54 protein-coding genes and 1 pseudogene (1 of these 55 running past the window's edge) are annotated in these 57671 nt (G+C 70.3%); 16 read left to right on the top strand and 39 right to left on the bottom strand.

The features are described 5' to 3' along the window. The 3 genes in view from HC028_RS22645 to HC028_RS22635 are tightly spaced (at most 9 nt apart) and all read right to left on the bottom strand, a layout consistent with a single transcriptional unit that may run on beyond the window. Positions 1-422, bottom strand: partial view of an ABC transporter permease gene (locus HC028_RS22645; RefSeq protein WP_168079408.1) — the start only. It extends 535 nt beyond the left edge of the window; 422 of the gene's 957 nt are visible here — the first part of the coding sequence; it begins with the start codon at positions 420-422; the stop codon falls past the left edge of the window. Continuing rightward, a complete protein-coding gene (locus tag HC028_RS22640) occupies positions 410-1351 on the bottom strand; it encodes an ABC transporter permease (RefSeq protein WP_168079407.1) in 942 nt (313 codons plus the stop codon). Before HC028_RS22640 ends, HC028_RS22645 begins: the two co-directional genes overlap by 13 nt. Before the next feature lie 9 nt (positions 1352-1360). Continuing rightward, positions 1361-2491: an ABC transporter substrate-binding protein gene (locus HC028_RS22635; protein ID WP_239075602.1), complete on the bottom strand. Its 1131-nt coding sequence runs from the start codon at positions 2489-2491 to the stop codon at positions 1361-1363. Between the two features lie 294 nt (positions 2492-2785). On the opposite strand from HC028_RS22635, the gene HC028_RS22630 reads away from it, so the two are divergent. Beyond that, entirely contained in the window at positions 2786-3625 is an 840-nt protein-coding gene (locus HC028_RS22630) for an LLM class F420-dependent oxidoreductase (protein ID WP_168079406.1), read from the top strand. Between the two features lie 12 nt (positions 3626-3637). Then, a complete protein-coding gene (locus HC028_RS22625) occupies positions 3638-4063 on the top strand; it encodes a TIGR03668 family PPOX class F420-dependent oxidoreductase (RefSeq protein WP_168079405.1) in 426 nt (141 codons plus the stop codon). Between the two features lie 4 nt (positions 4064-4067). Here HC028_RS22625 and HC028_RS22620 read toward each other — a convergent pair whose 3' ends face one another. From HC028_RS22620 to gndA, 5 genes are all read right to left on the bottom strand, one after another. Then, complete coding sequence (locus HC028_RS22620; protein WP_239075601.1) at positions 4068-4955, bottom strand: alpha/beta fold hydrolase; 888 nt, start codon at positions 4953-4955, stop codon at positions 4068-4070. A 59-nt stretch (positions 4956-5014) separates the two neighbouring features. After that, positions 5015-5653, bottom strand: a complete 639-nt coding sequence (locus tag HC028_RS22615) for a GNAT family N-acetyltransferase (RefSeq protein WP_203981450.1) — start codon at positions 5651-5653, stop codon at positions 5015-5017. Further along, the gene (locus tag HC028_RS22610; protein WP_168079432.1) at positions 5650-6906 is read right to left on the bottom strand and encodes a D-alanyl-D-alanine carboxypeptidase family protein; all 1257 of its coding nucleotides are present in this window, start codon (positions 6904-6906) and stop codon (positions 5650-5652) included. The genes HC028_RS22615 and HC028_RS22610 overlap by 4 nt, the downstream gene beginning before the upstream one ends. A 326-nt stretch (positions 6907-7232) precedes the next feature. Continuing rightward, on the bottom strand, positions 7233-7910 hold the full coding sequence (locus HC028_RS22605) for a BON domain-containing protein (protein WP_168079404.1): 678 nt from the start codon (positions 7908-7910) through the stop codon (positions 7233-7235). Between the two features lie 217 nt (positions 7911-8127). Continuing rightward, a complete protein-coding gene (gene gndA, locus HC028_RS22600) occupies positions 8128-9558 on the bottom strand; it encodes an NADP-dependent phosphogluconate dehydrogenase (protein ID WP_168079403.1) in 1431 nt (476 codons plus the stop codon). 142 nt (positions 9559-9700) lie between these two features. Between gndA and HC028_RS22595 the strand changes: the two genes are divergently transcribed. Then, positions 9701-10264 (top strand): gluconokinase, encoded by a 564-nt coding sequence (locus HC028_RS22595; protein WP_168079402.1) that lies wholly within the window; start codon positions 9701-9703, stop codon positions 10262-10264. Between the two features lie 3 nt (positions 10265-10267). Here HC028_RS22595 and HC028_RS22590 read toward each other — a convergent pair whose 3' ends face one another. Then, complete coding sequence (locus HC028_RS22590) at positions 10268-12019, bottom strand: substrate-binding domain-containing protein (RefSeq protein ID WP_373313978.1); 1752 nt, start codon at positions 12017-12019, stop codon at positions 10268-10270. 178 nt (positions 12020-12197) lie between these two features. Between HC028_RS22590 and HC028_RS22585 the strand changes: the two genes are divergently transcribed. From HC028_RS22585 to HC028_RS22570, 4 genes and pseudogenes are all read left to right on the top strand, one after another. Continuing rightward, positions 12198-13232, top strand: a complete 1035-nt coding sequence (locus HC028_RS22585; RefSeq protein ID WP_168079400.1) for an ATP-binding cassette domain-containing protein — start codon at positions 12198-12200, stop codon at positions 13230-13232. After that, a complete protein-coding gene (locus HC028_RS22580) occupies positions 13229-14032 on the top strand; it encodes an ABC transporter permease (protein WP_168079399.1) in 804 nt (267 codons plus the stop codon). The genes HC028_RS22585 and HC028_RS22580 overlap by 4 nt, the downstream gene beginning before the upstream one ends. A 158-nt stretch (positions 14033-14190) precedes the next feature. Next, on the top strand, positions 14191-15213 hold the full coding sequence (locus HC028_RS22575) for an aspartate-semialdehyde dehydrogenase (protein ID WP_168079398.1): 1023 nt from the start codon (positions 14191-14193) through the stop codon (positions 15211-15213). Between the two features lie 179 nt (positions 15214-15392). Further along, positions 15393-16148: pseudogene (locus HC028_RS22570) on the top strand (GH12 family glycosyl hydrolase domain-containing protein); the annotation flags it as partial. A gap of 223 nt (positions 16149-16371) precedes the next feature. On the opposite strand, the gene HC028_RS22565 reads toward HC028_RS22570, so the two are convergent. The 3 genes from HC028_RS22565 to HC028_RS22555 are packed head-to-tail and all read right to left on the bottom strand — an operon-like array spanning position 16372 to position 17989. Continuing rightward, positions 16372-17340 carry an NAD(P)-dependent alcohol dehydrogenase gene (locus tag HC028_RS22565; protein ID WP_168079396.1) on the bottom strand — a complete coding sequence of 323 codons (969 nt, stop codon included), beginning with the start codon at positions 17338-17340 and terminating at the stop codon, positions 16372-16374. Next, positions 17337-17570 carry a helix-turn-helix transcriptional regulator gene (locus HC028_RS22560; protein ID WP_168079395.1) on the bottom strand — a complete coding sequence of 78 codons (234 nt, stop codon included), beginning with the start codon at positions 17568-17570 and terminating at the stop codon, positions 17337-17339. Before HC028_RS22560 ends, HC028_RS22565 begins: the two co-directional genes overlap by 4 nt. Beyond that, the gene (locus tag HC028_RS22555; RefSeq protein ID WP_168079394.1) at positions 17570-17989 is read right to left on the bottom strand and encodes a hypothetical protein; all 420 of its coding nucleotides are present in this window, start codon (positions 17987-17989) and stop codon (positions 17570-17572) included. Before HC028_RS22555 ends, HC028_RS22560 begins: the two co-directional genes overlap by 1 nt. A gap of 105 nt (positions 17990-18094) precedes the next feature. On the opposite strand from HC028_RS22555, the gene HC028_RS22550 reads away from it, so the two are divergent. Continuing rightward, on the top strand, positions 18095-18385 hold the full coding sequence (locus tag HC028_RS22550) for a VOC family protein (RefSeq protein ID WP_168079393.1): 291 nt from the start codon (positions 18095-18097) through the stop codon (positions 18383-18385). Between the two features lie 31 nt (positions 18386-18416). Here HC028_RS22550 and crcB read toward each other — a convergent pair whose 3' ends face one another. The 6 genes from crcB to HC028_RS22520 form a co-directional block, all read right to left on the bottom strand. Next, positions 18417-18785, bottom strand: coding sequence for a fluoride efflux transporter CrcB (crcB, locus tag HC028_RS22545; protein WP_168079392.1), 369 nt, complete (start codon positions 18783-18785; stop codon positions 18417-18419). Then, a complete protein-coding gene (locus HC028_RS22540) occupies positions 18782-19138 on the bottom strand; it encodes a DUF190 domain-containing protein (protein ID WP_203981449.1) in 357 nt (118 codons plus the stop codon). Before HC028_RS22540 ends, crcB begins: the two co-directional genes overlap by 4 nt. After that, positions 19138-19638, bottom strand: a complete 501-nt coding sequence (locus HC028_RS22535) for a fluoride efflux transporter FluC (protein ID WP_239075598.1) — start codon at positions 19636-19638, stop codon at positions 19138-19140. Before HC028_RS22535 ends, HC028_RS22540 begins: the two co-directional genes overlap by 1 nt. A gap of 106 nt (positions 19639-19744) precedes the next feature. Further along, entirely contained in the window at positions 19745-19921 is a 177-nt protein-coding gene (locus HC028_RS22530) for a DUF1059 domain-containing protein (RefSeq protein WP_168079390.1), read from the bottom strand. 56 nt (positions 19922-19977) lie between these two features. Next, entirely contained in the window at positions 19978-21120 is a 1143-nt protein-coding gene (locus HC028_RS22525) for an EAL domain-containing protein (protein WP_168079389.1), read from the bottom strand. A gap of 220 nt (positions 21121-21340) precedes the next feature. Continuing rightward, complete coding sequence (locus HC028_RS22520; protein WP_168079388.1) at positions 21341-22264, bottom strand: NADP-dependent oxidoreductase; 924 nt, start codon at positions 22262-22264, stop codon at positions 21341-21343. 203 nt (positions 22265-22467) lie between these two features. Between HC028_RS22520 and HC028_RS22515 the strand changes: the two genes are divergently transcribed. Next, entirely contained in the window at positions 22468-23925 is a 1458-nt protein-coding gene (locus HC028_RS22515; RefSeq protein WP_168079387.1) for a bifunctional DedA family/phosphatase PAP2 family protein, read from the top strand. Continuing rightward, positions 23922-24212: a metal-sensitive transcriptional regulator gene (locus tag HC028_RS22510; RefSeq protein WP_168079386.1), complete on the top strand. Its 291-nt coding sequence runs from the start codon at positions 23922-23924 to the stop codon at positions 24210-24212. The genes HC028_RS22515 and HC028_RS22510 overlap by 4 nt, the downstream gene beginning before the upstream one ends. A gap of 42 nt (positions 24213-24254) precedes the next feature. Here HC028_RS22510 and HC028_RS22505 read toward each other — a convergent pair whose 3' ends face one another. The 7 genes from HC028_RS22505 to trmB all read right to left on the bottom strand — a co-directional run bounded on the left by HC028_RS22505 (position 24255) and on the right by trmB (position 32303). Next, positions 24255-26501, bottom strand: coding sequence for a heavy metal translocating P-type ATPase (locus tag HC028_RS22505; RefSeq protein WP_168079385.1), 2247 nt, complete (start codon positions 26499-26501; stop codon positions 24255-24257). Further along, positions 26498-27379 (bottom strand): hypothetical protein, encoded by an 882-nt coding sequence (locus tag HC028_RS22500; RefSeq protein ID WP_168079384.1) that lies wholly within the window; start codon positions 27377-27379, stop codon positions 26498-26500. Before HC028_RS22500 ends, HC028_RS22505 begins: the two co-directional genes overlap by 4 nt. Before the next feature lie 2 nt (positions 27380-27381). Further along, positions 27382-27588: a heavy-metal-associated domain-containing protein gene (locus tag HC028_RS22495; RefSeq protein ID WP_168079383.1), complete on the bottom strand. Its 207-nt coding sequence runs from the start codon at positions 27586-27588 to the stop codon at positions 27382-27384. A 208-nt stretch (positions 27589-27796) separates the two neighbouring features. Continuing rightward, positions 27797-28042, bottom strand: a complete 246-nt coding sequence (locus HC028_RS22490) for a DUF5326 family protein (protein WP_168079382.1) — start codon at positions 28040-28042, stop codon at positions 27797-27799. Positions 28043-28166: 124 nt separating this feature from the next. Further along, positions 28167-28931 carry an SDR family NAD(P)-dependent oxidoreductase gene (locus tag HC028_RS22485; RefSeq protein ID WP_168079381.1) on the bottom strand — a complete coding sequence of 255 codons (765 nt, stop codon included), beginning with the start codon at positions 28929-28931 and terminating at the stop codon, positions 28167-28169. 86 nt (positions 28932-29017) lie between these two features. Beyond that, positions 29018-31513 carry a DEAD/DEAH box helicase gene (locus tag HC028_RS22480; protein WP_168079380.1) on the bottom strand — a complete coding sequence of 832 codons (2496 nt, stop codon included), beginning with the start codon at positions 31511-31513 and terminating at the stop codon, positions 29018-29020. Positions 31514-31679: 166 nt separating this feature from the next. Further along, positions 31680-32303, bottom strand: a complete 624-nt coding sequence (gene trmB, locus HC028_RS22475) for a tRNA (guanosine(46)-N7)-methyltransferase TrmB (RefSeq protein WP_239075606.1) — start codon at positions 32301-32303, stop codon at positions 31680-31682. Between the two features lie 325 nt (positions 32304-32628). Between trmB and HC028_RS22470 the strand changes: the two genes are divergently transcribed. Together HC028_RS22470 and HC028_RS22465 are read left to right on the top strand one after the other, a co-directional pair. Continuing rightward, positions 32629-35187, top strand: a complete 2559-nt coding sequence (locus HC028_RS22470; RefSeq protein WP_168079378.1) for a putative bifunctional diguanylate cyclase/phosphodiesterase — start codon at positions 32629-32631, stop codon at positions 35185-35187. A 121-nt stretch (positions 35188-35308) separates the two neighbouring features. Beyond that, entirely contained in the window at positions 35309-37783 is a 2475-nt protein-coding gene (locus HC028_RS22465; RefSeq protein WP_203981448.1) for a M14 family metallopeptidase, read from the top strand. A 63-nt stretch (positions 37784-37846) separates the two neighbouring features. Here HC028_RS22465 and lpdA read toward each other — a convergent pair whose 3' ends face one another. Both lpdA and HC028_RS22455 read right to left on the bottom strand, forming a co-directional pair. Further along, complete coding sequence (gene lpdA, locus HC028_RS22460; RefSeq protein ID WP_168079377.1) at positions 37847-39232, bottom strand: dihydrolipoyl dehydrogenase; 1386 nt, start codon at positions 39230-39232, stop codon at positions 37847-37849. An 84-nt stretch (positions 39233-39316) separates the two neighbouring features. Further along, a complete protein-coding gene (locus HC028_RS22455; RefSeq protein ID WP_168079376.1) occupies positions 39317-40450 on the bottom strand; it encodes a L,D-transpeptidase in 1134 nt (377 codons plus the stop codon). 427 nt (positions 40451-40877) lie between these two features. Here HC028_RS22455 and HC028_RS22450 point away from each other — a divergent pair, with 427 nt between their 5' ends. Continuing rightward, complete coding sequence (locus HC028_RS22450) at positions 40878-41036, top strand: hypothetical protein (RefSeq protein ID WP_168079375.1); 159 nt, start codon at positions 40878-40880, stop codon at positions 41034-41036. A gap of 35 nt (positions 41037-41071) precedes the next feature. Here the strand turns inward: HC028_RS22450 and HC028_RS28240 are convergent, their stop codons facing one another. The 7 genes from HC028_RS28240 to HC028_RS22415 form a co-directional block, all read right to left on the bottom strand. Then, positions 41072-41371 carry a VOC family protein gene (locus HC028_RS28240; RefSeq protein WP_205861634.1) on the bottom strand — a complete coding sequence of 100 codons (300 nt, stop codon included), beginning with the start codon at positions 41369-41371 and terminating at the stop codon, positions 41072-41074. A gap of 54 nt (positions 41372-41425) precedes the next feature. Further along, entirely contained in the window at positions 41426-42313 is an 888-nt protein-coding gene (locus tag HC028_RS22440) for an RNA polymerase sigma factor SigF (RefSeq protein WP_168079374.1), read from the bottom strand. A 384-nt stretch (positions 42314-42697) separates the two neighbouring features. Beyond that, positions 42698-45208 (bottom strand): ABC transporter permease, encoded by a 2511-nt coding sequence (locus HC028_RS22435; RefSeq protein ID WP_168079373.1) that lies wholly within the window; start codon positions 45206-45208, stop codon positions 42698-42700. Between the two features lie 5 nt (positions 45209-45213). Next, complete coding sequence (locus HC028_RS22430) at positions 45214-45984, bottom strand: ABC transporter ATP-binding protein (protein ID WP_239075596.1); 771 nt, start codon at positions 45982-45984, stop codon at positions 45214-45216. 149 nt (positions 45985-46133) lie between these two features. Further along, positions 46134-46799 (bottom strand): response regulator, encoded by a 666-nt coding sequence (locus HC028_RS22425; RefSeq protein ID WP_168079371.1) that lies wholly within the window; start codon positions 46797-46799, stop codon positions 46134-46136. Then, a complete protein-coding gene (locus tag HC028_RS22420; RefSeq protein WP_168079370.1) occupies positions 46799-48049 on the bottom strand; it encodes a sensor histidine kinase in 1251 nt (416 codons plus the stop codon). Before HC028_RS22420 ends, HC028_RS22425 begins: the two co-directional genes overlap by 1 nt. Positions 48050-48111: 62 nt before the next feature. After that, the gene (locus HC028_RS22415) at positions 48112-48879 is read right to left on the bottom strand and encodes a zf-HC2 domain-containing protein (protein WP_168079369.1); all 768 of its coding nucleotides are present in this window, start codon (positions 48877-48879) and stop codon (positions 48112-48114) included. Positions 48880-48962: 83 nt separating this feature from the next. On the opposite strand from HC028_RS22415, the gene HC028_RS22410 reads away from it, so the two are divergent. Then, positions 48963-49538 (top strand): sigma-70 family RNA polymerase sigma factor, encoded by a 576-nt coding sequence (locus tag HC028_RS22410; protein ID WP_373313977.1) that lies wholly within the window; start codon positions 48963-48965, stop codon positions 49536-49538. A 67-nt stretch (positions 49539-49605) separates the two neighbouring features. Here HC028_RS22410 and HC028_RS22405 read toward each other — a convergent pair whose 3' ends face one another. Next, entirely contained in the window at positions 49606-51210 is a 1605-nt protein-coding gene (locus HC028_RS22405; protein ID WP_168079368.1) for a glycoside hydrolase family 3 protein, read from the bottom strand. 123 nt (positions 51211-51333) lie between these two features. Next, the gene (locus HC028_RS22400) at positions 51334-52458 is read right to left on the bottom strand and encodes a glycosyltransferase family 9 protein (protein ID WP_338091294.1); all 1125 of its coding nucleotides are present in this window, start codon (positions 52456-52458) and stop codon (positions 51334-51336) included. A gap of 111 nt (positions 52459-52569) precedes the next feature. Between HC028_RS22400 and HC028_RS22395 the strand changes: the two genes are divergently transcribed. Next, positions 52570-52821: a hypothetical protein gene (locus HC028_RS22395; RefSeq protein ID WP_168079364.1), complete on the top strand. Its 252-nt coding sequence runs from the start codon at positions 52570-52572 to the stop codon at positions 52819-52821. 18 nt (positions 52822-52839) lie between these two features. On the opposite strand, the gene HC028_RS22390 is transcribed toward HC028_RS22395, so the two are convergent. The 3 genes from HC028_RS22390 to HC028_RS22380 are packed head-to-tail and all read right to left on the bottom strand — an operon-like array spanning position 52840 to position 56050. Further along, on the bottom strand, positions 52840-54012 hold the full coding sequence (locus tag HC028_RS22390; protein ID WP_168079428.1) for a zinc-dependent alcohol dehydrogenase: 1173 nt from the start codon (positions 54010-54012) through the stop codon (positions 52840-52842). A gap of 40 nt (positions 54013-54052) precedes the next feature. Beyond that, complete coding sequence (locus HC028_RS22385) at positions 54053-54760, bottom strand: SRPBCC family protein (RefSeq protein WP_168079366.1); 708 nt, start codon at positions 54758-54760, stop codon at positions 54053-54055. 51 nt (positions 54761-54811) lie between these two features. Beyond that, positions 54812-56050 carry an amidohydrolase gene (locus tag HC028_RS22380; protein WP_168079365.1) on the bottom strand — a complete coding sequence of 413 codons (1239 nt, stop codon included), beginning with the start codon at positions 56048-56050 and terminating at the stop codon, positions 54812-54814. Between the two features lie 67 nt (positions 56051-56117). Between HC028_RS22380 and HC028_RS22375 the strand changes: the two genes are divergently transcribed. Further along, positions 56118-57539 carry an aminotransferase class V-fold PLP-dependent enzyme gene (locus HC028_RS22375; protein WP_239075595.1) on the top strand — a complete coding sequence of 474 codons (1422 nt, stop codon included), beginning with the start codon at positions 56118-56120 and terminating at the stop codon, positions 57537-57539. The last annotated feature ends 132 nt before the right edge of the window (positions 57540-57671 follow it).

The following is a 57671-nucleotide window of genomic DNA, read 5'->3' as shown; positions in this document are numbered from 1 at the left end:
ACCACGAGCACGATCGCCGGGATGGTCAGCGGCAACAGGCAGACGAACTCGACCAGCCGGCGCAGCCGGGGCAGCCGGAGCCGTACCCAGATCACGGTCGGCACCAGCAGCACCAGCGTCAGCAGTACGGTGAGCACGACCTGCCCGGCCGAGTCGATGATCCCGGCGGACAGGGCGGGATACGTCTCGCTGAGCCGTCCCCAGTCGACCAGCAGCCGCCAGGTGTCGAACGAGCGCTTCCCGCCCGCGCCGCGGGTGGTGAACTCGAGCATCGCCAGCAGCGGCAGCAGGAAGAACACGGCGAGGACGGTGACGGCAGCCCAACGGAACGCCCGTTGCCGGCGGGCTCTCCGGGCGCTGAGCCGCTGGCGCCGGGGTCGCGAATTGCTCGGCGGCGTCTCCCCCAGGGTCAGCCCAGCCATCGCGCGGTCCTCCGCTGCAGCAGCGCGTACAGGCCCATGACGACGGCGACGACCACGACCATGCCGAGCGCCATCGCCTTCCCGAGGTTCTGCTGACCGAGTACGACATCGCTGGTCAGCGCGGTGCGGATCTGCAGCGGCACGATCAGGTTGCCCTGGCTGACCAGCGCCGCCGCGGTCGCGTACGCCGAGAATGCGTTCGCGAACAGCAGCAGCGTCGAACCCAGGAACGCCGGGGCCAGCAGCGGCCCGGCGACCCGCCGCCAGTACTGCCAGGTCGAGCCGCCGAGGCTCTCGGTGGCCTCCCGCCACTGTGGCCTGATCCCGTCCAGCGCGGGCAGGAACACGATGACCATGAGCGGCACCTGGAAGTACGTGTACACCAGCACCAGGCCGGGCATTTCGAACAGCCAGACTCCGCCCGAGTAGATATCGATTCCGAGGTTGTCTCGCAGGAAGACGGTGACGAAGCCGGACAGGCCGATCGTCGCCATGAACGCGAACGCGAGGGTGACCCCGCCGAACTGGGCGAGTACGCCGGAGGCCGCGGTCACGACGCGCCGCAGCAGGCCGCCCTCCTTCGCGGTGACCAGGGCGTACGCGAGCAGCGCGCCCAGCACCGCGCCGATCACCGCGGTGACCGCCGACAGCAGGATGCTACGCACGAACGCGTCGATGATGTACCCGTTCGCCAGCGCCGCGAGGTTGGCCAGCGTCGGGCGGCCGTCGTCACCGGCGAACGCGCCGATCGCCACCACCAGGGTGGGGATGGCCAGGAACACCGTGACGAAGGCGAAGAACGGAACGACGCCGAGCAGGCTGCTGCTACGGGCGATGCTTCGATTGACGGCGCCGCGGCTGAGCCGGCCCCGACCCGCGGGAGCGGGGTTCGAGGCCGGCTCAGCCGAGCGTTGAGCGACAGTAGGCATGCGCAACCGTCAGCCGATGGCCTTGGCCCAGTTGGCGGCCAGGTAGTCCTTGGCCTTCTTCGTCTGGTCCTCGGTCAGGAACACCGGCGTACCGGTGGCCTTGGGCAGCGTGTCGAAGGCGGCCTTGTCGATGGTGCCGGCCTTCTGCATGGCGTCCATCCGGACCGGTCGGGCGTAACCCTTGAGCCACAGGTTCTGGCCCTCGTCGGAGTACAGGAACTCCTGCCACAGCCGGGCCGCGGCGGGGTGCGGGGCATCCTTGCTGATCGCCTGCGCGTAGTAGGCGCCGAGGACCGCGTTGGCCGGAACGACCGTCTTCCACTCCAGCTTGCCCTTGAGCTTGGCGCCCTGGGCGACGTTCGTGTAGTCCCAGTCGATGACGACCGGGGTCTGGCCCGACTCGATCGTGGCCGGGGTCGGGTCGACCGGGAGGAAGTTGCCGGCCTTCTTCAGCTGCGAGAAGAAGTCGACGCCCTTGGAGATGTCATCGGCCGAGCCGCCGTTGCCCAGCGTCGCCATGACCACGCCGCTGAACGCCGCGCCGGCCTGGGTCGGGTCGCCGTTGAGCGCGACCTTGCCCTTGTACTCCGGCTTGAGCAGGTCCGCGAGGCTGGTCGGCGCCGGTACCTTCGACGAGTCGTACCCGATCGACATGTAGCCGCCGTAGTCGTTGACCCAGGCGCCGTTCGCGTCCTTCAGCTTGTCCGGGATCTCGCTGAACTTCTCCACCTTGTACGGAGCGAACTTCGCCACGTTGGCGGACGCGACGGCGCTACCCAGGTCGAAGACGTCGGGCGCGTTGGCCTGGCCCTTCAACTGGTTGGCGGCGTTGATCTCGTCCTGGCTCGACGCGTCGGGCTGGGCGGAATTGACCTTTATGCCGTATTTCTCGCTGAACTTCTTGATTATCTCGCCATAGTTGGCCCAGTCCGGAGGCAGCGCGATGACGTTGAGCTGCCCTTCCTTCTTCGCCGCCGCGACGAGCTTGTCGAGGCCGCCGAGATCGGCGGCGCTGGTGGCCTTGGCCGCGTCGCTCGACGATCCGGAGTCCTTCATCGGCGGGGGTGAGCACGCGGCGACGCCCAGTGCGAGTGTGGACGCTGCCAGTAAGACCGCCCCCCGGGCAACCAAGCTTTGCACGGTTCCTCCTTATAAACCGGTCCAGCGCTGGACCGGCACTGAGCATGATCCTTGTACACCTCGTGCAAACGGAATAGGAAAAGACCATGTCAGCTCGGCAACGATGCAGTGTCCAAGGCATGAGGCCTAGGCGACCGGGTGAGTACTCAAAGGAGGGACCCCGCTACGGCGGTGGGCGCGCAGCGGGGCCCCTCCCCCTACGGGGACGCGTCCAGCTTCGGCGCGACGTCCACGTCCCCAGAAGCATCCAGCGCTCGCCGAGCGCGTCGGCGGGATCACCCCTAAACTGGTGAAATGGATTTCGGCGTCGGATATTTTCCGACACATGACGGCATGAACCCGGGCGCCCTCGCCGGGATGCTCGAGGACCACGGTCAGGACGCCCTACTCTTCGCCGAGCACACCCACATCCCGGCCAGCCGGGAGAGCCCGTGGTCAGAGGATCCGGGTGCCGACCTGCCGCGAAAGTACTGGCACACCTACGACCTGTTCGTAGCACTGACGGCGGCCGCGATGGCGACGACCAAGCTGCGGGTGGGCAGCGGCATCTGCCTGGTGGTCGAGCGCGACCCGATCATCACCGCCAAGGAGGTGGCCAGCGTGGACCACCTGTCCGGCGGGCGCATGGAGTTCGGCGTCGGCGCGGGCTGGAACCGCGAGGAGATGCGCAACCACGGCACCGACCCTCGTACCCGGATGGCTCTCATGCGCGAACGGGTCGAGGCGATGAAGGCGATCTGGACCCAGGACGAGGCCAGCTACTCCGGCGAGTACGTCAACTTCGAGCGGATCTGGTCGTACCCCAAGCCGGCCCAGCGGCCGCACCCGCCCGTGCTCGTCGGCGGCGACGGCCCCACGGTCCTCGATCGGGTACTCGCGTTCGGCGACGCGTGGATGCCCAACTGGCGCGGTGACGACACCCTGTTCGACCGCATCAACGAGCTACGCGCGCGGGCGGACCGGCACATCGAGGTGCAGATCCTGTCCGCCCCGCCCGACCCCGCGGTGCTGGAGCGCTTCGAGCGGGCCGGGGTGCGCCGGGCCCTGCACTGGGTCCCGTCCGGCCCGGCCGGCCCGGTACAGCAGTCTTTGGAGGTGTGGGAGGACGCCATCCTCCAGTTCACCGGTGGATGACGGCCGCGCCCGATGAACGACGAGGAGGCGCAGCGGCGCTTCGCGGAGTCCCGGGTCGCCCGGCTGGCGACCGCGGACACTGACGGCCGCCCGCACGTCGTACCGATGGTGTTCGCGCTGGCAACCGAGCGCGACATCATTTACAGCGCCGTCGACGCCAAGCCCAAGCGCACCACCGCGCTGCGCCGGCTCGCCAACATCACGGCCAACCCGCGCGTCGCCGTCCTCGTCGACCACTACTCCGACGACTGGACCAAGCTGTGGTGGGTGCGCGCCGACGGTACGGGCCGAATCCTCGACGCCGACGAACCCGAAGGGCGGGACGCCATCGCCCGGCTCGCCGCCCGCTACCCGCAGTACCGGGAGAACCCGCCTCGCGGGCCGGTGGTGGCGATCGGCGTGGAGCGCTGGTCGAGTTGGTCGGCCGCCGGGAACTGACCGCTCAGGCCCGGTTTGCGACCAGGTCGTCGAGGATGTCGTCGAACGCGTCGCCGAGCAGGGACAGGTGTCCGTGGCCGGGCAGCAGGTGCGCGCGTACGCCGGGCACACGCGCGGCCAGCCACTGCCCGTGGGAGTACGGCACCATGCGGTCCTGGTCGCCCTGCCACACCGCCACCGGGCAGCCGGCTCGGGGCTCGAACCCCCAGTCCCCCACGAAGGCCAGGTCGTCGTCGTGCCATCCGGCGATCCCGGCGGTCACCGCCGTCCGGAACGACTCCGCCATGTACCGGGCGAAGCCACCGGTCAGCTGGCGACGGTCTACATCGGACACCAGGTCACCGAGCGCCGCGACGAGGTCCGAGGCCGTGACGGTGCGAAGCACGTCCGCCTGCGCCTGCAGGTACTTCGTCAGGGCCGGGTCGCCCCTCACGGCCGCGCCGAACTCCTCGATGTTGTCGGCGCCCATCCCGGCCGTCCAGTCCAGGCCGGAAGCGGTGAACGGCGCGACGCCACCGATCGTCGCCGCACCCAGGCACCGGCCTGGCAGCAGGGTCGCGCAGGCGAGCGCGTGCGGCCCGCCACCCGACCAGCCAACCGTCAGGAATTCGCCGAGCCCCAGCGCGTCGAGCACCGCCGCGGTGTCTGCCGCCGCGTCGGCGACCACCCGGCCGGGGCTGGCGGTGGAGTGGCCGTAGCCCGGGCGCGCGTAGATCACGGTACGCAGCCCGTGCCGCGCCGCGGCGGCCACCATCGGGTGGTAGAGCACCGCCGCACCGGGCGCGCCGTGGTGGTACACCAGCGGAAAACCGCCCGCCGGCCCGGCCACCTGGACATCGAGCCGCCGGCCGTCACTCAGGTCCACATGCATCGCGATCACCTCGGGCTCCATTCCACCACGCTCAGGAACCCGCACTGCGACCGGCAGTGACCAGGGTCGACGAGCCAGGGTCAGCGCACCAGCTGCCAGATGACGTCCTCGCCCGCTTCCCCGCTGGTGACCGGCTCCTGCGGCGGTCGACGCCGCGCGATCTCGACGAAGCCGAGGCGCCGGGGTACCGCCCCGCTGCGCTCGTTGGCCGCGTCGTGCACGATTTCGACCCGGTCCGCGCCGACCTGGAACGCCTCTTCGATCAGCGCCTTGACGGCACGGGTCACGATGCCCCGGCCGGTGTAGCACGGGTGCAGCCAGTACCCGATCTCGAGGCCACCGGCTCCGATCCGCGCCATCAACCCGCAGCTGCCGACGACGGTGTCGTCGGGGGCGGTGTCGTCGGGGGCGATGTCGTCGGGGGCGATGATGGCGTAGTTGTACGCGGTGCCGGCCCGCCAGTCGGCCTGGCTCCGCTCGACGAACGCGGCGGCATCGGCGCGACCGTACCCGTTGGCCGCCCACGGCATCCACGGTGCCAGATGGTCAAGGGACTCGCTGACCACGCGCAGCACGGCGTCGACGTCGTCGACGCGCCACCGGCGCAGCCGGACACCGTCGTGCTCCAGGAACTCCGCGGCGGCTCGCACGCCGCGATCCTGGAACAGGAGCAGCCGGTGCCGCCACCGGTTTCCGCTGGCGCGCCGGCGGTGCGTCACATGTTCTCCTGGCCGGGCGCACCGATGCGGCGGCGTCGCCGTGCCACCGCGAGCGCCAGCAGCGCGGACAGCGGCACGACGACGACTGCGGCCACGGCGGCCCCCACCACCGCCGACAACCAGTGCGTGGTCGCCTGCTGCCGCATGGCGGGCGGGACGGCCAACACGGGCGCGCCACTGGGTGTGAGCTTCGGGTCGGCCTCCCCCGGCGCCACCAGCCGGGCCACCGCCACATCCTTCGGCAGCGAGAAACCCCAGTCGAGGAGCGCCGCCCCCTGCTGCCAGCCGCGGACCGGCTCGTTCTCCGCGCCGAGCAGCGTCACCACCAGCCGCCGGCCGTTGCGCTCCGCGGCGCCGACGTACGTGTGTCGAGCCAGATCGGTGAATCCGGTCTTGCCGCCCAGCGCGCCCGGGTACGCGTACAGGATCTGGTTGTCGTTGCCGATCTGGAATCCGCGGGGATCCTGCGGCGGTTGGGCCGGGACCTGCGCCACCTGCGTCGCGTCGTACTTTCGAAAGTCCTCCCGAGCGAAGCAGGCCCGTGCGATGAGCGCCAGGTCATAGGCGCTCGTGAACTGGCCCGGGCCGTCCAACCCCGATGGTGTCACCGCGTGGGTGTCCAGTGCGCCGAGGTGGCGGGCGGTTTCGTTCATCAGCCGCACGCCTCCGGGCGCACCGGCATCACCGCCGCCGAGTCGGGCCAGCACGTTGGCGGCGTCGTTACCCGAGTTCAGCAGGAGCCCCAGCCAGATCGTCTCGACCGTGTAGTGGCCGCCGAGCAGCAGGCCAACGGCCGAGCTGCCCGGTTCGAAGTCCAGATCGGACCGGGTCACCTCGACGACCTGGGCGGGGTCCAGCTTCGGCAGCACGGCCGCCGCCAAGAGCAACTTCTGCACGCTGGCCGGCGGGCTCTTCTCGTGGGGTCCGCACGCGCCGAGCACGGCGCCGCTGTCCAGATCGGCCACCACCCAGGACGTGGCGCTCACCTTGGACGCGGGCGGGGGTGGCGCACCGGGCGGCAGCGTCAAGCCGGCAGTCCCCAGGCCGTCGCCGCCGACGGTCGGGCGGGTGGGATCGGTGGGTGGCGGCACGGGCCGGGGCGGGCGCGACCGCACCGCGGCGCTGGGGCACGCCACGAACGACGGTCGGCTCGCGGCGGCCGCCGGTCTGCTCGCTGCGCCCGCCCGTCTGCTCGCGGCGGCTGCCGGTCTGCTCACCGGTGACGGGGCGGCAGCGGCCGCGACCGGAGCCACCGGCGTGGGCGCCGCCAGCAGGGCGCTAGCCAGTGCTGTCGTCAGACGTCTACCGCTCACAGGTACGCACAGTAATGTGCGAGCAAGGCACTCGCATGCCTCCCCGAAGCCATCACGGGCGACCCAGGCCAAAAATTCAGCTACGAGAAAGGTAAATTTGCATATGTCCGACCGAGCCACCGCCGTAACTCTCCGTGCTGTCCACCGGCCGGGTGGCGGTGCCGGGTGGCGGTGCTGGGTGGCGGTGCCGGGTGGCGGTGCTGGGTGGCGGTGCCGGGTGGCGGTGCCGGGTGGCGGTGCCGGGGTGGCAGTGCGGGTAGGGCGCTTCAGGGTACGACGGTGATGTGGTTTTCCACGGTGCTGACCCCAGGTGCGGACCAGGCGACCCGCTCCGCCTCCTCCCGCTCGGCGAACGAGCGCACCGACCCGGTAAGGATGACCTTGTCGCCCGTCACCTCGACGTCGATCGAGTGAGCGTCCGTCGCGGCGCTGCGGACCAGGGCGTGTTCGATGCGCTGCTTGAGATCCTCGAGTGAGGACGTGACCCGCGGTCGCACGGTGATGAGGTTGGTGACGCCCCGGACACCGGACAGCCGGCGCACCGCCCGCTCGGCCGCTCGCCGCTCGTACTCCCACGCGACCTCGCCCCGGAGGATGACCCAGCCTTTGGAGACGGTCACCTCAAGGTTCTCGATCGGAACGAACGCGTCCCACTCCAGCGTGTGGGCCACCGCCGCGGCGATCTCGGCGTCGGTACGCTCGGCCGAGCTCGGCAGCCGCACCTCGATGTCGTTGGCGACCGCCTTCACCCCGCGTACGTGGTGGGCGATCCGCTCGGCGACCCATTTCTTGGCGTAGTTGTCGACCCAGCCGGTGAGCGTCACCACCCCGTCTCTGACGATCACGCCGATCTGGTGGGGCTGCACCCGGGCATCCCAGTTCAGCTCCTCGATCACGTCGAGCTGGATCTGCCCGTCCGCCCGCGCCTCTGCTGCGGCGGTCATCCGCCATTACCCGCCCGTGGGGGGTGACATCGAATCGCCCGGCCAGGGTGAAGGGCACGGTCTCGCTCACGGCCCCGCGGCCCCGGACCCCGGACCCCGGACCCCGCGCGTCAGGATCCGCGCAATGATGCACACATTGCTGCCTCCGCCACGCTGGAAGCAGCAATAAGTGCCACATTGCGCGGATCCTGGGTGCGGATCCAAGCTCCCCGCTCGCTCAGCCGGCGACCTCCCGGCGGTCACCCGCCCACAGCGTGTGGAACGAGCCGTCGCGGTCGACCCGCCGGTAGGTGTGCGCGCCGAAGAAGTCCCGCTGCCCCTGAACCAGGGCGGCCGGCAGCCGCTGCGCCCGCAGCCCGTCGTAGTACGCCAGCGCGGTCGAGAAGCCCGGCGCGGGGATACCCAACTGGGCGGCGGTGGTGACCACGCGGCGCCAGGAGTCCTGCGCTCCGGCCACGGCCTGCTGGAAGTAGTCGTCGACCAGCAGCGTGGGGAGGTTGGGGTCGGCGTCGTACGCGGCGCGGATGCGGTCGAGGAACTTCGCCCGGATGATGCAGCCGCCGCGCCAGATCGTCGCCATCGCGCCCGGGTTGATGTTCCACCCGTACTCGGCGCTGCCGGCCTGGATCTGGTTGAAGCCCTGCGCGTACGCGACGATCTTCGACGCGTACAGCGCCTGCTCGACGTCCGCGACGAGGGTGTCCACGTCACCGACCTTGCTCGCCCGCGGGCCCGGCAGGTTACGGGCGGCGGCGCGCAGGTCGGGGCTGCCGGACAGGGACCGGGCGAAGGTCGCCTCGGCGATGCCGGTCACCGGCACGCCCAGGTCGAGCGCGATCTGTACGGTCCAGCGCCCGGTGCCCTTCTGCTCGGCCTGGTCGACCACCATGTCGACGAACGGCTGGCCGGTCGCCGCGTCGGTGTGCGCGAGCACCTCGGACGTGATCTCGATGAGGTACGACTCCAGCCGGCCGGTGTTCCACCGCCGGAAGACCTCGGCGATCTGCGCCGGCTCCATCCCGCCGGCGTGCCGCAGCAGGTCGTACGCCTCCGCGATGAGCTGCATGTCGGAGTACTCGATGCCGTTGTGGACCATCTTGACGAAGTGGCCGGCGCCGTCCGGGCCGACGTAGGTGCAGCAGGGGGTGCCGTCGACCTTCGCCGAGATGTCCTCCAGCAGGGGGCCCAGCGCCTCGTACGACTCGGGCGATCCGCCCGGCATGATGCTCGGCCCGTTCAGCGCGCCCTCCTCACCGCCGGAGACGCCGGTGCCGACGAAGTGCAGGCCGCGCTCGCGCAGCGCCGCCTCGCGCCTGCGGGTGTCGGCGAAGTGGGCGTTGCCGGCGTCGATGATCATGTCACCCGGCTCGAGCAGCGGCGCGAACTCCTCGATCACCGCGTCGGTCGGCGCGCCGGCCTTGACCATGATGACCACGCGCCGAGGGCGCTCCAGCGACGCCACGAACTGCTCAGGGGTCTCGGCGGGTAGGAACGTGCCCTCGTGGCCGAACTCCTCGATCAGGGCTTTCGTCCGCTCGTAGGACCGGTTGTGAACGGCCACCGTGTGTCCGTGCCTGGCCAGGTTGCGCGCCAGGTTTCGACCCATCACCGCGAGGCCGGTCACGCCGATCTGTGCCCTGTCCGCCATGGTGCTCTTCCCTTCGTCAGCCACCGATCGTGCCGACGGTACCCCCGGCCAGGCGATACCCGGTCGCCCGAGCCCGCCGCATCTCAGATTTCGGAGTCTGTACTGGGTGCGCGCGGTCCGAACGCGAGCTACCTTCACGGATATGTCCGCGGGATCCGGCGAAGAGGAATCCAACGAACGGGGCAACCCGCCGATCATTCTGATCACCGGCGTCTCCGGCAGTGGCAAGACGACGGTGGGCTCGATGCTCGCCGGCCGCCTGGGCTGGCGGTACGCCGAAGCAGACGACTTCCACCCGCGCTGCAACGTGGAGAAGATGGCCGCGGGGCACCCGCTCACCGACTCCGACCGCAAGCCCTGGCTGGAAGCGATCGGCCGGTGGATCGACGAGCAGCGGGCCGCGCACCGGCCGGCCGTCGTCACCTCATCAGCACTTAAACGGGCCTATCGGGACATGCTCCGCCAGGGACGCCCGGAGGTGCGGCCGGTTTTCCTCGACGGCAGCCCCGAGCTGATCGCGAACCGCCTCGTCCGCCGGCACGGACACTTCTTCGCCCCCAGCATGCTCGACAGCCAGTTCGCCGACCTCGAACCGCCCACCCCCGGCGAGGGCGTCTTCACGGTGCCGGTACGGGGTACGCCCGCCGAGGTCGTCGACACGATTCTCGACGGGCTCCAACTACCGGCCGAGCCCCTGGAGTACTGACGCCTAGCGCTTCACGCTCGTACGCAGGGCGATCGCCTTCAGGAAGATGTCGCCGATCTTGCCGGGATCGGGCGCGATGAACGTGCCGCCACCGGTCGTGTCGGTGATCCGCCTCAGTTCGACCTCGCTGACGTCGTTGCCGATGCCGATCGCGATGATCTCGATCGGGCGCGCCGGGTCGACGGCCTTCTTCAGCTCTTCGAGCAACTGGTTGAGAGACAGCCCGACCTCGTCGTCGTTCTTGCCGTCCGTCATGATCACGACCGAGTTGACCCGGCTCGGATCCCAACCGGCCTTTACCGCCCGGTACGCCGCCAGTGTCGTGTCGTAAAGCCCGGTGCCGCCGTCCCGCTTCGGCGTGATGCCACCCAGAGCGTTGAGCAGTTGCCGGCGCTGATCGGCCAGTGGACCCACGGGTACCAACTGCTGGAAGTCAGCGTCCCCGGCGAGCTGGGTGGAGAAGATCCACAGACCGGCCGCCCAGTTGTCGTCGAACAGCGCGAGACCGCGCTGGGCGGCCTCCACCGTCACCTGCTCCCTCGTCGCACCACCGGCTGTGGGCACCGGCTGGAGCATCGAGCCGGAGACGTCGATGACCGCGAGCATCCGGCCCGGCGAGGTGACCGCCGACCAGGTGGCGAGGACGGTGTCGACCCGGCCCGGATCGGGGGCGACGGTGACCGGTGCGGTCAGGGTGGGCGCCCCCTTCGGAGCGGCGAAACCGGCGCCGATGCCGCCATCGTCGCCACGCAGGCCGACGGCGGCGAGCCGATTGCGGTACGCGTCGCCGGCGAGCAGTCCCAGCACGGCGCCGGCCGCGGTCGCCTTGTCCACCGAGGTACCCGGCATGACGGCGAACGGATAGTCCAGCGGCACCGGTGCGGGGTCCACGTACAGTGCGGCCAACGGAGCCACCGGCTGTCGGGCGTTGTACGTGATGACCGTTTGCTCCGTCAGCGGCGCGGCGCTGAGGCTCTTGGCGAGAGTGGTGACGTCGATCGATGGCGGGAAGCGGGAGACGAGCTCCTCCCGCAGGGTCGCCCGGCCGGTGGCGAGCGAGCGCAGCGCCCCGATCGTCGTCTGCCGGCCGGTCGATCCGGCGGCGACGTCGCCCGTGCCAGCCAGGGCCAGCAGCCCGGACAACCCCGCCGCGTCCCGGCTGGGCTCGACGATCCCGGTACGGAGTCTGGTGTCGGAGGTGAGCCGGGGGAACAGGTCGTTCCAGGTGAACCTCTTGTTGGGCCAGCCGAGCGTCTTCGCCACCGGCTCGGGTAGCGCCAACACGACAGGGCTGCTCGCCACCGAGGGAGCGTCGTCGGGCACCCAGCCCGGGCCCCCGGACCGCAGCCGCGAAAGCCACATCGACGAGTCGGGAATCCAGACGTCGGGAACCTTCGTCTTGCCGCTGGCCTTCCCCAGCCCGCCGAGCGACGACTGGTGGTGGCTGGCGACGGCCGCGGCGACGTCGGCCGAATCGGCGGCGACCACGTCCACGGACACGCATTTGTCGGCGAGGCGCAGTTCGGCGTCGGACGCCTCGGCTGTCGTCGCGCGGATGGCGGGCGCGATCTCCGAGGTGGCCGCGACCGACACCGTTATCCGTTGCCCGCACCGGGTTTGGGTCAGCGCGCGGTAGACACCCCAGCTTCCGGTGAGGACCACGAGCACGGCCACGCCGGCGGCTGCGATGCTCAGCCCACCGGCTGCGACTCGGCCGCCGCTGCCATGACGCAGGGGGCGATGACGACCGCCCACCACTACCCGTTACTCCGCAAACTCGCAGCGTCCACTATGAACCCCGTTCAAGGTTGTCGATGTAACGCGGCTGGCCAACACTCTAATATGTACGGCCGGAATTTGATCCACCGCGGTGCCAACTACCTCAAACGGAAACTCGGCTGCCACTGTCGGGCCCCGCCGGTACCTTGTCGGCATGGCAGACGCGATCGTGGCCGAAGGACTCGTCAAGACCTACGGATCGATACGGGCGCTCGACCACCTCGACCTCAAAGTTTCCGAAGGCACCGTGCTCGGGCTGCTCGGCCCCAACGGTGCGGGCAAAACGACCTGTGTGCGGATCCTGGCAACACTGCTGCGCCCCGACGCCGGTCGGGTCAGCGTTGCCGGCATCGACGTACTCGCCCATCCCCAACGCGTCCGGCAGGTCATCGGCCTGTCCGGGCAGTACGCGGCGGTCGACGACAACCTGACCGGCTACGAGAACCTCGAGATGATCGGCCGGCTGTACCAGCTCGGCAAGGCAACGGCCCGGCGGCGCGCGCACGAGCTGTTGGAGCGCTTCGAGCTCGCCGACGCGGCAAAACGCACGGTCAAGACCTATTCCGGCGGTATGCGACGGCGCCTGGACCTGGCCGCCGCACTGATCACCTCACCGCCGGTCATCTTTCTCGACGAACCGACCACCGGCCTCGATCCACGCAGCCGGCTGGGCATGTGGGACGTCATCAACGAACGGGTGCGCTCCGGCTCGACACTCCTGCTCACCACGCAGTACCTGGAGGAGGCCGACCAACTCGCCGACGAGATCGTCGTGATCGACCACGGGCGGGCCATCGCCCGGGGTACCGCGAACGAGCTCAAGCGCCAGGTGGCCGGCGAGCGGCTGGAGATCACGGTCGCGCTCGACTCGGAGTTCGAGGCGGTACGCGCGGCGGTGGAGAAAGTCTGCGGTGAGGTGCCCGACGCCGACCACCTGACCCGGCGGGTCGGCGCGCCGGCGGGCAGCGGCACCCGGACGCTGCTCGACGTGGCCCGACTGCTGGACGCCGCCGGCATCGAGCCGCTGGACATCGGCATCCGGCGGGCCACCCTCGACGACGTCTTCCTCACGCTCACCGGCCAGGCGGCCGAGGAGGACGAGACGAAGGCGAGCGGCTCGGCGACAGGCAGCCGACAGCGGACGGGGCGCGGCAAGACCGGCCGCGATGAGACTGAAGGAGTGCGATGAGCCAGGTGGCCGGGGCGCTTCACGACGGCTGGATCGTGACCAAGCGGAACCTGATCAAGATCAAACGAGTACCGGATCTGCTGATCTTCTCGACGATCCAACCGATCATGTTCGTGCTGCTGTTCGCGTACGTCTTCGGCGGCGCCATCAAGGTTCCGGGGGTGAATTACAAGGAGTACCTGATGGCTGGGATCTTCACCCAGACGGTCGCGTTCGGCTCGTCACTGACGGCCATCGGACTCGCCGACGACCTGACCAAGGGCATCGTCGACCGCTTCCGGTCGCTGCCGATGTCGCGGGCCGCGGTTCTGATCGGCCGCACGACGTCGGACCTGCTCAACAACCTGCTGGTCGTCGTCGTCATGGGGCTGTGCGGCCTGCTGGTGGGCTGGCGTATTCATACCGGCATACTGGGCGCGCTCGCCGGGTTCGGGGTGCTCTTCCTCTTCGGGTACGCGATGAGCTGGATCGCCGCGGTGATCGGGCTCGCCGCCCGCAGTGTCGAGGTCGCCCAGTCGGCCGGCTTCATCTGGCTGTTCCCGATGACGTTCCTGTCCAACGCCTTCATCCCCACCGACACGCTGCCGTCCTGGCTGCAGCCGGTGGCCGACTGGAATCCGATCAGCTCCATCGTGCTGGGATTGCGGGATCTGTGGGGTAACGCTCCAGAGGGGCTGGCCCGGGGCAGCGGCTTCCCGGCCCAGCATCCGGTCCTGCTGGCGGCACTGTGGTCGGTCGCGATCGTCGCCGTTTTCATGCCGCTGGCCATCGCCAAGTACCGGCGGGTATCCACCCGCTGACCGACAGTTCGGGGTGGCGGTGGTCGTCCCCAGGGATGGTCACCGCCACCCCAACCGTCGCCGACCGTGTCGACCGTCACACCAACGGTGGTGATCATCGCATCCGTATTGCGGGATACGAGGCTGCGGACCGCCCGTGACCTGGGTAACCTCGCTGCATGAGAATCGGCATCGTCGGAGCCACCGGCCAGGTCGGCGGCGTCATGCGCCAGATCCTGGCTGAGCGCAAGTTCCCGGTCACCCAGCTGCGGCTGTTCGCGTCGGCCCGCTCAGCCGGGCGGACCGTGCCCTGGCAGGACGGTGAGGTGACCGTCGAGGACGCGGCCACCGCCGACTACTCGGGCCTCGACATCGTGCTGTTCTCCGCGGGTGGGGCGACCTCCAAGGAGCTCGCGCCGCGCGTCGCGGCCACCGGCGCCGTGGTGATCGACAACTCCTCGGCCTGGCGGATGGACCCCGAGGTGCCGCTGGTCGTCTCCGAGGTCAACCCGCACGCGATCGCCGTCCGCCCCAAGGGCATCATCGCCAACCCCAACTGCACCACCATGGCCGCGATGCCGGTCCTGCGGCCGCTGCACACCGAGGCCGAGCTGGTGAGCCTCATCGTGTCCACCTACCAGGCGGTGTCCGGTGCCGGCCTGGCCGGCGTGAGCGAGCTCGCCGAGCAGACCCGCAAGGTCGCCGACCGGGCCACTGAGCTGACGTTCAGCGGCTCGGCCGTGGAGTTCCCGGCGCCGCAGAAGTTCGCCGCGCCGATCGCGTTCAACGTGCTGCCGTTGGCCGGCTCGATCGTGGACGACGGCGCCGAGGAGACCGACGAGGAGAAGAAGCTCCGCAACGAGAGCCGCAAGATCCTCGAAATCCCGAACCTGAAGGTCTCCGGCACCTGCGTGCGGGTGCCCGTCTTCACCGGCCACTCCCTGCAGATCAACGCGCGGTTCGCCCGGCCGATCACCCCGCAGCGGGCCCGCGAGCTGCTCAACGGCGCGCCCGGCGTCGTCCTCTCGGACATCCCCACGCCCCAGCAGGCCGCCGGACAGGACCCGACCTACGTCGGCCGGATCCGGGTCGACGAGACCGTCGAGCACGGCCTGGCCCTGTTCTGCTCCGGCGACAACCTGCGCAAGGGTGCGGCCCTCAACGCCGTACAGATCGCGGAGCTCGTCGCCGCTTCACTCTGACCCACACCCGTCCTCGCGATCTTGGGCATCTGCGCCGGCTGTAGCCGGCGCAGATGCCCAAGATCGCGGCGTTTGGGGCCACTGCCGCGTTAGCCAGCTAGTCATATATGTAAATACGTTGTAGCCTTTTGGTGGGAGCGCTCCCGACCCCTCTCTACGGAGATCCATTAAGGAGCGCGATGAAACGCCTACTTCATGCCGTCGGGGCCCTCGTCCTAGTCCTCGCCGGCACTACGGTCGCAACCATGGGCTCAGCGGTCGCTGCCGCCTACCCCGAGATCTGTGACAAGTTCGGCTCGTCGACCGTCCAGAACCGGTACGTCGTGATGAACAACGTCTGGGGCGCCGACACCCCGCAGTGCATCACCGCGACCTCCCGCGGCTTCACCATCACGACGGCCGACCACAGCAAGCCCACCAACGGTGCGCCGGCTTCGTACCCGGCCATCTACCTCGGCTGCCACTACACGAACTGCTCCCCCGGCACCAACCTGCCGATCCGGCTCCACCAGATCACCAGCGCGACGAGCAGTATCGACTTCTCGTACACCTACGGCGGCGTCTTCGACGCCGCATACGACATCTGGCTGGACCCGACACCGAGAACCGACGGGGTGAACCAGCAGGAAATCATGATCTGGTTCAACCGGCAGGGCTCCATCCAGCCGGTCGGTTCGATCGTGGGGACCACGAGCATCGGCGGCCGTACCTGGGAGGTCTGGACGGGTAGCAACGGCACCAACGGCGTCGTCTCGTACGTCGCGCCCTCCCCGATCACGAGTTGGCGCTTCAGCGTCCTGGAGTTCATCGACGACGTGCGTGCCCGCGGCCACCTCACCGACGCGTGGTACCTGACGAGCATCCAGGCCGGGTTCGAGCCGTGGGTCGGTGGTGCCGGGCTCGCGGTGACCTCGTTCTCCGCCAGGGTGAACGGATGATCCCTGAGTGGGGCGGCCGGTTCGCCGGCCGCCCCACTCAGGAAAGACGGGGCAGGAGTCGCATGGCAACGTCGAGAGCCCGACCATCCGGCACCCCGCCGTCCTCTGCGGTCCACACCTCCGACAGCGCCGGCAGGTCGGCCAGCGCTCACCCTGAGTACCCCTGGCCCCGAGGACGTTTCGGGTGAGCGCGGCCGGGATGACGATCATCGACGGGTCCTCAGACCGCGATGACGACCTTGCCGCGGGCGTGGCCGCTGCGCAGGTACCGGATCGCCTCGGGCACCTCGCTCAGCGCGTACACCCGGTCGACCACCGGCGTGATGGCGCCCGACTCGAGCAGGTCACGCACCAGCAGCAGGTCGTCGAGGCGCTGGCGAGACATCAGAGCGCGCAGGTTCTGGCGGACGAACGGCGAGAGCAGTTGGGCACGCAGTTGCCGGTCCACCCCGCCGAGCCACGGTCCGCCGCCTTCGCCGCCCGCGACGACGAGGGTGCCCTGCGGCGCGAGCGCGCGACGCAACTGCCGGAGCGGGCGGTTGCCGGCCACGTCCAGGATGACGTCGTACCGCCGACCGCCGTCGGTGATGTCCAGGCGGGTGTAGTCGATGACATCGTCCGCGCCGATCGAGCGCACCAGGTCCGCCTTGCCGCCGCTGCACACCGCGGTGACGTGGGCACCGAAGACCTTGGCAAGCTGCACGGCGAACGAGCCCACACCGCCACCCGCGCCGATCACCAGCACCGCCTGGCCCGGCTGGACCCGGCCGGCGCCGCGCAGGCCCTGCAGGGCCGTGACCGCCGAGATCGGCACGGCCGCCGCCTGCTCGAACGTCAGCCCGGCGGGCTTCGGCGCGAACCGCTCCTGCGGGCCGCACGCGTACTCCGCGTACGCGCCGGCGTAGCTGCCGAACACCTCGTCGCCGGGGCGGAAGCGGGTCACGCCCACACCCACCGCCTCGACCCGGCCGGCGAGATCCATCCCGAGGACCAGTCCCCTCGGCCGCCGTAGGCCGAAGGCGACCCGGCCGAGGTACGGCAGGCCGGTCATCAGGTGCCACACACCCTGGTCGACGCCTGCCGCGTGGATCCGGACCAGCACCTCCCCGTCCTTCGCGGTGGGCGCGGGGACGTCCTCGCAGCGCAGGACGTCCTCCGACCCGTACCGGTCCCGAATGACCGCCTTCATCGGGCTTCCCCTTCGTCCTCGGTGTACTGAAACACGTCGTTCAGCGGCACGCCGAAGACCCGCGCGATGCGGAACGCCATCTCCAGGGACGGCGAGTAGCGGCCCTGCTCGATGGCGATCACGGTCTGCCTGGTCACGCCGATCCGGTCGGCGAGTTCGGCCTGGGTCATCTCGCCGTGGGTGAAGCGCAGCGTCCGGATCTCGTTGGTGACCCGGGTCGCCTTCGCCATCACTGGAAGCCCCGGCGATACGCGACGATCTTCGCCACCGATCCGAGCACAGCGGACAGGACGAACGCGAGGTAGAGCGCGTTCGCGATCCAGAAGTACGGCAGTTCGGCCAAGCTCATGAGCAGCGCGCCGACCGCACCGACGACGACGAGCGACTGCCCGACGTGGTCACCGAACCGATTGATCTCCCGGTCGCGCTGGTCCTTGCCGGTGCCGCCCGGCAGCACCATGCCGGCCACGATGTGCAGGACGATCCCCGCCACGATCGCCGCACCGACCGTCCACAGCAGCGTGCTGACGTAGTGGACTTCAGCCAGCGGGGTCTGCCCCGCCCGCCCTAGGACAAGGGCCACATAGACGCCGTACGCGCAGATGGCGACCACCGCCTGGATCCACGCCCGCTTCTCGTCGAATGACATCACTGCCCCCATGTAAAACAAACTTGACATGTCGAAGGTAAAGCAGGTTCGACATGATGTCAATAAAGTTTTACACAGCCCTGCCCAGCACTGCCGACATAGCACATGTGTACGATGGACGGTGCGCGGCCGACTGGGGGGTTGCCGCGCCGGTCGTGGGGAAGCGACCGAAGTGGAGCCCGGTCGGCGTGGCCACCGCCGGCCGGGCTCCACTTTCCAAATGTTGTCGGTGGGTGCCCCTACCATCTGGACCTGTGGGTGGGCGCGGAGAACGTCGATGCCGAGCTGGAGCGGCTGACCTCGCGCGGCGCGAAGATCCTGCACCGCGGCCAGCAGGGTCCGCACAGCCGGGTCACGGTCGCCGACCCGGAGGGCAACGAATTCTGCATCTCCTAGGGGCTTCGGCGCTCAGCCCGCACCACGGCGCTCAGCCGGTCAGCAGCCGGACGAGAGCGACCCCGGCAGCGGCTGCCCCCAGCCCGGCCACGATGCTCGCGACGACGTTGAGCACCGCGAGCAACCGCGCCCGGCCCCGCAGCAGCCGGACCGTCTCGTACCCGAAGGTCGAATACGTCGTCAGCGCGCCGCACAGCCCCGTGCCCAGCAGCGCCATGATCGGCGCCGAGGTGTGCAGCGCCGCTGCGGCGAGCAGGCCGAGCAGGAACGAGCCCACGACGTTGACCGCGAACGTTCCCCAGGGAAACAGCGAATCGTGCCGGCCCTGAATCGCACGGTCGACCAGGTAGCGCAGCGGGGCCCCCACTGCGGCGCCGAGCGCCACGAGCAGCGGCGTCACGGCGCGTTCCGCCCAGCCGCGTCCCGGCCCCCGTAGCGGATCACCTCGACGGGGTCGATGATGACCAGGCCTTCGGACACCAGCTCATCAAGCTCGGGCAGGAACGCCCGGATCCGCTCCTCGGCGTCGACGATGATGATCGCCACCGGGAGTTCCTCCGACAGCGACAGCAGCCGGTTGGTGTGGATGCGCGAGGACGCCCCGTAGCCCTCGATGCCCCGGATGACGCTGGCGCCGGCAAGCCCGGCCCGGTGGGCACGGTGCACGATCTCGGTGTACACCGGCCTGTGGTGCCACCGGTCGTCCTCTCCGACGAAGATCGTCAGGCGGAGCGCGGAGCCTTCGAGTTTCATCAGGCCTCCTCCGATCGGCGGGTGCGGGCACGGTTGACGACAGCATGCGCCACGCCCATACCGGCATGGACCGCGGCGAGCGCGCTCAGCACCGTCGCGACCAGGTACGCCAGGGCCGTGCCGACAGCCCCCGCAAGCATCAGATGCTGGGCGTCGACGATGTACGTGGAGAAGGTGGTGTACCCGCCGAGCAGGCCGGTGCCCAGAAACGGGCGCAGCAGCCGGCGACCGGTCCAGACGTCGCTGACCAGCACCATCAGTACGCCCATGAGCAGGCAGCCGGACACGTTGACGAGCAGAGTGGTCCACGGGAACCCAGGCGCGCGGGTCGGCAGGGCGACGCCCAGTGCGTACCGGGCGAGCGCCCCGACCGCTCCGCCCGCGGCGACCGCGCCGAGCACCGCCCACGGCACTCCGGCGGGCGGCCGGCGGGCGGCGGCGAACGGCGAGCCGGCCCCGACCGGTCCGTCGGAACCGATATCGGCAGGAATGTCGGCCACGGCCACATCGTAGGTGCCGGGAGGTGACGCCCCGGTCGCGACCGCCGATCCGATCAAGCCGCGTGGGGTGGGTAGCCGCCGCAGGACGGCGCCCACCCGACGACGATTACTCCGCGACGTCAACCATCGCGGCGCGTACCTGGGCAACGAGCTCGGCCGGAACCTCGACCAGGCCGTGGTCGGCGCCGGCATGCGCGGCGACGGCGGCAAGGATGCTCGCCTCGTCTCCGTTGAACCTGGCCGTGCAGCCCGGGACGACGTCGCCACAACGGAACTTCTTCATAGTGATCCCTTCGTTACCGGTCCGGACCTTCCGGATGAGCGGTTGTGAAATGCCGATCAACGTTTCAGCACACCGATCGTGGCCTCCGTGAGCTCAGACATGTCGATGAGCCCGATCAGCTGGCCATTGATGTCCGTACAGACCACCGGTGTGCCCCGGTGCCAGACGGGTCGCGCCATGGCTCGTCGGATGACGTCGACGGGCGTCGACGACGGCGCGACGGCGAGCGCCGGTGCGAGACGGGCGACGCCGAGCGGATCGGCGACCACCACGCCCAGGGGACGGCCCAGGTCGTCGACGACCGCGGTACCCTGCGCCTCGTCGCAGTTCATTCCCGGCGTGACCGTGGTCAACTGAACCCTTGGGCAGTCGCGCACGAGATGGGCCACGTACTCGTCGAGTTGCATCCGCCGGGCACAGCCGTGCAGAAGGTCGACCACCCCGGGGGCTAGCTCCGACCAGGGTGCGGCGGGACGGCCCAGCAGCCACCCCTGTACGAGCGGCACCTCCAGCGACGCAAGGGTCTGCAGCTCGGCGACCGTCTCCACCCCCTCAGCCAGCAGCCAGGAATCCATCCGCGCGGCGAAGTCGCCGAGGAGTTGCACGAGAGCGCGTCGGATCGGATCGTTGTCGATCCCGGTGACGAGCTCCCGGTCGAGCTTGACGATGTCCGGCCGGACCGACAGCAACTGGCCGAGGCCGGCGTATCCGGTACCGGCGTCGTCCACGGCGATCAGACCGCCTGCGGCACGGATCTCGTCCAGCGTCGCGTGCAGTTGCCGCTCGTCGGACGCTTGAACGTGCTCGGTGAGCTCAACGACGATGCGTGAGAGCCCCCCGTCGGCACGCAGCGCCTCGCGGACCGCCGGGTGCGACACCAGATGCGGCTCGACGTTGACCGTGAGAAACGTGTTCGGTGGCAGCGTCGTACGCAGAGCCAACGCCCGGTCGATCACGCGGGCGGTGAGCTCCACCGCGTACCCGAGCCGCTCCGCCTGGGCAAACCAGACATCCGGCGACGCCTGCGGTTCGCCGCTGAACCGGGACAGCACCTCGAATCCGGCGATCCCGGCGTTGGCCAGGTCAATGATGGGTTGAGCCACCAGCGTCGGCTGATCGGTACCCGCCACGACGGCCGCCAGGGCCCGGTGCCAGTCCACCGACGTGTCGGCGCCGTCCGTAGACGTGGTGAGGCTCATGCCGAGTCATCGGCCCCCCGTGGCCGAACCTGAGGCGTCTTGCGGTGACGCTCACCATGGGGCGTCGATCACGCCCTCGACCGGCCCCCGAGGCAGGGTTCAAAAGCCCCATCGGAGTTGTCCGAAGTCCGGACCGGGCGCGGGCAGGCCGACAACAGCACGGCGAAGAGCGCCGCGGCCAACGACAGCGCCGCCGACACCAGCGCAACCGGCACCTGGGTCAGTCGTCGTTCACGCTCAGCACGACCTTGCCCCAGGTGTGCCCCTGCTCGACCTGACTGTGCGCGGCGGGTGCGTCCTCCAGGTCGAAGCGGGCCGAGACGCAAAGAGCGACCGAGCCATCGTCGAGGACCTGCGCGAGGCGCGCCAACCGCCGGCCGTCCATCGGCCCCTGGTAGCGCAGTAGCTGTACCCGGCGGCCGGCCGGCACCTCACCGCCCGGAGCGGGGGTGGCGACGGTACCGCCGTCCCGGGTGGCGGCGATAGCTCCGTCGGTCGTGGGGGTCACGGTCGACAGTGCGGCGTCGACACCCCCTGAGGTGAGGTCCCGTACCCGCTGGGGCCAATCTTCGTCGTAATGATCGACCACCTCGGCGACGCCGAGCTTGTGTACGAAGCTGTGGTGATCGCGTCCGGCGGTGGCGACGACGTGTGCCCCGGCGTGCACGGCCAACTGGGCGGCGAGGTGTCCCAGCCCGCCGGCGGCGGCGGTGACGAGGACGGACTGGCCGCGTCGGACCGCGAGGGCGTCGTTGATCCCGGCGTCAGCGGTCAGCAGATCCACGGGCGCGGCGCCCGCCTCCCACAGGGCGAGCGCCATGGGCACCGGGGCCAACCGCTCCGGGCGGCACGCGGCGTAGTCGGCATAGGTGCCGCCCATGCCGATGTATCCGTACACCGGCTCGCCATCGTGGAAGCCGGCGTTGTCCCCGGTCTTGCCCACGACCGTGCCGGCACATTCGAACCCCGGGATGTACGGCAGCTCGGTACCGAAACGCCCCTGCCGCTGCGCCACGTCCCAGGGTCCGACACCTGCGGAGTTGATCCGTACCAGCACTTCGCCGGACTTGGGTTGTGACAGCGGCACGTCTCGCAGCCGCAGCACGTCCGGACCGCCGAACCGCTCGACGAGAATCGCGCGCATCGCGCCCTCCCTATCGACTGGCAGCCCGCCTGGTGGTGGTCCGCCCAGGAGTTCGTGACCTGCGATGAGAGGTCTTGGTTTGTAGCCTGCCACCGCCAGCCGAGCCCGGCCACGTGGGCACCCCGGACCTCCCCGCCACATCTACTACATGGCGTGGGGGTTTACGGGGTAAAAGTGGGAATGATCAGGCTGGAGGCAGCTGTATGACAGAGACCGTCGCCAGGTACGTCCTCGCTCTGCACGGCTGGACCGCCCTGGCCGTCGTGTTCGCGCTGCCGCTGCTCGAGTCGTCGGCGTTCATCGGCTTCGCGTTTCCCGGCGAGATCGCCGTGCTGCTCGGTGGAGTCCTCGCCTTCAACCATCGGGTCAGCCTCCCCGCTGTCCTCGCCGCGGCGATCGCCGGCGCGATCCTGGGCGACAGCATCGGGTACGCGCTCGGACGCCGGTACGGCCGACGCGTGCTGAACGGAACCCTCGGCCGGTTCGTGCGGCAGAAGCATCTCGACCGGGCCGAGCGGTACCTGGCCGAGCGGGGCGGCAAGGCGGTGTTCTTCGGGCGGTTCACCGCGGCGCTACGGGTCCTGATTCCCGGCCTGGCGGGCATGGCGCGCATGCCGTACCGGACCTTCGCCTTCTACAACATCGCCGGCGGCGCGGTGTGGGCGACCGCGATGGTCCTGATCGGCTATCTCGCGGGGGCGAGTTGGCACCGGGCGGCGCACCTGGCGAGCCGGGTCGGCCTGACCATGTTGGCGCTGGTCGCGCTGGCGTTCGCGCTGTCCGTCCTCGTGCGGGCCACGCAGCGGCAGTCCCGTCGTCTGCACGCGACCGGTGATCGCTTGGCGGCCACGCCGCCGGCCGTCTGGGTCCGGCGCCGCTTCCCCAAGCAGTTGGCATGGGCGCGTCGGCGGCTGGACCCCGCCGCGCCAGACGGGCTCGCGGTGACCGTCACGCTCGTACTCGCCGGGCTCTGCGCGTGGACGTTCGGCGGCCTCACCCAGGACGTGCTCACGGGCGACACCAATCAGGTGGACCAGAGCGTGCACGCCTTTGTCGTCGCGCACCGGCCGGACTGGCTCATCCTGATCATGCGCAACGTCACGTGGCTCGGCTCCAGCTTCGTACTGGTTCCGCTGCTGCTGATCGCCACAGCGGTGCTGCTGCGCAAGCGCAGGCTGCGCGAAGCACGGTACCTGTGGGTGACGTTCCTCGGTGCCGTCGTGCTGTACCAGCTTGCCAAGCAGCTCGTCCACCGGCCTCGCCCACCAGCGACCGACCTGCTCAGCCACGCCAGCGGACTGGCGTTCCCCTCCGGGCACAGTACGCAGGCGGTGGCGACCTGGGGCGCGCTGGCTATGGTGCTTTTCGCCGGCCGGAGCAGGCGCGTCCGCACCCTGCTGGTGACGGCGGCGGCCGGCATCGCGCTGCTCGTCGGCGCCTCCCGGATCTATCTCGGCGCGCACTGGCTCACCGACGTTCTCGGCGGGTACGCCCTCGGCGGCGCGTGGCTGGCCGCCGTCCTGGCGCTGTACCTGCGCCGCGGTATCGATCGTCCGGATCGGCGGGCCGGACCGCCGGCCCGGCTCCGCCACCGAGATCGCGACACTCCCCGACGCGGACCGACTGATACCCCCCGGGGGTTCGCTACCATGGACGGGTGACTTCGCCTACGCGCGGCTACACCGCCACCAAGGACCAGTTGCTGAGCCGGCTACGCCGCATCGAGGGCCAGGTCCGCGGCATCGAACGGATGGTCGAAGAGGACCGCTACTGCATCGACGTGCTGACCCAGATCAGCGCGATCCAGGCCGCGCTGGACAAGGTGGCGCTGGGCCTGCTCGACGACCACGCCCGCCACTGCATGATCGCCGGCGCGGAAGAGGGCCGTAGCCAGGAGATGGCCGACGAGATGATGGCCGCCGTCGGCAGGCTGATGAAGCGAGGCTGACGAAGCTCCCAAGATCCAGGTACGGGCCGGCTCGCCGGCGGCTCAGGTCACCGGCCGGAAGCCGCGTAGCCGCAGGCTGTTGGAGACCACGAACACCGATGAGAACGCCATCGCAGCACCGGCGATCATCGGGTTGAGCAGGCCGGCCGCCGCCAACGGCAGAGCCGCGACGTTGTAGGCGAACGCCCAGAACAGGTTGCCCTGGATGGTGCGCAGCGTGCGGCGGGACAGCCGGATCGCGTCGACGGCGGCCAGGAGGTCGCCGCGCACCAGGGTCAGGTCGGACGCCTCGATCGCCACGTCCGTGCCGGTACCCATCGCCAGCCCCAGGTCGGCCTGGGCGAGCGCCGCCGCGTCGTTGACCCCGTCGCCCACCATCGCGACGACCCGCCTCTCGGCCTGCAGTCTCTTGACCACATCGACCTTGTCGGCCGGCAGGACTTCACTGATCACCTCGTCGATACCCACCGAAGCCGCTACCGTGGCGGCCACCGTGGCGTTGTCGCCGGTCAGCAGAATCGGGGTCAGCCCGAGTTCGCGCAGTCGCCGGATCGCCTCCCGGCTGGTCGGCTTGACCGTGTCCGCCACCGCGAGCACCCCGCGGACGGTGCCGTCCCAGCCGGCGACGACCGCGGTACGGCCGCCCGCCGCAACGTCCGCAACAGCGCCGCGCAACTCCGATGGCACGGTGAAGCCGCGATCCTCCAGCAACCGCAGCCGACCTACGGCCGCCTCCGGCGCACCGTCGGCAGCGCCGGCAACCGTGCCCGTGACGCCGAGCCCCTCCAGGTTGGCGAAGCCAGAAACCGCGGGCAACACACCCAGCCGGTCGGTGGCCGCCTCGGCGATCGCCTTCGCGATCGGGTGTTCGGACGCGGCCTCCAGGGCACCGGCGACACGGAGCACCTCGTCGGCGTCCTGCCCGGCAGCCGGTACGACGTCGACCAGGGACATCTTCCCGGTGGTCACGGTGCCGGTCTTGTCGAGCACGACGGTGTCGACACGGCGGGTGGACTCCAGCATCTCCGGCCCCTTGATCAGGATGCCGAGCTGGGCCCCGCGACCGGTGCCGACCAGCAGCGCGGTCGGCGTGGCCAGGCCCAGCGCGCAGGGGCAGGCAATGATCAGTACGGCCACGGCGGCGGTGAACGCCGCAGCCGGTCCGGCGCCGGACCCGAGCCAGAAGCCGAGGGTACCGACCGCAAGCGCGATCACGACGGGTACGAATACCGCGGAGATCCGGTCGGCCAGCCGCTGGACAGCGGCCTTTCCGTTCTGGGCGTCCTCGACCAGCCGGGCCATCTGCGCAAGAGAAGTGTCCGAGCCAACCCGGGTGGCGCGGACGACCAGACGACCGCCGGCGTTGACGGTGGCACCGACGACGGCGTCGCCGGGCGCGACCTCGACGGGTACGGACTCGCCGGTGAGCATGGACGCGTCGACAGCGGAGGTGCCCTCCGCCACGACCCCGTCGGTAGCGATCTTCTCTCCGGGGCGGACGACGAACCGGTCACCGACGGCGAGTTGCTCGATCGGGATGCGTACCTCGGCGCCGTTGCGCAGCACGGCCACGTCCTTCGCGCCGAGTTCGAGCAGGGCCCGCAGGGCCGCGCCGGCCCGCCGCTTGGACCGGGCCTCGAAGTAGCGCCCGGCGAGCAGGAACAGCGTCACGCCGGCGGCGGCCTCCAGGTACAGATTCGAGCCACCGTCGGTACGGGCGATGCTGAACGTGAACGGGTGTCGCATCCCGGGCGTACCGGCCGTACCGAAGAACAGCGCCCACAGCGACCAGCCGAAGGCGGCGAGGGTGCCCAGCGAGATCAGGGTGTCCATGGTCGCGGCGCCGTGCCGCAGGTTGACCGCGGCCGCCCGGTGGAACGGCGCCCCTCCGTAGACGACCACGGGAGCGGCCAGGGTCAGCGCCAGCCACTGCCAGTAGGTGAACTGCCACGCCGGCACCATCGACAGGGCGATCACCGGGACCGTCAGGACCAGCGACACCCACAACCGGGTACGCAGGGACGCCAGCTCGTCGACCGGAGCCGGTTGCGCCGGCGGCTTCGGAACCTCCGCGGTGTAGCCGGTCTTCTCCACGGTCGCGATCAGGTCGGCGGGGGTGACGCTGTCCGCGTACACGATCTTCGCCTTCTCGGTGGCGTAGTTGACCGTGGCCTGCACGCCGTCCATGCGATTGAGCTTCTTCTCGATCCGCGCGGCGCAGGAGGCGCAGGTCATGCCGCCGATGTTCAGCTCGATCCGGTTGCCCGCGCTGGGCAGCAGACCGGTCATGACGCCTCCTTCGCGACAGCGGTGAACTCGGCGGTGTGCACCGCGCCGGCGTGCTGGAAGTCCAGGTACAGCCGGTACGCGCCGCCGCTCGGCACCTCCGCGTAGAAGGTCACGTCCGGGCCGGCCGCGGTGCGCCCGTCGCCGGGTGAGCCGTCCGGGTGGACGTGCAGGTAGGCCAGGTCGCCGTCACGCAGGGCGACCAGGTGCCCGTACGCGCCGAGGTACGGCTGCAGGTCGGTGACGGCGTGGGCGCCCCGGCTGATCCGGAGCGTCACCTTGCTGGCAGTGCCGGCGACCAGGTCACCGGCGAGCTCGACGGTATAGCCGTCGACCGCGGCAGTGCGAACCGGCGCGGGCAGCGCCGTCGGCGCGTAGTTCCCCGCGGCCGGGACGTCGACGCCCAGGGTCAGCGCCTTCGGCCGGCCCGCGGGCTGGAAGTCGGTGAAGACCCGGTACTGGCCGGCCGCCGGGACGGTCAGCGGAATCCGCCACGTGCCGTCCCCGGTCAGGGTGGGGTGTACGTGCTGGAACCCGGACAGGTCGCGGCGCACGACGATCAGGTGCAGGTCGCGCTCGTGGGTCGGGGTGTAGCGGGTGACCGGCGCGCCGTCCGGGCCGATGATCTGGAAGGCGAAGTCGGTGGCGGCGCCGGGGGCGAGGCCGGTTGTCACCGGCTTGAGCCGGTAGCCGTCCTGGGTGGTCTGCAGGCCGCCGGGCAATCCAACTCCGTGTCCACCGTCGGAGCTTTCGTGGGCAGGGTGCGCGGCCTTGGGAGCGGCGGTGGCGTGGGGCCCGGCCACCTTGCCGAGCCCCGCCGCGCCGCCGAACACGATCAGCAGGCCGAGCGCGTACGCGCCAAGCCTGGCCAGGGTTTGCACGCTCAGCTCACCAGCTGATAGCCGGCCTCGTCGACCGCGGCGGCCACGGCCGTGTCGTCGAGGGGCGCCGCGCTCGTGACGGTGACCGCGCCGCTGGCGAGGTCGACCCGCACGTCCGTCACACCGTCGAGCTGGCTGAGCTCCTCAGTCACCGCGTTGACGCAGTGCCCGCAGGTCATGCCGGAAACGGTGTAGGTGGTCGTCGCCATGGTGGTCTCCTCGCTGAAGGCTCATCGACGAACCTAGCATACCCCCCTGGGGTATTACAGCCACGTGACGCCGCCCACCGCTAACCATGAGGCTGAAGACCTTGTGGGGTCGTGGCACCACAAGGTCTTCAGGATCATGTCTTCAGGATCATGTCTTCAGGATCATGTCTTCAGGATCATGAGGAGCGAGGCGAACCCCCGCGTACGGTCAGCGGTTGCGCATCCGGTACGTCTCGGCCGCCGCCTCGATGCGCCGACGGTTCCGGCTGCCCGGCTCCACCGCCCGCTTCGCCTTCCGGTACAGGTAGACCGCGCCGCCGGCCACCAAGGCGCCGACCAGGAGGTAGAACGCCAGTCCCAGCAGCGCCTTGAACAGCCAGACCGCCAGCATGCCGAGCACCACCACCCCTACCAGGGGCGCGGTGAGCCAGGCCAGCAATCGTCCCGTGTTCATGGAGCCTCCCGTGTCGTGGGCGGCTCGATGCCACCGCCAACGTCCAGAGTGCCGCGTTTCCGCAAGCGACGCTATTGCATCGCCAAAGTCAGGCGCATCGCCGAAGTCAGGCGCATCGCCGAAGTCAGGGCTCCTGCTCCGTCGGCCGGATCAGGATCTCGTTGACCGCGACGCGCCGGGGGCGGGTGACGATGTAGTTGATGGCGTCGGCGATGTCGGCCGCCTGCAGACGCTCCACGCCGGTGAACCGCTGGCCCAGCAGTTCCTGGATCTCCGGGCGGTTCTGGCTGACCAGTTCGGTCTCGACCGCGCCGGGCTCGACCAGCGACACCCGGACGTGCCGGCCGGTCACCTCCTGGCGAAGCGACTCACTGAACGCCCCGACGGCGTGCTTGGTTGCGTTGTACACCCCGAAGCCGCGCCGCGCGGTCCGTCCGGCGACCGAGCTGATGTTGACCATGTCGGCGACCCGGCGCGGCTGACTCTCGGCGGCCTCCAACAGGTGCGGCAGGGCCGCGTGGGCGCAGTACAGCAGGCCAAGCAGGTTGACCTGCACCATGCGCTCCCACTCCTTGACCGGAGCGTCGACCACCGGCCCGACCAGCATCACGCCGGCGTTGTTGACCAGGGTGTCCAGGCGGCCCAACTCGGCCGCCGTGCGCTTCACGGCCTCTCTCGCCTGCTGTTCGTCGGTGACGTCGGCGGCGATCGTCACCGCTGTCCCGCCGGCTTCGCGGATCTTGGCGGCGAGCGCTTCCAGCCGGTCGGCCCGGCGGGCCGCGAGCGCGACCGCGGCGCCCTGCTCGGCGAACGCCAGCGCCGTCGCCTCGCCGATTCCACTCGACGCGCCCGTGATCAGCGCAACCGTGCCATCCAGTCGATCAGGCATCGCTCCTCCCCCGACGATGGCTGATGATCCATTTGCCAGCCTATCGCCGCCAGCGGCCGATCCTGGTCGGCTGCCGATGCCGTCGCCTACCGCGGCCCGACGTGAGTCACCCGTACCACCGCCGCGCCGGCCTCGTCGGACGCCGCCAGATCGACTTCGGCGCTGATCCCCCAGTCGTGGTCCTCGGCCGGGTCGTCGAAGATCTGGCGTACCGTCCAGCGATCGCGACCAGTTTCGATCATGAGCAGCGCCGGACCACGCGCCTCTGGACCAGTGCCGATGTCGGCGTACTCGTCGAAGTACGGCTCCAGCGCGGCCTCCCACGCCGAAGCGTCCCAGCCGTCGGAGGCGTCCAGCTCGCCGAGCTCGCCGTAGCGGCGCAGCGCGGCCAGCTCGACCCGGCGGAACAGCGCATTGCGGACCAGTACCCGGAAGGCCCGGACGTTGCGGGTCACCGCGGGCGGCTCGGCGACGGGGGCTGCTTCCAAAGAGTCGGTCGGGTTACGCAGCCGCTCCCACTCGTCGATCAGGCTGGAGTCGACCTGCCGGACCAGCTCGCCCAGCCACTCCTCCAGGTCGCTGAGCTCCTCGGTCTTGGCCTCGCCGGGCACGGTCTGCCGCAGCGCCTTGTACGCGTCGGCGAGGTACCGCAGGACGAGCCCCTCCGAGCGGGTCAGGCCGTAGAAGCTGACGTACTCGGTGAAGGTCATCGCGCGCTCGTACATGTCGCGCACCACCGACTTGGGCGCCAGCTCGTGGTCGGCGACCCACGGGTGGCCGCGGCGGTACATGTCGTACGCGGCCTCCAGCAGTTCGGCGAGCGGCTTCGGGTGGGTCACGTCCTCCAACAGTTCCAGGCGCTGCTCGTACTCGATGCCCTCGGCCTTCATCGCCGCGACCGCCTCGCCGCGCGCCTTGTGCTGCTGCGCCGACAGCACCTGGCGCGGATTGTCCAGTGTGGACTCAATGGCGGACAGCACGTCGAGGGCGTACGACGGCGACTCGCGGTCGAGCAGTTCCAGGGCCGCGAGGGCGAACGGCGACAGGGGCTGGTTGAGCGCGAAGTCGAACTGGAGGGCATTGGTCAGGCGGATCACGCCGTCGACATTCTCGACCACGCCGGCGGCCACCAGCGCCCGGTAGATGGCGATGGCGCGCCGGATGTGGCGGCGCTGCGCCGGCCGGTCCTCGTGATTGTCTTCGAGCAGGTGCCGCATGGCGTTGAACGCGTCGCCGCCACCGTCGGCGTTGACCCGACCGATGACGTTGAGCAGCATGGCGTGGCTGACGGCGAAGCTCGACTTGAGCGGCTCGGGTTCGGCCTCGACCAGACGCTCGAAGGTCGGCTGGCCCCAGCCGATCGACCCCTCAGGCGGCTTCTTGCGGACCACCTTGCGCCGCTTCTTCGGGTCGTCACCGGCCTTCGCCAGGGCCTTCTCGTTGTCGATGACGTGCTCGGGGGCCTGAACGACGACGGTGCCGATCGTGTCGTACCCGGCCCGGCCGGCCCGCCCGGCGATCTGGTGGAACTCGCGGGCCTGGAGCAGCCGCGTCCGCGTACCGTCGTATTTGGACAGTCCGGTGAACAGGACGGTGCGGATCGGCACGTTGATGCCGACGCCCAGGGTGTCGGTGCCGCAGATGACCTTCAGCAGGCCGGCCTGGGCGAGCGTTTCGACCAGACGGCGGTACTTGGGCAGCATGCCGGCGTGGTGGACGCCGATGCCGTGGCGCACCAGCCGGGACAGCACCTTGCCGAAGCCGGAGGTGAAGCGGAAGTTCCCGATCGCCGCGGCGATGGCGTCCTTCTCCTCGCGGGTGCAGACGTTGACGCTCATCAGCGCCTGGGCCCGCTCCAGCGCGGCGGCCTGCGTGAAGTGGACGACGTAGACCGGCGCCTGGCGGGTGGACAGCAGCTCTTCGAGGGTCTCGTGCAGCGGCGTCATGGCGTACGTGAAGTGCAGCGGCACGGGGCGCTCGGCGTTCGCCACCACCGCCGTGGGCCGGCCGGTCCGGCGGGTCAGGTCTTTTTCGAAGAAGCTGACGTCACCAAGCGTCGCCGACATCAGGATGAACTGCGCCTGCGGCAGCTCGATCAACGGCACCTGCCAGGCCCAGCCCCGGTCCGGGTCGGCGTAGAAGTGGAACTCGTCCATGACGACCTGGCCGACGTCGGCCTCGGCGCCGTCGCGTAGCGCGATGTTGGCGAGGATCTCGGCGGTACAGCAGATGATCGGCGCATCCTCGTTGACGCTCGCGTCGCCGGTCAGCATGCCCACGTTCGCCGCGCCGAACATGTCGATCAGGGCGAAGAACTTCTCCGACACCAGGGCCTTGATCGGGGCGGTGTAGAAGGTCGTACGGTCGTCGGCGAGCGCCGCGAAGTGCGCGCCGGCCGCCACCAGGCTCTTCCCCGACCCCGTCGGGGTGTTGAGGATGACGTTCGCCCCCGAGACGATCTCGATCAGGGCCTCTTCCTGGTGCGGATAGAGAGCGAGGCCCCGGTCGGCGGCCCAGCCGGCGAAGGCTTCGAAGACGGAGTCGGGGTCGGCGTTCGTCGGCAGCTGGTCAATGAGCGTCATGGCCGACCAATCGTGCCACGAACCCGCCCTTATCCGCGATCTTGGCGATGCAGCCCCCCAAGATCCACACAATTTGGGCCAAACTGCGGCTTCCCCGGCCGGGATAAGCGCAGTTTGGGCCAAACTGCGGGGCTCTTGCGGAGGGGGTGGATCAAAAAGTGGTAACTCAGCGGCGGCGGAACACCAGGTCGAAGACGTCGCGGCCGGCCTGGACGCCCCGCTGCTCGAACCGGGTCAGCGGCCGGTAGTCGGGGCGCGGCGCGTACCCGTCATGGGCGTTGATCAGCTCGGGGTCCGCGCTGAGCGTCGCGAGCATCGCCTCGGCGTAGTCGGCCGCGTCGGTGGCGCAGTGCAGCACGCCACCGGGCACCAGCCGCGAGCACAGCAACTCCACGTGCTGCGGCTGGATGAGCCTCCGCTTGTGGTGGCGGGCCTTCGGCCACGGGTCGGGAAAGAAGACGTGGATGGCGTCGAGGCTGTCCGGCGCGAGCTGGTGGCGGACCAGATCGAGCGCGTCACCGAGGGCCACCCGGACGTTGGCGAGGCCGCGCGCCTCGGTGAGGGCGAGCAGGTTGGCGATCCCCGGCGTGTGGACGTCGACGGCGAGGTAGTTGCGGTCGGGGTCGGCGGCCGCCATCTCGGCGGTGGCCTCCCCCATGCCGCTGCCGATCTCCAGTACGACCGGCGCGTGCCGGCCGAACAGCACACCGAGGTCGAGAAGCTCCCCGGTGACGGGCACCCCGTACACCGGCGAGAGGCGCTCGAGCGCGTCGCGGTGCCGGTCGCCCATCCGGCCACGTCGGGGGTGGAAGGTGCGGATGTGCGGGAGGTGCGGCAGGCGCGGAGTCGAAATCACAATGACACGAGGGTACGCGGACCGCGCCGCCGACCGGCGCCGATGGCCGCCGACGGTAGCAAGCAGGGACCCGGCCGGTTGCCGCCTGGGTGCAGTTGGCCGCTGGCGACGGCTATGACCGGTCGCCTGACATCTGGGGTGCCACGTCGCGTCAACCATGGACAGGTACGCGGATGCGACCAGCCCAAATCGGACCGCCGGCAACACCCACCGATCGCTGATCCGCTGCCGAAAGGACGACGTGAACGGGGACTCGAGCGTGACCGCAGCAACGGGCTCGTCCGTGCGGCCACGACGGGCACGCGCAGGTGTTCGGGTCGCGCTGCTGACGGTCGGCACGGCGGTCGTGACGCTGGCCGTCCAGCTCATACTGCCGGACCGGGGCCGCTGGTCGTTCACACACAACGTGATCGCAATGTCCGTCATCACCCTGATGTCGGTGGCCACCGAAGGCTTCACCATCAACCTGCGCGTCCGGCGTGGAAGTCACGCCCTCGGCCTCGGCGAAGTCCCCCTTGTGCTCGGCCTGTTCACCGTCGGTCCGGCGGGGCTGCTTTTCGCGCGCGTACTCGGCGGCGCCGTCGGGACCGCGCTGTTCCGCCGCCAACGTGGGCTGAAGTTGGCCTTCAACGTGGCGCTGTACGGCGCGCAGGCCACCCTCGCGGCGGCTGTCTTCGGACTGCTCGCCGGGCCGCCACCCGCGCTGGGACCGCGCGAGTGGGCTGCGGCGTACGCCGCGATGATCGCCGCCGACGCACTGGCGGCCGTACTCGTCACCGTGGTGATCTCGCTGCACGACGATCCCGGCGAGTGGCGCCGGCTACCCGCCGCCGTGGTGCGGGGCGTGCCGGTCGTCTTCGTCTCCACCTCCATCGCCCTGCTCGGCGGACTGGTCGTGGGGCGTGACTTCCGGGCGATCGGACTGCTGGCGGTATTTTCCGTCGTCGTCTTCCTGGCCTTGCGAGGCTACGAGCGGCAGGGCCAGGGCCATGCCCAGGTCGAAGGACTCTACGCCTTCACCCGGGCCCTGGACGGCTCGCTGGACAGCGCGGAGGTGACGTGGACCGTCCTGGGCGAGGTCCGCGACCAGTTGCGCGCGGAGGTGGCCGAACTCCTCATGCCCGGACCGGGCGGTGGTCAGTGGACCCGCACCCGCATGTCCGGCACCGGCAGGCTCGACTCGACCATGGTCACCACCGGTGCCGAGTCGGCCTGGTGGTACCCGGCCGCTCAGGGCCGGCCGGTGCTGTGGGCGGCGGGCAGGGACACCAGCCGCGGTGAAGGACCGGCCGGCGACGCACCGGTCGATGGCATCGCGGTGCCGCTCTCGCTCGGCGACTCCGGCAGAGCCGTCCTGCTGGTCGCGAACAGCCTCGCCGACACCCCGACGTTCGGCGCCCAGCAGGTGCGGTTGTTCGAGGCGCTGGCCAACCACGCGGGCCTGTCGCTGGCGAAGACCGTCCTGGTGGACCGGCTGCGCATCGAGGTCTCCGAAAAAGAGCGGCTAGCTCGGTACGACCTGCTGACGGGGCTCCCCAACCGGCAGCAGTTCCAGGAGCTGCTCGGGGCCTCGCTGCGTGATCCCGGCACCGGCGTCACCGCCGTGATGGTGCTGGACCTGGACCGGTTCAAAGAGGTCAATGACGCCCTCGGCCACGACACCGGCGACGCGCTGCTGCTCGAGGTGGCCGACCGGCTACGCCAGCAACTCGCCGGCCAGGGTCTCGTCGCCCGGCTCGGCGGCGACGAGTTCGCCGTAATGCTGTCCGATCTCACATGTCCGGCAGAGGCGTTGGCGGTCGGCCACGACCTCGCCGACGCGATGGATCAGCCCGTCGTCATCGACCACCTCAGCCTCACCCCCCGGGTGAGCATCGGTATCGCCTGCGGGCCCGAGCACGGCGACGCCGCACAACTGCTGATGCAGCACGCCGACGTCGCCATGTACGCCGCCAAACGGACCCGGAGCGGCGCCCGGCTGTACGAGCCGCGCGACGACAAGAGCTCCGCCCACCACCTGTCCCTGACGGCGGACCTCGCCCGGGCCATCCGGCTCGACGAGCTGACCGTGCAGTTCCAGCCCAAGCTGGACCCCACCACCGGGCTCGTCACCGGCGCCGAGGCGCTCGCCCGCTGGCGCCACCCCAGGGAAGGCTTCATTTCACCTGACGTGTTCATCCCGCTCGCCGAGCGCTCCGGCCTCATCCGGCCGCTGACCCTGCACGTGCTCAAGGTAGCGCTGCGCCAGTGCGCGGCCTGGCGGCGCGCCGGCCACGACCTGCACATAGCCGTCAACCTATCGCCGAACGCCCTGCACGACAGCACGCTGCCGGACGTCGTCACGAGGCTTCTCGAGCAGACCGGCGTGCCCCCCGCGAGCCTCACCCTGGAGATCACCGAGAGCACGCTGATGGCCGACCCGACCGGTGGCAGGAAGACTCTCGACCGCCTGCGGGCGATCGGCGTCAGGCTGTCCATCGACGACTTCGGCACCGGCTACTCGTCTCTCGGTCGGCTCCGGAACCTGCCGATCAATGAGGTAAAGATCGACAAGTCGTTCGTGCAGCGGCTCGCCGAAGACCACCGCGACCGCGCCGTGGTGCGCTCGGCGATCCAGCTGGGCCACGCGCTCGACCTCGACGTGGTCGCCGAGGGCGTCGAGGACGCCGCGACGCTGGAGCACCTGCGCCGCGAAGGGTGCGACCTCCTCCAGGGGTACTTCATCTCCAAGCCGCTGGCGGCCGCGGATTTCGCGGCGTGGCTGGTCGGCCGTACCAGCCGCGAACGCGACACCGCCCTGCCGCGCGCCGGCGCCTGACCGGTACCCCCGATCCGAGGGTCGGGCAAGCCCGCACGAGGGTCGCAACCCATCGATCACGGTGATAGCGTCGCTGCCGCAGCGGGAGCACCGCCGCCCCCGCCGAGCGGGAGGGGTACGTGTGGGCACAGTGGACACGCGCGGCCGGAAGGCCACACACACCGCACTGCTGGTCGCGTTGGCGGCGAGCGGCGTAACGATCGCCACGCTGGGCGACCCGGCGCAGGACCGGGCAGCGGCTGCGGGAAAGTCGACCCTCACCGCGGTCGCCGCCCAGGCGCGAAAATGCCATGAGGCGCCCGCCGACCGGCAGCGGGGCGTCGACGGATTCGACATCACCGCCACGTCGACCGGCCTCGTCCGGGCCCGGCTCGACCCAACTGATCAACGCGGCCGCGACTCTGACTGGGACGTCGCCGTCTTCGACAAGGCCACCGGGCGCCTCGTCGCCGCTTCGGCCGGGTTCCGCAGCCACGAGGTGGCCGACGGGTTCGTCAACGCCGGTGACACGCTGCGCGTACAGGGCTGCCGGTTCGCCGGGAACGCTCACCGCGTCAACGTGTCGGTGACGTTCGTCGCGCAGCCTCCGGCCGCCAGCGAGAAGGCCCAACTCGTCGCGGTCAGCACCCCGACCCGCGCCGACAAGAACGAGCTCATCCGGCAGGACTTCGACCTCACCGAGGCCGCCACCGACACCACCGTGGACGTCATCCTGCACGGCCAGGCGGATGCGGACCGGCTACGCGCGGCCGGCTTCGGCTTCACCGTGAAGATCGACGACCTCGCCGACCACATCGCGCGCACGCGGGAGTCCGACCGCCGGTACGCCGCGCAGGAAGACCGGTCGGACCTGCCGAGCGGCCGCACCGCCTACCGCCGGCTGGCCGACTACGACTACGAGATGAAGGACCTGGCCCGCCGGCACCCGACCCTCGTCAAGCCGATCACGCTGGCGTACCGGTCGATCGAGGGCCGCGACATCGACGGCATCGAGATCACGCCGAACGCCGGCAACACCGCCGACGGCAAGCCGGTCTTCCTGAACATGGGCGTACATCACGCGCGGGAGTGGCCGTCCGGCGAGAGCGCGATGGAGTGGGCCTACGACCTCGTCAACGGGTACGGGCGCGACCAGCGCACGACCCGGCTGGTGTCGGCGACCCGCGCCATCGTCGTGCCGATCGTCAACCCCGACGGGTTCTCGGTGTCCCGCGAAGCGACCGAGCGGGGCGACGCCGCGGCCAGGGCGTACGAGTACAAGCGGAAGAACTGCAGCCCGGTCGACGCGCCGACGCCAGATCTGCGCGAGGGGCTGTGCCCACTCACGCCCGCCGGCCCGCGGCGCGGCACCGACCTGAACCGCAACTACGGCGGGTTCTGGGGCGGCCCGGGGGCCAGCACCAACTGGAACGGCGAGACGTACCGCGGCCCGGCACCGTTCTCCGAGCCCGAGGTGGGGTCGATCCGCGAGCTGATCGCCGGCCGCCAGGTCACCAACCTGATCACCAACCACACGTACTCCAACCTCGTGCTGCGCCCGCCGGGCGTGCTGGCCACCGGCGACCCGGTCGACGAGCCGCTGCTGTACCGGCTCGGCGAGGAGATGGCCGACAAGAACGGGTACAACAACATCCGCAGCTGGCAGCTGTACGACACGACCGGCACGACCGAGGACTGGTCGTACTGGGTGACCGGCGGGCTCGGGTACACGTTCGAGATCGGCGGCACCGAGTTCCACCCGCCGTTCGAGGTGGGCGTGGTCGCCGAGTACCTGGGCCGAGCGCCCGCGGCCGGCGCCGGCAAGGGCGGCAACCGGGAGGCGTACTTCGCGATGCTGGAGTCGACGGCCAACGCCGCCCACCACGCCACCATCACCGGCCGTGCGCCGGCCGGCTGGACGCTGCGGATACACAAGGAGTTCCAGACGCCGACCTCGCCGGTGATCGGCTCCGACGGTACGGTCGGGCCTGCGCTGATGTACTCGGACGTGCTCGACAGCACGCTAAAAACTCCCGGTGGGCAGTTCGCCTGGCACGTCAACCCGTCCACCCGGCCGTACGTGGCCGGCCGGTACGGCCGCTACCCGAGCGCGCCGACGCAAGGCGCCCAGCCACTGTCCAATCCGGACGGAGTGCCGGCAGAGAACACCGGCTCGCCGCTTGACGGGCCGCACGAGGAGATACCGTTCACAGTGGAGGGTCCGCCGGCCGCCGACAACGGCGAGGCCCACGTACGCATCGAATGGAAGAACTCGGACGTCGACTGGGACCTGTACATCGTGGACGCTCAGGGTCACGTGGTCGGCCAGTCCGCCACCGGCGGCACGAACTTCGAGGATGCGGTCCTGATCGACCCGCCGCCCGGCACGTACCGGGCGGTCGTCGTCAACTACGCCCAGGTGCCGGACCAGCCGGTCGACGACTGGACCTCCCCTGGCGTGACGTTCCAGCCGCCGAAGCCGCCGCTACCCGGCGTGGCCGAGGCGTGGACGCTCACCTGCGAGCGGCCGGGCGGCTCGATCGCGGCGGTCCACCAGGTGGTGGTCGGTCGCGGCGGAGCCGTCGACCTGGGCGACGTCTGCCGCCACCGGAAATAACGATGATCACCGGGAGTTCGAGGTGCTATAGCACCTCGAACTCCCGGTGATCATGGGAGACAGCTACATGTTGATCATGTGCCCTGCCAGGCCGTGGATCGCCTCCTTGACCGCCTCACCGAGCGTGGGGTGCGCGTGTACGTTCCGCGCCACCTCGGTGACCGTCAGGTCCCACTGCTGGGCGAGGGTCAGCTCCGGCAGCAGCTCGGTAACCTCCGGACCGACCAGGTGCGCGCCGAGCAGCTCGCCGTACTTCGCGTCACTCAAGATCTTGACGAACCCGCCCGCGTCGCCCAAGCCGTGCGCCTTGCCGTTCGCGGTGAACGGGAACTTCGCCACCCGTACGTCGAAGCCGCGTTCGCGCGCCTGCGCCTCGGTCCAGCCGAAGCTGGCGATCTGCGGCTGGCAGTAGGTCGCCCGCGGGATCATGACGTAGTCGAGCTCCATCGTCTCCACCCCGGCGATCGTCTCCGCGGCGACGATCCCCATCGCCTCCGCCCCGTGCGCGAGCATCAGCTTCGCGGTGACGTCACCGATCGCGAAGATGTGCGGCACGCTGGTCCGGCACCGGCCGTCGACGTCGATCGCGCCCCGGTCGGCCAGCCGCACGCCGGCGCGCTCCAGCCCGTACCCTTCGATGTTGGGCTGGAACCCGAGCGCCTGCAGGACCTTGTCCGCTTCGAGGACCTGCCGCTGGTCGCCCTTGGTGATGGTGACCCGTACGCCGTCGGCGGTCTCCTCGATCGACTCCACCCGGGTCGACGTATGCAGGTTGATGCCCAGCTTCCGGTACCGCCGCGCCAGCTCGGCCGAGACCTCCTCGTCTTCGAGCGGCACCACCCGGTCGAGGTACTCGACGATCGTGACGTCCACGCCGTACGCGCGCAGCACGTACGCGAACTCGACCCCGATCGCGCCGGCGCCCGCGATGACGATGCTGCGGGGCAGCGAGTCGCTGAGGATCTGCTCGGAGTACGTGACGACGCGGTCGCTGCGCGAGGTGCCCGGCAACAGCTTCGGCGAGGCACCGGCGGCGATAATGCAGTGGTCGAACGTGATCGTCTCGTCCCCCACCTGCAGCGTGTGGTCGTCGGTGAACGTGCCACGCCCCTCGTACTGCGTGATGCTGTTCTTCTTCATCAGGTAGTGGACGCCCTTGACCCGCCCGTCGGCGACCTTCCGGCTGCGCTCGTACGCGGCCTGGTAGTCGAACGTGACCTCGCCGTCGACGCGGATGCCGAACGTCTTCGCCTCGCTGGTGAAGATCTGTGCCAGTTCGGCGTTGCGCAGCAGGGCCTTGGACGGGATGCAGCCGACGTTGAGGCACACCCCGCCCCAGTAACGCTCCTCGACGACAGCGGTGCGCAGACCGAGTTGGGCAGCGCGGATCGCGGCCACGTACCCGCCGGGACCCGCACCGAGAACGACGACATCGAAGTGTGCGCTCATGAGACCGATCGTAGTGGCGTGCGGGCGTCGGACAGCCGCACGCCCGATGCGGCTGTCCGGTGCGCTGTCCGCTCACCCGTCGGTCTACCGCTGTGCGACCGTGCTGCCCTTGACCCAGTCCTCCCAGCTGAACGTCCAGTCCAGCAACCCGTCCGTGGACTGGAGCGGCAGCCCCGTGTTGCGGACATCGACGATGTCGCCGAGGCCGAAGTTCTGCATGAACCAGACGGCGTTCTCGGTATTGATGTTGATGCAGCCGTGCGACGCGTTGCTGTTGCCCTGCTGGGCCTCGCTCCACGGCGCCGCGTGGACGTACTCACCCTCGTAGGAGATGTGGGTGGTGTACGACACCATCGTGTCGTAGGCACCCTCACCGGTCAGGCCGAAGCTCGCCGAGGTCATGCGGGTCACCTCCTCGGTGCCGAGCACGACGTGCGGGCCGCTGCGAGTACGCAGATCAATGCCGCCGAGCTGCTGGTTCAGGCCCATCGCGACAGGAATGTCGCGGACCACCTTGCCGTCGATGAACACCTGCATGTGGTGCGTCGTGTCGTCCGCGATGGCGATCTTCGACTGGCCGATCGTGAAGGAGGCGGAGCTGTCCTGGTCTCCGTACAGGCCGCCGCCGAGGTCCTTGCCGTGCGCGTTCGTTTTGACGGTCACCTTGGTACCGGGCTTCCAGTACTCCGGCGGCCGCCAGTGCACCTCCTGGTCGCCGAACCAGCGCCAGGCGCCGTCGACGCGGGGCTCGGTGCTGACCTGCAGCGACTTCTCAGCCACCGCCTTGTTGATCACCGGCTCACTGAAGCTGACGATGATCGGCTGGCCCACGCCGAACGTCGGGAACTCCGACAGCTGCTTGAACTTGTTGGCTTGCAGGCTGGGGCTGGTCAGCTTCGCCGGCTTCACCGTCGTGAAGGCGCTGTTCTGCGTCAGCCGTTTACCGCTACGTCCCGTGCCCGCCGCCGCAAGCGTGTATCTCTGCTCGAACGCGAGCGGTGCCGTGCTGTGCCAGGTGTGCCGGCCGGCGTCGAACTCGCCCGGCACCTGCCTGCCCTCCGCGTCGGTCAGCGCGACCGTGTCCAGGACCGCCGACACGGTGGCCACCGTGACCCCGTCACCGGGGGTGACGCTCGTGGCGTTCGGGGCCGGCGTGAGGACGAGAGCGGATGGCGCATTCCGGCCGGCCTCGCCCTTGGTGATCGAATCTTTACGCACGGACGCCTCGTCCGTACCCGACTGGGTGCATGCGGTACTTACCGCCAAGCTGAGCGTGACAACCGCGAGACCGAGGGTGCGCGTAGCCAGTGAACGCCCGGCTACGTATCCGGAATGACGCGGCTCACGACCCGGTGATCCTGTCATTCTGTTCCTTCCCCCATCTGTCGTCCCCCATTTGGGTCGGACCGTATGCCTCCCCGGTATTTGGTCCCTCATGCGCTGAATATGACGGCTGCGCGGGCGCGCCATGCCGCCTCACGCGCCCCTTCAGGTTCCGGAAAAAGCAATGGGCGCCGCCGGTTCCAACCGGCGCAGTTCGGTTAGCTGACACCTCGGCGCCGGCACGGACACCGGTCGCGTCGAGCGCTGCCCGGACTGCGGGCCTCCCTGAGAGGCGCCCCGAGACGCGAGGGAGATGGTGTACGTGATCCTGCTTGCGACCGTCATCGCCGAACTCGTCGGCATCCTGCTGGCATGGCTGATTCACAAGATCACGGCCCGTTATTTTCCGTCACTCCACGCGATCCTGCGGTCCATCGACGAGGTGAGCCGCCATCCGGAGCTCCTGAAGTCCCCGCGCTGAACCGCTCGCGGCGTGACAGTCCCGCCGCCTGACGTCTACCCAGCGGCGAACAGGTCCACGCTGTTGCCGTCCGGGTCGTGCACGACGGCGTACCGCTGGCCCCAGAAGGCGTCCCACGGCTTCTTGTACCCGTGGTAGCCGGCCTCGGTCAGCGCGCCGTACGTACGGTCCACCTCTTCCGGGCTGTCGCACCGGAACGCCAGACTCACCCGCGGATCACCCTGGACGGGTGTCCACTCGGATCGAAGCCGATGAGATCGAAATTCAGTGCCATGCCACCACCGTAAGCGCGCCTCGTCGCCGCCGCCTTGAACGAATCGGACGCGCGCACACAACGATCGCCCCGCCGGTGCGACGCTGGCAGCCGACGGGGCGAAGCGTTGGATCTATCAGAAACGGCGGGCTTCAGCGACGAGTCCGTCACGCAGAACGCTCATGGCGTGCGCGAGCAGCCGCGACACGTGCATCTGGGAGATGCCCATCTCGGCGGCGATCTGCGACTGGGTCATGTTGCCGAAGAACCGCATCACGATGATGCGCTGCTCACGCTGCGGCAGCTTCGCGATCAGCGGGCGGAGCGCCTCGCGGTTCTCGACGTTCTCCAGGTCGTGGTCGACATCGCCGAGCATGTCCGCCAGCTCGGTGCCGGACTCGTCGCCGGCGACCGGCGCGTGCAGCGACAGCGCCCGGTAGGCATGGCCCGACTCCATCGCCTCGATGATGTCCTCGTCGCGGACCCCGAGGTGGCCGGCGAGCTCCGTGACCGTCGGCGAGTGGCCGAGCTGCTGGGCCAGGTCTCCGCTGGCCCTGCCGATGTCCAGCCGCAGCTCCTGCAGCCGGCGTGGCACCCGTACGTTCCAGCCCTTGTCCCGGAAGTGGCGCTTGAGCTCGCCGAGGATCATCGGGATCGCGTAGCTGGTGAACGCCGCACCGCGGGAGTGGTCGTAGCCGTCCACCGACTTCACCAGAGCCAGGCAGGCGACCTGCACCAGGTCGTCGAGCGGCTCACCGCGGTTGCGGAAGCGGCGGGCCAGGTGCTCGGCCAGCGGCATGTACGCCTCGATCAGCCGCTGCCGCACGCGCGGACGGTCGGGGCTGTCGGCCGGAAGGTCGGCCAGGGCCGCGATCAGGGCCTTGGCCGCCGCGTCCGCCTCCTTGGCAGCACGGGACGGTGCGGCCACGGGCGCAGCTTCGGTGGTGCTGGTCGCTGGGGCGTCGACCTCGATCGTGGTGAGGTCCTCGTCGATGCGGGCACTACGGTCCAGGGAGGTAGTCATCAGCGTCATCCTTCTTGTGCCAGGTCACGGCCGACGCTGGTGCACGAAGAAGCGTGCAGGCAGCATCCAACCAGGGAGCTAACGTCGCGCGACACCCGTTGCTTGAGTGCCGGCGCAAGATGGTTTCGCTGGTGACAACCGCCGCTTCTTGACGATGTGTGCACCGAACATCTCGGGCCGGATCCACCTTTCGGTGGATGCGTTGTCGTCAGATTAGCCGACAACGCGTCCAAGTCAAATCCCTCCGTAGCGCGGTGATCCACGCAACACGCCCGACCTGGGCCTACCCAGTGTCACCGGGTAGGCCCAGGCCAGGCGTCGGCACTACTCGATGCAGCGCCACTCGATGCGGCGCTACTCGATGCAGCGCTACTCGATGCGGCGCTACTCGGTGCCGAGCGCCTCGACGACGGGCCGGTTGACCGCGCGCCGGGCCGGCAGCACCGACGCGGCGAGCGCGGCCACCGCGGCGAACCCGAGGATCAGAGCGAGCCGTCCCCACGGGAGCACCACCGCGAACTCGCCACCCATGCCGTTGAGGAAGCTCATCGCCCCGGCGCTCACCGCGGTACCCAGCCCGACCCCGAGCAGCGCCCCGACCAGGGCCATCAGTACCGCCTCGACGGCGAGCATCGCCCGTACCCGGCCTCTGGTGAGGCCGACGGCCCGCAGGATCCCGTTCTCCCGGGTGCGCTCCACCACCGACAGCGTGAGCGTGTTGGCCACGCCGACCAGCGCGATGACCACTGCCAGCCCGAGCAGCGCGGTGACGAACGCCAGCAGCATGTCCACCGTGCCGGTGAGCATCTTCTTGTACGCGGCGCGGTCCATGAAGTTGGCGGTCGGGTACTTCGCGGTGATGGCCTCGATCGCGTCCTTCGCCCGCTGCTTGGACACCCCGGCCGCCGGGTCCATCGCGGCCATGACGACCGGTACGTCCGGAAATGTCGCGGAGAAGTCGGCATCGGACAGTGAGATCCGGTACCCGAGCGGAACGTTCTCCGACGGGTCCGTGGGTCCGGTGGTGCCATCGACCACGGCGACGACGCGGAACTGCCGACCCGCCACCGTCACCGCCGAGCCGACGGTCAACCCCTTGGCGCGTGCCAGCGGCCGGTACACCAGCGCGGTGCCGGCACCGAGCTGGCGGACGTCGCCGCTGTCGACGTGCCTGAGATTGGTGCGGACCAGCGCGGGGTGCGCCGAGACGACCTCGACCTGGTTGGACACCGTCTGCCTGGGCAGATGTACCACGCCGAGCTCACGGCGGCCGCGCAGTTCGTCCACCATCGGCGCCGGCAGCGCGCCGCCGACCCCGGTCGCCACGAAGTCCACGCCGACCTCCTTGTCGACGCTGCGCTCGATGCCCGCCTTCACACTCTGCGCGGCGACGACGAACGACGACACCAGGCCGATACCGATCACCAGCGCCGTGGCGGTGGCGGCGATGCGGCGAGGGTTGCGTACGGCGTTGGAGACCGCGATGGTGGCGGTCGCGCCGAGCAGCCGCCGCAACGGCCAGCCCAGAGCCCGTACCAGCGCCGGGACCAGTACCGGGCCGAACATCACGATGCCGGCGAAGGTGAACACGGCGCCGGCGCCGACGGTCGCGATGCTCGACGACCTCCCGGCAAACCCGAGCGCCGCGATCCCCGCCGCGAGGCTCAGGGCGCCGAAGCCCAGACGTACCCAGCCCGCCCGCCGGGCGGTCTCGACGGCGGCGTCGGACAGCGCGGCGACCGGCGGCACCCGGGTTCCCCGCCAGGCGGGCAGGACCGCGGCGCAGACCGTGATCACGGTGCCGAGCAGGACCGACAGAACCACTGTGGACGCCGACAGCGCGATCCCACCCTCGAACACCACCCCCATCGCGCGCAGCAGCGCCTGCATGCCCAGCGCGACGCCAGCGCCCACGCCCACGCCAGCGAGCGAGGCGACGAAGCCGACGGCGGAGGACTCCAGCAGCACCGACCGGAACGCCTGTCCGCGGGTGGCGCCCACGAGCCGCAGCAGCGCGGTCTCGCGGGTGCGCTGAGCCAGCACGATCGTGAAGGTGTTGGCGATGACGAACGCCGCGACCAGGACCGAGATCGCCGCGAACATCGTCAGTACCGCGTTGAACTGCTGGATGTCCTTGATGGCGCTCTTCAGGTTGTCGTCGAGGATCTGCTCGTGGGTCCGCACCGTCAGGCCCGGCCCCACGGCCGCCGTGACCTCCTTGGCCAGCGCGTCGTGCGAGACGCCGGGGCGACCGGCCGCGACGATCCGCTGATACCCCTGCTCGCCGGTCACGGTGAGCGCGTCGGCGGCGACGAGGCCGATGAACGCGCCGCCGAAGTCCTTCGGCGTACCGGCGACATCCACCACGCCGACGAGCGTGTACGCCTCGGCCTGGCTGCCCTTGCCGCCGACCCGAACCGCCGAGCCGACCGCGAACTTCTGCTTGTCGACCGTACGGGTGTCGAGCACGACCTCATGCGTACGCTGTGGCAGCCGGCCCTGACGCACGGTGTACGACTGCAGGCCCGGATCGGTCGGGATGCTGGAGACCACGGAGTACCCGAGGACCGGCCGGTTGTTGGTGCCGACCACGCCGCCGGTGCCGGTGACCTCGCCCTCGGCGGCGCGTACCCCGCTGGCCGCGCGAACCTTGGCGAGGACCGTCTCGTCGACGGCCTTCCGATCCCTCGGATTGTTCGATCCACCGTCCGCCGGGTAGACCGCGACGTCGGTGTGGCGGTCGAACACGCCCGCCTTGGCGTACGCGGCGGTCCGCATCCCACCGGTGAACATGAGCGTGCCGGCGATGAACGCGACGCCGAGCACGATGGCCAGCGACGACAGCGCCAGCCGGAGCGCATGCGCCCGCAGGGAGCGCAGGGTGAGTCTCAGCATCCCGGTCACCGGGCCCCCACGGCGGCGTCGAGGCTGCCCATCACGTCCAGGACCTTGTCGGCGGTGGGCTCGAACAGTTCGCGCACCACCCGCCCGTCGGCCAGGAACACCACCCGGTCGGCGTGAGCGGCGGCCACCGGGTCGTGCGTCACCATGATGACCGTCTGGCCCAGTCCGTTTACGGCGTCGCGCAGCAGTCGCAGTACCTCCGCGCTGGCGCGCGAGTCGAGGTTGCCGGTCGGCTCGTCCGCGAACACCACCCACGGCCGGGTCACCAGCGCCCGGGCGAGGGCCACCCGCTGCTGCTGGCCGCCGGAGAGCTCGCTCGGCTTGTGCTCCAGCCGGTCCCGCAGGCCCACCGCCGTCACGATCTGGTTGAACCACGCCGGGTCCGGCTTGCGCCCGGCGATGGCCAACGGCAGCAGGATGTTCTCCTGCGCCGACAGCGCCGGCAGCAGGTTGAACTTCTGGAACACGAACCCGACGTGGTCACGGCGCAGCAGCGTCAGCCGCTTGTCGTCCAGCCGGGTGACGTCCGACTCGCCGATGTGCACCGACCCACCGCTGGGCCGGTCCAGCCCGGCCAGGCAGTGCATCAGAGTGGATTTGCCCGAGCCCGAAGCGCCCATGATCGCGGTGAACCGACCCGGGGCGAAGTCGACCTCGACCCCATCCAGGGCGGTCACCGCGGCATCGCCGGAACCGTAGACCTTGGTCAGGCTCCGGGCCGCGACGGCGGCGCTCGTACGAGGGGTCGGCGGCGAGACGGCAGACACGTTGTACTCCCAGCTCAAAAGCGGTTGTTTACGCATCTGACGCTATGGCCGGAAGCCCGGTGATGATCTCCGTCTAGGCTCTCGATCTTCCTCGCCCGCAGGTAGCGGCCTTAGGGGCCGACCCCTACGACCTGAGTCGTAGATAGCGCTCAGGCGCCCGGCGTGACCAGGCCCGTCTCGTACGCGAAGACGACCGCCTGTACGCGGTCGCGCAGGTCCAGCTTCGTCAGGATCTTGCCGACGTGGGTCTTGACGGTCGCCTCCGCGACGTGGAGGCGACCACCGATCTCGGCATTGGTCAGCCCCTGCGCGACCAGCAGCAGCACGTCGCGTTCCCGTTCGGTCAGCTGGGCCAGCCGCGGATCGGTACGCGGGCCCGCCCCCAGCTGGCCGGCGACCCGGTCGAGCAGCCGGCGGGTGATGCCCGGGGCCACCACGGCGTCGCCGCTGGCCACGACCCGGATCGCGGCGAGCAGTTCCTCGGGCGGGACGTTCTTGAGCAGGAACCCGCTGGCCCCGGCCTGCAGCGCGGCGAAGGCGTCGGACTCGGTGTCGAACGTGGTCAGCACGAGCACCCGAGGTTTGCCGTCCACGACCCCCTGGCACAGCCGCCGGGTCGCCTCGACGCCGTCCATGGTGGGCATCTGGATGTCCATCACCACGACGTCGGCTTCGGTACGGGCGAGCACGCGCAGCGCGTCCGCGCCGTCGATCGCCTCCCCCACGACCTCCATGTCCGGCTGGGCGCCGAGCACCATCTTGAACCCGGCCCGGACCAGCGCCTGGTCGTCCACGATCACCACGCGGATCGTCATCACACCCCCTGATGCTGAGGACGGGTAGACGGTATCGGCAGGCACACGGCCACCTCCCAGCCCCCGGCCAGCCGCGGCCCGGCGTGGTAGGTGCCGCCGTACACGGCGACCCGCTCGCGCATGCCGACCAGGCCATGCCCCCCGGAGGGGGGTGGGCCGCCCACGACGGTGCCCCGGCCGTCGTCGACCACCCGCACGCCGACCTCGCCGGCGGTCGAGTAGTCAAGGGTGAGCTCGACGCATGAGCCGGTCCCGGCGTGCTTGAGCGCGTTGGTCAGGCACTCCTGCACAATCCGGTAGATCGTCAGGTCCATGCCGGTGGGCAGTGCCGCCCACTCACCGTGTACCTCGTGGCGCACCACGAGCCCGGCCGCGCGGGACCGGTCGAGCAGCGCGCCCAGGGATTCCAGCGCGGGGCGCTGGCGCTGCTGGTCGCCGCCGATGGCCCGGGCCGCCTCATCTTGTGCCGCCTCATCTTGTGCCGTTGCGGGGACCTGGGTGCCGGTCGGCTCGGCCGGTGTGGTGTCACGCAGTACGCCGACCAGCCGCCGCATCTCCTCAAGGGCCTGCCGGCCGGTCTCCGCCACGGTCTTGATCGCGCCGCGGGCGGTGTCGGGGTCGCGGTCGAGCGTGTACATCGCCCCGTCAGCCTGGACGATCATCACGGCCAGGCTGTGCGCCACGACGTCGTGGAGTTCCCGGGCGATGCGGGTACGCTCCTCGGCCACGGCCGCGCGGGACTGCGCGTCCCGCTCCCGCTCGAGCGTGGCGGCCCGCTCCTCGAGGCTGCGCACGTACAGCCGCCGGGTGCGCAGGTTCAGCGCCACCAGCCACACCGCGCCGCTCACCAGGGTCTCGAACACGGCGTTGGGCAAGCGCGGGCCCTCCGGAATCCGGGCATCGAGCCCGATCCCGACGACGACGGCACCTGCTGCCAGGATGCCGTCCCGCAGCCGGTCGGCATACTTGACGACGCTGTACATGACGACCAGCACGGCTACGTCGAAGGCCTGTGAGTGCCAGCCGAGCAGCGTCTGGAGCAGGGCCAACAGGCCGACCGCGATCGCGGCGGCGGTCGGACGGGTACGCCGGAACAGCACCGCGACCGCCATCGCGAGACCGATGGACGTCAGCCCCCAACTGCCGGGCTGGGTCTTGACTGCCGCCAATGCGGACAGAGCCACGCCGAGCGAAATCGCGACGTCAAAGGCGACGCTGCGTAACGGGCGCCCGAAGGCGGTACGTGCCACGGGTATCGAGCCTACGAGAGCGCGAGGCTCGATATGGCAGATCGGCGACAGTGGCCGGCCCGCTAGGCGGGGATGCCGGTCGGATTCACGACCCCCCGCCCGGATGAGGAATTGGGCGAGGAATTGGGCGAGGAATTGGACGAGGCATCGGATGGCGAGTACAGCCGCCCCAGCGTGAAGATGAGCACGGCCTGCACGATGGTGGCGACGTAGCCGCCGATCTCGCGCAGCATCGTCACCTCGTGGCCACTCATGCCCATGCGACTGGTCACGGTCAGGCACACGGCCAGCACGATCGCGATCGGGGTGTAGGCCCGGGCCAGTCGCGGCCGGAACGCGGCCAGCAGGAACCCGGCTGCGACCGCGGCCGCGAACGCGCCGGCCTCGTGGTCGGCGTGCTCGTCCACGCTGATACCCAGGACCACCGATATGATCACCAGTAACTGCATCGAGGCCACCGCCGCGATCGCGGCCTGCAGCAGGCGCGTCAGCGCCTGTCGGCCCGCCCCGGCGCGGCCAGCCCGAGCCTGCGCACCGGCAGCGGGCCTCGCCCGGTCGGCCGCCAGGGAGTCGGCCGCTACGGAGTCGGCTGCTACGGAGTCGGCCGCTACGGCGGCGAGGATCGCGTCGGTGAGGTCGGGTACCCGAGCCGGCTGCAGCCGCACCAGCCGGGTCACCTGCTCAGCCCGGGCGAGCCAGTCCGAGCAGGCGCGGCAGGTGTCGATATGCAAGCCCAACCGGTCGGCCGATACACCGAGCGGCTCGCCGTCAAGACGTGCGGACAGTGCAAGGCGAGCCTGGTCACAGCTGAGGGCGGAATGGGCTGTCATGACCGGGTAGTCGACTGCCAACTGGGAAAAGTTCCCTGCTCGGGGCTGCTGAGAGTGGTACCCGACACGTACAGTCGGTCGTCGTGAGCGTTGAGGAGGCCGCCGAGTTCGCCGGGTTGATCGACTCTGGGTTGATCGACCCAGCCACGCGGTCGTTGCTGGCCGCCCGCGACGGCGACCAGGCTGCGGCGAGCACCTTCGTACGGGCCACGCAGGCCGAGGTCTGGCGATTCGTCGCCGCGCTCGTCGACCGGGAGGCGGCCGACGACCTGACGCAGGACACCTATCTCCGGGCGTTCCGGGCACTACCCGACTTCGCAGGGCGCTCGACCGCCCGGACCTGGCTGCTGGGCATCGCCCGCCGCGTCTGCGCCGACCACATCCGCTCGCTGACCCGGCTGCGGCGCCTCGACAGCCGGGTGGCCGCCCAGCCCCAACCCGCCCACGTGCCCGACCAGGCCGGGCTGCTCGCCGCCAACGACCTGCTGCGGTCGCTGCCCGACGACCGGCGCAGCGCGTTCGTGCTCACCCAGGTGCTCGGCCTGTCCTACGACGAGACGGCCGAGATCGAGCAGGTGCCGATTGGCACCATCCGGTCGCGGGTCGCACGGGCCCGCGCCCAGCTCGTCGAGGCCGTCCAGGCCGCCCGTACCGGCTGAGAGGTTGTTCATGCCACCGCGCCGTGGATAGGCGCCCAGTCAGGCCCGCCCAGTCAGGCCCGCCCAGTCAGGCCCGCCCAGTCAGCACCTCCGCCGCGGCCAGGGCGTTCACGCGGCTCGCGCCATGGGTGGCCAGGTACACCCGGCCCGAGCGGGCCGCCGGCACCCCCATCTCCACCACCACCGCGTCCGGCCGGACGGCGAGCACGCTCCGCAGCGCCCGCGCCATCCAGCCGTGGCGGTGGGCGTCGCGGACCACGAGCACCAGCGGCCGGCCGGCAGCCGGCTCCAGCGCGACCCTGCCCAGGTGCCTGTCGTCGTGGAAGTCGTCAGCGCGGACGCGTACCGCCGTTGTACCCGGCAGCAACCCGCCGAGCGGCTCGGCCAGACCCCACGGCGTCTCCGGGCCGATCGCCATGTTGCCGGGGGCGGCGAACTCGACCACATGCGGCGCGCTGGTCAGCGGCGTCAGCACCGCCACCCCGACATCGCTGCTGCCGTCTCTGCCGTCTCTGCCGTCTCTGCCGGCGTCAACGCCGTCGATGCTGACCCGCACCGCCCGGCGGGCGGCGGCGAGGCCGAGCGGCGTTGAATGCCCGGTAATCGAATGCCCGTTGGCTGAGCCGTGTCCGGCCGACACCGCATGCCCGTTGCCGCCGGAGCGCCGGGCGGCCGTCCAGCGGGCCAGCCGCCGCACCCGCTCAGCGGCGTCGACAAGTCGCGCCTCGGGCACGGTACCGGCGGTCACCGCGTCCACGATGCCGTCGCGCAGCGCGACGGCGGCCTCCTCGTCGGCGGTCTCACCACCGACGCAGATCGCGTCCGCGCCGGCGGCGAGCGCACGTACGGCGGCGCCGACCAGCCCGTACGGCTTGGCCACGGCCGCCATCTCGATACCGTCGCTGACGATCAGGCCGTCGAAGCCGAGGTCACCGCGGAGCACGTCGATCAGCAACCGGCGGCTCAGCGTGGCCGGCAGGTCCGGGTCGATCGCGGGTACGAACAGATGCGCACTCATGATCGCCTGTACGTCCGCCGCGACGGCGGCCCGAAACGGCACCAGTTCGCAGCCGAACAGGTCGTCACGGGTCGCCTCGATGACCGGCGCGCTGTGGTGGGAGTCGACGGTCGTGTTCCCGTGGCCGGGATAGTGCTTGGCGCAGGCGGCGACGCCGGTCGACTGCAGCCCGCGTATCCAGGCGGCGGTGTGTCGCGCGACCAGGTCGGGGTCGGAGCCGAACGAGCGCACGCCGATGACCGGGTTGTCGGCGTTGGAGTTGACGTCGGCGTCCGGCGCGTAGTTGAGCGTGATGCCGGCGGCGGCCAGCTCCTGGCCGAGTTCGCAGGCGACCGCTTCGGTCAGGTCGGGGTCGTCGACCGCGCCGAGAGCCAGGTTTCCGGGTCGGGTACTGCCGGTCCGTGACTCCAGGCGGGTGACGTCACCGGCCTCCTCGTCGATGGCGACGATCACGTCCGGGTTCTCCGCGCGCAGCGCCCCGGTCAGCGCCGCGACCTGGGCCGGGTCGACGATGTTGCGGCTGAACAGCGCGACGCCGCCGAGGCCGGCGGCCAACCTGCGGCGCAACCAGGCGGGCGGCGCGGTCCCGACGAAGCCGGGCTGGAGGACAGCGTCCGCGAGTTGTAGCAGGTAGGCGCTGCGCTGACCATTCATTGGCGGCTACTCACTGGCGGCTACCCCCGAGATCCCGGTGGGGGCGCTCGCGGCGTCCCCGGTCCCAGGAATGCTCACATCACCGCAGCCGAATAGTCAATAAACTTTCCAGTAGGTGGGTGATCACTTGTAGGCCCGCGCCAGCGCCTCCTCCTCGCGGCAGGCCGCGAGCAGGTCCAGCGCCTCGGCTTCAACCTCGACAGCCGGAATATCCACGATGAAGGACGGCGCGTGCCGGCAGCCGGTGCCGCCGGTACGCGCCGGGTAGATGTCGCGGGTGCAGTCGAGACCGCACTCCGGACAGTGGATCGTCCACGAGATCAGCGGCCGGTGCCGCCCCCGCTCCGGCAGCGCCGCATTGATCATGTTGCCGATCCAGAACAACCCGACGGTACGGGTACCGACCGCCGCGGCCAGGTGCAGCGGCCCGGTGTCGTTGGAGACGACGAGCGCACACTCGGACAGCAGGCCGGCGAGCCCGGCTATGGTCAGCTCGCCGACCGATGGCCGGGCCGGGTGGCGCATCCGGCCGCACACCTCGTCGACCAGTTCCCGCTCCGCCTTGATCCCGGTGACCAGGACCTCGGCGCCGGCCGCGGCGAGGGCGTCCCCGACAACGGCGAACCGCTCGGCCGGCCAGCGCCGCCGCCGGTCACTGGCACCGGGGTGCAGCACGACTCGGGGACGCGCGGGCGGACCGAGCACCGCCCGGGCCTGCGCGACATCGTCAGCGGTCAGTTCGAACATCGGGGTGTGGGCCACCGGTTCGGCGCCGACCAGGCCCACCACCTCGAGCATCCGGAACACCTCAGGCTGGTAGTACACGTACGGGACCCAGCGGTCCAACGGTGGGGCGTCCGCCGCTCGCAGCCCCGCCGTCACCCGCGCGCCGAGCGAACCGACGAGCGGATTGCTGTTCCTTCCGCCGCCGTGCATCTGCAGCGCGATGTCAAAGCCCTCCCCCGCCGACCAGCGGCGGAAGGCGTCGAGTTCGCCGGGTGCACTGTCGCCGCCGAGGACTCCCGGCACGGGCGGGATGACGGCCACGTAGTCGACAGGCCCGGGGCGTCCGGAGAGGACGCGGGCATGCCACGGCGCCCCGAGCAGGGTCACCTCGGCGTCAGGATAGGTAGCCTTCAACGCGTACAGGGCAGGCAAGGTGAAGACGTAGTCACCGAGGGCGCTGGGACGAAGAAGGGCAATCTTGCGTACGTCAGGAACGAGATCGAAACCGGTCGCGGCTGGCACGGCGCGTGCGGTACCCACGCTCCGGCGCAGGTAAACCGGCGGCACCCTGATTTTGTCGATCATGAAACGCCCGGTCCGTTTCGCGGCCGTCCTGGCGGGTAGCCCGCAACTATGACTCTGGACGCGTTTCTCGACCACGTGTATCAGTACCACGGACAGGAGCGCCTGGCCCGCGTTGACATCCACCGGGCGGCCGTGACCGCGGACCTGCCGGCCGACCAGCTCGCCATCCTCGACGGACTCCCCGAAGGCGAGTATTCGCAGGACGAGGCCGCCGAGGCGCTGCGCCAGGTGCCCGAACTGCTCAGCCCTGGCGATACGGGCACGACCCCATCCCGGTCGGGCGCATCCGATCAGGCCTGAGCATTCAAGCCTGAGCATTCAAGCCTGAGGATGGAACACCACACGTAGACATCCATCAATCTTGTACTTGAACAACTCGTAGCCGAACGGCCCGTCGGACAGCGGCATCGAATGCGTTGTCAGATAGTCGGTCCAGATGTCACCCCGGGCCATCCGGTCCAGCACAAGCGGGAGGTACCGCTGCGAGTGCGGCTGGCCCGAACGCAGGGTGAGGCCTTTGTGCATAAGCGCGCCCAGGGGAAACCTGTCCGCCAGCCCGGCGAACACGCCGACCATCGCGACCGTACCGCCCTTGCGACAGGCCAGGATCGCCTCCCGTACAGCCACGGGCCGCTCGGACTGCCCCGTCCGGCCCGTGGCCAGGTCGTACAGGCCAAGCCCGCCATCGTTGTCAGCTTCCATGCCGACCGCCTCGATGCACGCGTCCGGCCCACGACCGGCGGTCATGTCCTCCAACACTTCCTGCACGTCGGCGCGCTGATAGTCGATGGTGGCGACGCCGAGGTTCTCGCGCGCGGCATCGAGCCGGTCGGAGTACCGGTCGATGACGATGACCCGCTCCGCACCAAGTACCAGGGCGGCGCGCGCCGCCAGTTGGCCGACCCCACCGGCGCCCCAGACGGCGACCACGTCACCCTCGCCGATGCGGCACATCTCCGCGGCCATCCATCCGGTCGGCGCGGCGTCCGAGGCATACACCGCAGCGTCGTCGGGAAGGTTCGGCGGCAGCCGGTAGACGCCGTAGTCGGCAAACGGCACGCGCACGTACTCGGCATGGCTGCCCGCGAAGCCACCGGTGAGCGGCGAGGAGCCGAAGACCGCGGCCGGCGCCTGGCCCCACAGGCGCTCTGACAGCGCGGCGTTGGGGTTGGTGTTGTCGCACAGCGACCACTGATCGGTGTCGCAGAACCAACAACCCCCGCAGCCGATGGTCGACGCGACGACGACGCGATCCCCCACCGCCAGCGTGCGCACGGCCGGCCCGATCTCGACGACCTCGCCCACGAACTCGTGGCCGAGGATGTCACCCTCGCGCATCCCGGGCACGTACCCGTCGATCAGATGCAGGTCGGAGCCGCAGACGCTGCTCGCCGTGACTTTCACGATGGCGTCGCGCGCATTGTCGATGCGCGGGTCGGGCACCGTCCGGACGGCCACCCTGCCCACACCCTCCCAGCACAGCGCCTTCACTCCGGTCCCCCCGTCGCCCCCTGCCACCGTGGTCCCCCCGTCACCGTGGTCCCCCCGTCACCGTGGTCCCCCCCGTCACCGCCCACGCGACGACCCCCGTGGCCAGGTACTGCGTGATGACCTCACGGGGGACGGCGTCCCGGCCGCTGCTCTGCCCTTCGACCCGGACGACCTCGCCGGCCTCCAGGACCTGCTTGACCCGCCGCAGCGCGTCGTACACCAGCCGCTCGGCCCGGTCAGCGGCCAGCAACGGGCCCGAAAGACCTGCAGTCCCCGGATGGATCGTCACGACGAGGCGTACCTCGGTACCGCGCCCACCGGGCGCCTGTGTGAACGACACCGACCCTTCGTGCGGAACCGGCGCGTCGGTCACGCGCCAATCGAGAAGCACCTGCGGGTCGTCGTTCACGATCTCGACCGGGAACTCGACCTCCGAACGCCCGGGCCCCGCCACGACCCAACAGGAGCGCCGGTCGTCGATCTCGTCGACCCGTACGACGTTTCCGATGGACTCTGCCAGGTTGGGCTGGTCACGGCAGAACGCGTACACCTCGGCGGGCGCCCGGTAGATCGTGACGGCCCGCCGGTAGGTGCGGTGGCCGTCCCCACCGGCTCCGACGGCCCCGGTCCGGCGGGCGCCACCCCCCGCGGCGCGAACCGCCGCCCGGGCGGCAAGATAACCGACGACACCCGCAGTCGCGCCCGCCACCACCCCCACCGTCGCCCGACGCCCGAGTTCAGTACTCACCGGGCCCGGCCTACCCATCGCCGGCGGACCTAACCGGCGGTCCTTTGTAGGTCAGCCCGTTTGTGGGTCGGCCGAGCCGCTCGCGGTCAACCAGGCCATCGCGGCGGTCACCAGGGTCTCCACCCCGGTAGACAGCGTCGTCTCGAGCACCGGCGCGAAGTACGGAGAATGGTTGGAGGGAATGTCCCGATCGACCCGCCCGGCCCGCTCGGCCTGCTCGTACGCCTCCGGGTCCGAGCCCCCGACGAACCAGAAGACCGACGGGAACCGGCCCCGCGCGCCGTACACGCCGAAGTCCTCGCTGCCGGTCTGCGGCTCCGTTCCGGCGACCCGGTCGCTGCCGAAGTGCGCGATGAACGCGTCGCTCACCCGCGAGGTCGCCGCCTCGTCGTTGACCACCGGTTCGAACGCGCGCATTATCTCGACCTCGGGCGGTTTCGGCGCCCCGGCGGCCGCCGCTTCGGCGTGGACGATCCGCGTGATCGCGCCCAGCACCCGCTCGCGCACCCGCGGCTCGAACGTCCGGACGCTCAACTTGAGCTCCGCATCGTCGGGGATGATGTTCTCCTTCGTGCCCGCATGCAGCGCGCCGACGGTGACGACAGCGGTGTCGGTAGCAGGGATCTCCCGGGAGACGATGGTCTGCAGTCGCAGTACGGTCGCGGCGGCCATCACGATCGGATCCACTGTGGACTCCGGCTTGGCGCCATGGCCGCCCCGGCCGAAGAGGCGCACCTGCAGCGAGTCGCTCGCCGCCATCATCAGACCCGGGCGCGACAGCACCCGCCCGGCCGGCGCCGGCCCGACGTGTTGACCGAACGCCACTGTGGGCCGGCCGAACCGCTCGTACAGCCCGTCGTCGACCATCGCTTCGGCGCCGCCGCCGGTCTCCTCCGCCGGCTGCAACACCAGCAGCACGGTCCCTGCCCACTGGTCGGCGCCGTGCGCCAGCAGCGCGGCCGCGCCGACCAGCCAGGCGCAGTGCAGGTCGTGCCCACAGGCATGCATCACCCCCGGCCGGTTCGACGCGTACGGCAAACCGGTGCGCTCGGTGACCGGCAGCGCGTCCATGTCTGCCCGGAGCATCACGGTCGGACCGTCACCGTTTCGCAGCACGCCCACGACCCCGGTCCGCCCGACCCCGGTCGTCACCTCGTACCCCAGGTCGCGCAGGTGATGGCCCAGCTCGGCCGCCGTGCGGTTCTCTTCGAACGACAGCTCAGGGTGCCGGTGCAGATTCTGGTACAGCTCCGTCAGGTCCGGCAGCAGCTCCGCGAACGCCGAGAACATTAACCCTGCGTATCACAGCCATACGCTCGCCGCAGCCCGGCCGTCCGTACCACTAGGGTCGGGAACCGTGGCAGCCCACATGACCCCCGAGGAGTTCCGCCACTACGGGCACGAGGTGGTGGACTGGATCGCCGACTACTGGGCGAACCTGGAGGCCTTGCCGGTCAGCCCGGACCTACGGCCCGGAGAGATCGCAGCGCGGCTGCCCGAGCGGGCGCCGGAGACCGGCGAAGACTTCGCCGCCGTCCTCGCCGACCTCGACCGGGTGATCACCCCTGGGCTGACGCACTGGCAGCACCCGGCGTTCTTCGGGTACTTCCCGGCCAACACGTCCGGCCCGTCGGTCCTCGGCGACCTCGTCTCCGCCGGCATGGGCGTGCAGGGCATGCTCTGGTCCACCAGCCCGGCCGCGACCGAGGTCGAGACCGTCGTACTCGACTGGCTGGCCGACCTGCTCGACCTGCCAGCACGCTTCCATTCGACGGGCACCGGCGGCGGAGTGATCCAGGATTCGGCGTCCTCGGCGGCGCTCGTGGCGACCCTCGCGGCGCTGCACCGGGTGAGCGGCGGCGCCTGGCGGCGCTCCGGGGTCCGGGAGCGCTACACGGTGTACACCTCCACGCAGGCGCACTCGTCGATCGAGAAAGCTGCTCGTCTCGCCGGGATCGGCGACGAGAACGTACGCCTGGTCGAGGTCGATCAGGACTTCGCGATGCGGCCGGACGCCCTGCGCGCGGCGCTCGATGCCGACCGGGTATCCGGCGCGACACCGGCCCTCGTCGTCGCGACGATCGGCACCACGTCGACCACCGCCATCGACCCGCTGCCGGCGATCGGAAAGATCTGCCAGGAGTACGGCGTCTGGCTGCACGTCGACGCGGCGTACGCCGGGGCGGCGGCGGTCTGCCCGGAACTGCGCTGGAGCCACGCCGGAGTCGAGTACGCGGACTCGTACTGCTTCGACCCGCACAAGTGGCTGCTGACCGGCTTCGACTGCGACGCCTTCTGGCTCGCCGACCGCGCCGAACTGGTGCAGACGCTGACCGTACTGCCGGAGTTCCTGCGCAACGCCGCCACGGAGTCCGGCGAAGTGATCGACTATCGCGACTGGCAGGTGCCGCTGGGGCGGCGGTTCCGTGCCTTGAAGCTGTGGTTCGTGCTGCGCTGGTACGGCGCCGAGGGGCTGCGTGCGCACATCCGTCGCTGCGTGGCGACCGCCCAGCGCTTCGCGGAGTGGGTACGTGCGGACGAGCGCTTCGAGGTCGTCGCGCCGCACCCGTTCTCGCTGGTCTGTTTCCGCCTGCGCGGTTCTGACGGCCCCAATGAGAAGTTGCTGCGGGCGGTGAACGCGACCGGCCGGGCCTTCCTGACGCACACCAAAGTGGACGGCCGGTACGTCCTGCGCCTCGCCGTCGGCGCGCCCTCTACCGAGGAGCGGCATGCCGCCGCAACGTGGAAGCTGATCCAGGCCACGGTCGACACAGAATGATTCGTACAGCCGTTCGATAAACTGTCGTACCGCGTCGGTAGTTTGTCGTTCGTGGACGGTGCGTTGGCGTCGCTGGATCGCGGGCTCGAGGAGGGTCGGGCGGTGCCGGTGTACGCCTTGGCGGAGGCCGGC

Source organism: Planosporangium flavigriseum (assembly GCF_011947225.1).
GTDB lineage: Bacteria > Actinomycetota > Actinomycetes > Mycobacteriales > Micromonosporaceae > Planosporangium > Planosporangium flavigriseum.
Note: the sequence above shows the minus strand (reverse complement) of the source record. Positions and strands in the feature narration are given on the sequence as shown.

Coding starts and splice junctions, on each gene's coding strand:
- HC028_RS22440 (WP_168079374.1), bottom strand. CDS start 42,313: ATGACTACCTCCCTGGACCGTAGTGCCCGCATCGACGAGGACCTCACC.
- HC028_RS22405 (WP_168079368.1), bottom strand. CDS start 51,210: ATGAATGGTCAGCGCAGCGCCTACCTGCTACAACTCGCGGACGCTGTC.
- HC028_RS22415 (WP_168079369.1), bottom strand. CDS start 48,879: ATGACAGCCCATTCCGCCCTCAGCTGTGACCAGGCTCGCCTTGCACTG.
- HC028_RS22435 (WP_168079373.1), bottom strand. CDS start 45,208: ATGCTGAGACTCACCCTGCGCTCCCTGCGGGCGCATGCGCTCCGGCTG.
- HC028_RS22515 (WP_168079387.1), top strand. CDS start 22,468: ATGACAGAGACCGTCGCCAGGTACGTCCTCGCTCTGCACGGCTGGACC.
- HC028_RS22550 (WP_168079393.1), top strand. CDS start 18,095: ATGTGTACGATGGACGGTGCGCGGCCGACTGGGGGGTTGCCGCGCCGG.
- gndA (WP_168079403.1), bottom strand. CDS start 9,558: ATGGCGGACAGGGCACAGATCGGCGTGACCGGCCTCGCGGTGATGGGT.
- HC028_RS22530 (WP_168079390.1), bottom strand. CDS start 19,921: ATGAAGAAGTTCCGTTGTGGCGACGTCGTCCCGGGCTGCACGGCCAGG.
- HC028_RS22595 (WP_168079402.1), top strand. CDS start 9,701: ATGTCCGCGGGATCCGGCGAAGAGGAATCCAACGAACGGGGCAACCCG.
- lpdA (WP_168079377.1), bottom strand. CDS start 39,232: ATGAGCGCACACTTCGATGTCGTCGTTCTCGGTGCGGGTCCCGGCGGG.
- HC028_RS22525 (WP_168079389.1), bottom strand. CDS start 21,120: ATGAGCCTCACCACGTCTACGGACGGCGCCGACACGTCGGTGGACTGG.
- HC028_RS22580 (WP_168079399.1), top strand. CDS start 13,229: ATGAGCCAGGTGGCCGGGGCGCTTCACGACGGCTGGATCGTGACCAAG.
- HC028_RS22640 (WP_168079407.1), bottom strand. CDS start 1,351: ATGCCTACTGTCGCTCAACGCTCGGCTGAGCCGGCCTCGAACCCCGCT.
- HC028_RS22585 (WP_168079400.1), top strand. CDS start 12,198: ATGGCAGACGCGATCGTGGCCGAAGGACTCGTCAAGACCTACGGATCG.
- HC028_RS22380 (WP_168079365.1), bottom strand. CDS start 56,050: ATGTTCTCGGCGTTCGCGGAGCTGCTGCCGGACCTGACGGAGCTGTAC.
- HC028_RS22480 (WP_168079380.1), bottom strand. CDS start 31,513: ATGACGCTCATTGACCAGCTGCCGACGAACGCCGACCCCGACTCCGTC.
- HC028_RS22505 (WP_168079385.1), bottom strand. CDS start 26,501: ATGACCGGTCTGCTGCCCAGCGCGGGCAACCGGATCGAGCTGAACATC.
- HC028_RS22555 (WP_168079394.1), bottom strand. CDS start 17,989: ATGTCATTCGACGAGAAGCGGGCGTGGATCCAGGCGGTGGTCGCCATC.
- HC028_RS22495 (WP_168079383.1), bottom strand. CDS start 27,588: ATGGCGACGACCACCTACACCGTTTCCGGCATGACCTGCGGGCACTGC.
- trmB (WP_239075606.1), bottom strand. CDS start 32,303: ATGGGCGACCGGCACCGCGACGCGCTCGAGCGCCTCTCGCCGGTGTAC.
- HC028_RS22620 (WP_239075601.1), bottom strand. CDS start 4,955: ATGGAGCCCGAGGTGATCGCGATGCATGTGGACCTGAGTGACGGCCGG.
- HC028_RS22575 (WP_168079398.1), top strand. CDS start 14,191: ATGAGAATCGGCATCGTCGGAGCCACCGGCCAGGTCGGCGGCGTCATG.
- HC028_RS22630 (WP_168079406.1), top strand. CDS start 2,786: ATGGATTTCGGCGTCGGATATTTTCCGACACATGACGGCATGAACCCG.
- HC028_RS22490 (WP_168079382.1), bottom strand. CDS start 28,042: ATGAACACGGGACGATTGCTGGCCTGGCTCACCGCGCCCCTGGTAGGG.
- HC028_RS22625 (WP_168079405.1), top strand. CDS start 3,638: ATGAACGACGAGGAGGCGCAGCGGCGCTTCGCGGAGTCCCGGGTCGCC.
- HC028_RS22605 (WP_168079404.1), bottom strand. CDS start 7,910: ATGACCGCCGCAGCAGAGGCGCGGGCGGACGGGCAGATCCAGCTCGAC.
- HC028_RS22560 (WP_168079395.1), bottom strand. CDS start 17,570: ATGGCGAAGGCGACCCGGGTCACCAACGAGATCCGGACGCTGCGCTTC.
- HC028_RS22395 (WP_168079364.1), top strand. CDS start 52,570: ATGACTCTGGACGCGTTTCTCGACCACGTGTATCAGTACCACGGACAG.
- HC028_RS22425 (WP_168079371.1), bottom strand. CDS start 46,799: ATGACGATCCGCGTGGTGATCGTGGACGACCAGGCGCTGGTCCGGGCC.
- HC028_RS22540 (WP_203981449.1), bottom strand. CDS start 19,138: ATGAAACTCGAAGGCTCCGCGCTCCGCCTGACGATCTTCGTCGGAGAG.
- HC028_RS22565 (WP_168079396.1), bottom strand. CDS start 17,340: ATGAAGGCGGTCATTCGGGACCGGTACGGGTCGGAGGACGTCCTGCGC.
- HC028_RS22520 (WP_168079388.1), bottom strand. CDS start 22,264: ATGCGCGCGATTCTCGTCGAGCGGTTCGGCGGTCCGGACGTGCTGCGG.
- HC028_RS22485 (WP_168079381.1), bottom strand. CDS start 28,931: ATGCCTGATCGACTGGATGGCACGGTTGCGCTGATCACGGGCGCGTCG.